The sequence below is a fragment of the Peribacillus sp. 05N428 genome, assembly GCF_056397085.1.
This window is the reverse complement of sequence record NZ_JBFTMS010000003.1, coordinates 1-56233: the sequence shown is the minus strand read 5'-3', so window position 1 is coordinate 56233 and position 56233 is coordinate 1. Positions and strand designations below refer to the sequence as shown.

Genomic DNA, 56233 nt, shown 5'->3' with positions numbered 1-56233 from the left:
AAAAGCCCTTTGTAAACCGAATTTGAGATATTTGTAAATACTCTGTAAATATTGAACATCTTTTTACTAAATTGCTACTAACTGTTGACCAACTAATGATATTTTTATCATCTATATGTTGAATATGTTCGCGGTAAACAGTACACTTAAACTGAATATCAGGAAGATAGATATGAAGAATAGGTGGGTGTAACTTATGCTTCCTCTTGAAAGGCAAAAGAAGATCATCGAGTTATTAACGATTAGAAAAGTGATGAAGATTGCCGAGCTTACTGAAGAAATGCAAGTTTCCATCGAAACCATCAGAAGGGATATAAACCTTCTTACAAGGCAGGGAAAAATTGAAAAGATCTATGGAGGCGTTAAGCTGGTTCAATCGAAGTTTGGGGAATCGACGATAGATGAAAGGATGTTCAGTCAATTAGAAGAAAAGGAAACCATCGCCCAAAAATGCAGTGAGTATATCGACGATGGTGATTGCATTTATATCGATAGTGGTTCGACAACCTATCAAATCGCTAAATATATAAAACAGAAAAAGAAACTGACCGTGATAACCAGTTCAATTCCTGTTATAAATGAGCTCATTCATAGCGATATCGAGATATTGATCATAGGCGGGAAAGTCAGGAGAAATGAACAATCCATCGTTGCATTCGACTACTTATTCAACTTCAGTGAATTGAATATTTCAAAAGCATTCATTTGTGCGAGTGGCATAACCGTTGAAAAAGGCATATCCGACTATAATTTAGAAGAAGCGAACACACGAAAAAAAATCATTGATTTATCCCAAGAAGTCTTTGTTGCCGCTGACAGCTCCAAGTTCGGCAAAGACGTGACCATCGGAATATCGTCACTGGATAAAATCGATTACATCATTACTGACGATCATCTGCCTAAAGATTTCATCTCTTCGTTTAAAGAGACCGGCACACATTTGATTCTTTCTTAAAAGCAAGAAAAAACGGGAATTATACAATAGTATAATTCCCGTTTTTGAGGTTCAGCGAATGCAAGTGCATTCGGTTAAAGGACGTTTAGCAAGTCTAATTTGGGCGATCATCTTCGGGAAATCAATAATTGCAGGTCTACATGATGTTCAGGGACCAATTTGCCCAAAGCATCACCTTCATCACAACGTTGATTTCCACTTMAGGCATTCACTTTTCCCGGGGAATCTCATACCTTACGTTCCAATTAACTTTGTGTTAAAAGATAAAATCCTTTTGTCCACAGTTTTTTTGAGGCGGTGTAAAATTTTGATTTCCACTCCAGGCACTCGCTTTCCGCGGGCGGTCCGGGAGCCTCCTCGGCGCCTTGCGCCTGTGGGGTCTCCCCTGGACTCGCTTTTCCCGCAGGAGTCTCGTACCTTCCGTTCCAATCAACTAACGTGTTTTAAATGAAAAAAATGCAGGCTTATCTTATTCCGAACCCTCTTTAAGACTAGTTTATCCTTCATGTTTTTCCCTGTTCTCCTTAATGGATGGAAGGAATTTGCGACACCACTTGCCGAATAACGGGCTAGCCGAGACCCCACAGACGCTTGCTTTGATGCGGCTTGGCGACAGTCGGCGGAAAGGGAGCGGATTTCTGAAATCAACTGCAACTTGAAATAATAAAACTGTGTCCTCCATCAATGGAGAGTGAAACTCAGGCTAATTTCTGGTTTTGACTCTGACCGGTCCCGGTGATTCCCATAAAGCCTAGTACCTCAATTAAAATTCCTTTCATGCTGAAGGAGCCATTCCTTTCTCCACAAGCTACCCGCATAACCAGTTAATTTCCCATTTGAACCTATTATTCGATGACAAGGAATCACGATGCTTAACTTATTTCTGCCATTAGCGCTCCCTACTGCCCTAATGGCTTTTTCATTACCGATTGAAACGGCGATGTCTTTATAGGAACCCGTGTTAGCGTACAGGATTCCCGTTAATGCGTTCCACACGTTTTTTTGGAAGATGGTCCCTTCAAGGGTATAAGGAAATGTAAATTCCCTGCGTTCACCTTTGAAATACTCATCAAGCTGACTAAAGCACTCCGCCAAAACCTGAGGCGTGTGCTCTTGCATAATATTTATCTTTATATCCCTTTCAGCGAACATTATGGAACGGATGGCATCATTCGTTCCTGATATCTCGATAACTCCTATCGGTGATTCATAATCTAGTTTATATAATTCACTCATATAAAGACCTCCATTTCTGTATATGTGAATTACACTCGATTCTTATGATTCAAGTTGCGGTATTCACTGGGAGTACAATTTTTCAAACGGCGAAATACTTTATAAAAGTTTGAAGGGCTTTGGAAGCCCACTTCAAGGCAAATCTCAAGATTCGTTAGACTTGTGCTTGTTAGAAGGTATGAAGCTTTATCCACTCTTATTTTTTCCAAATAGGAACGGGGAGTTTCTAATGTTTCCTTTTTGAACAGCCGCTCTAGATAATAGGAACTTAAACCGACATGATTGGCAATATCCTTTAATTCAACTTTTTGATTATACTGATTGACCAAGAAAGCGATGATATCTCTTACAAGTCCTAATTGAGGGGAATCATCAACTTCCGGTTGGCATCGTTTGCAAGCACGGAAACCGGCCTTTTCAACTTCATCGATGTCATGATAGAATTTCACATTTATTTTTTTCGGCTTCCTTGACCTGCAGGAAGGGCGGCAGTATATTTTAGTTGTCTTTACTGCGGTAAAGAATAATCCGTCATATTTAGGGTCGCAAGCAATGATTTTCTCCCACATTTCTTCAAAAGAAAGATTTATAGCAACAGCCATTATACTCCGCATCCTTTCAGGTTTTACTTCCCATATAAATGTGAGGTGTCACTTAGCTCTACTATTCGTGCTGTATCTCGTTCTAACAATTCAATGGCTTTATCGAACAGGGCATTCCCGAAACTGAGACGTTTTACGCCTAATTCTTCAAGCTCCTTACCATTCGTCAATCCAGGTAAAGATAATACATTAAGGGGAGCACCTATATTCAAAGTGATTTCCTTTATTTCATCATGGTTCGTTATTCCAGGGATGAATATTCCGCTGGCACCACTCTCCACATACGCTTTTGCCCGCTCTGCCGTTTCCGGGAAAGGATTTTCTTTTTGAAAATAAGTATCTGTTCTGGCATTGATGTAAAAACCTTCATACCCATTATAATCCAACGCTTCCCTTATTTTTAATAGCAGGCTGCAGTGTTGATATATTTCTCTTAGCCCTTTTTGTTTTTTGAGGGAATCCTCAATATTGATCCCGGCTACACCGGCGTCTGCTGTCCTTAACACATTATCGACAATCTTGTCTGCGGTTTCACCATAGCCTGCTTCAATGTCCGCGGTGACGGGAATTTTCACATTATCCGCAATTAGTTTAATGATACTTAAATGTCTTTCAAAATCAATCACTTCGCCATCAGAATAACCCAGTGAGTTGGCAATTCCCCAGCTTGTCGTTCCAATCGCCTTGAATCCTGATTTCTCGAGAATCAAGGCCGATAATAGATCCCAGGCGTTCCCCAATATCAACAGGTCCTTCGAAAAGTGTAATTCATTGAATTCCTTAATGTTAGTCATTATAGTTGCTCCTAAAATTTATTTGACCTCATTTTAACAATCAACCCAGCTCCAAATCGTCCTCATTCTTGCTCTTATGGTCCATTCAAACAATGTTTGTGCTGGATACCCGTTTAACGGTTTCGGACAAAAAAAAATGCCCTTTCATACCAGGGCATTTCAGTTTGTATACAAAGGGTTCTATCTAAGGTTATTACAAAGGTGTTTGGAACGGAAGGTGCGAGACTCCTGCGGGAATAGCGAGTCCAAGGGAGACCCCACAGGCGTAAGTGCGCCGAGGGCGGACCGCCCGCGGAAAGCGAGTGCCCTACGTTCCAATCAACGTCTAAATTTGTACAAGCAAAAAAAACTGTAGACAAATTCGATTTTCATCGAGTTTGGCTACAGTCTGAAATGCCCTTTCATTCCGGGGCATTTTCATGATCCAATTGATTAATTTACGAAAAGATATAACTTCCTATGATATTCCTCAAATGCCTGCTGGTCCTTTTCCGTGTAGTCCATCCACTTCACTTTCTTGCATCTTTCCTCTAATCTCTCATTCAGTTCATCTTCTATTTCATTCATGAAACGGATGATTTCCCCATATGGCATGTTGAAATGACGGGCTGCAAGCCTGGGCGGAGAATGCTTGACCAGCAATCTCATGAATTGATCGACCGTGTCCGCCTTCGATGCAAGATAATCTTCTTCGTTCACGATGAATTCATACACTTGTTTTTTGACGCCAGAAAGTCTGGTCACTTCGTCGCGCAATAAAAACTCCATTAATCTATCGTTCATATGGCTCTACCTCGAATTGGTTTATATTTAAATCTCTTGGATATGTATGAAAAGTCTATACTGCCCGATACCTCATTATGACATCGTAACGGCAAGCCATCAAGCAATTCCTCCATCAACACATAAAGCGTAATAATTACGATTTAAGGGGCGTTTTAAGTAAAATAACATGTTTATGCTTTAAAAGTCAACGTTCGTGTTGGGTGCATAGTAAGCATTCTTTATTGGCAAAATATGAGCATGAACAAATGGAACAGCTCTTTATTAATTTTGTATAGGCAATGAGAATAATTTTGTTAAAATTTGATATAATAAATGTAATATTTAGTCAATTAGTATCTTTTCCTAGAATTTGCTTTTGCAAAGGGGTAGAATGAAGCTAATGACATCTTATTTTTTCTAATGTTTCCGAGGAGTTATAGGGTGGGTATAGCAAGTACATAGTGACAGCTGGAATGCTGTCCGACATATCGGTTGTTTTCATTTGTTCAAAATAACAATGAAAAGAATAAGGAGTGATTTTTTGAAACCTTCAACAAATCGCATGTTAACCCGTATTAAATCCGTTTATATGTTCATTAGCAATAACGGTACGGTTTCTACTCAAGAGCTTGTAGAAGAATTTGGCATCACTCCTCGAACTGTGCAGCGCGATTTAAATGTCTTAGCATACAATGACCTTGTTCAAAGCCCAAGCCGAGGCCTTTGGACGACAACAAGTAAAAAGGTGAAGATGTCATCGTAAAAAGAACGACCACCCGAACAAGATCGATATGTAAAATACTTTGAGGCGGACAATATTGTCCGCCTCATTTTTTGTGTCCAGCTATCATTCAGCCGGTTGGCCCGCCTTTAACTGTTCAAGCTCCTCCGCCGTCAACTCACGGTATTCACCAAGCTCGAGTTCCTCATCAAGCTGTAAACTCCCCATGGAAAGACGCTTTAGGTAGACGACACGTTTGCCAACGGCCTCAAACATCCGCTTCACCTGATGGAACTTTCCTTCCATGATCGTCAGCTCGATATCCGATGTCAGACCTGATTTTAAAATGTTCAATTCACCTGGTTTTGTTTCGTATCCATCATCCAAGGTCACGCCGTTGCGGAATGCCTCGATATCCCGTTCCGTCACTTCGCCATCAATGACCGCAAAATATGTTTTAGGGACATGTTTCTTTGGGGAAAGCAGTTGGTGGGCAAGCTTTCCGTCATTCGTGATCAGCAATAAACCTTCTGTGTCCTTATCAAGACGGCCTACAGGAAATGGCTCGAATACCGAATCTTCCGGCTCCAAGATGTCGATGACCGTTTCTTGGTAGTTATCTTCCGTTGCCGACAATACGCCCGGCGGTTTATTCATCATTAAATAAATGAATTCCCTATATTCAACCCGCTCACCATGAACCGTCACGTTTTCCGCATCAGGGTCCACTTGTTCCTTCGGATCCTTAATCAGCCTTTCATTAACCTTGACGGCGCCGGATTTCAGGAGCTTTTTCACTTCTTTCCTGCTGCCATAACCAATATTGGATAAAATCTTATCTATTCTCATCGTTTCCTCCTAAAGCCTTTTTCAGTAAAAAGCCTTGCCCACTTTAATGACAGGCAAGGCCAATATATTTTAATCGGGGATTCACCATTCAATACCCTTTTTTTTACACATCAAACTTCCAGCTTACAATCCCAATTTAGCTTTTAACCGATCGATCCGGGCACCGAACAAACGATGGGCAAGTTTGCTTTTCAAGGAAAGAGCCGCATAAACGAGCGCTCCAAAAATTGCACAAACGGCCACGATCAAAATCGCCTGGAAGCGCCCTTCCGTTGTAAGCCATAGCGATAATAAACTGTTCATGCCCCAGGCAGCCAGTCCCATTATTATTGAAAAAACTGTGATCAAAACAGATCTTCTGATGGTAAGGCTGTAACGATATCCAGTAAAGTAGGTAATGACATACAAATTCAGCAGCACGGCAGCCAAGTAGCCGAATGCCGTAGCATAAACGGATCCTTCCGTTTCAAACAACTTGATCAACGGGATATTCAAGCTCAATTTGATTAAAAAGCCCACAAGCAGGCTGAGCACTGTATATTTTTGCTGATTGATCCCTTGTAATACAGCGGCCGAAACGGAAAAAAGTGCAAACAAGATGGAAACGGGCGCATATGCCTTCAGGACACTGATTCCAAGTGGATCATGGCTGTAAAAGGCACTATAGATTGGATCGGCCAGCACAGACATGCCAACGACTGCTGGAATCGTAATGAACAACAAAATTTGAAAGGCTTGGTTCAGCTGGCGGTTGAACTCGTTTGAATCCTCGCTTACATATGCCTTCGTCACCGAAGGAAGAAGCGCCATCGAAAACCCGGTTGCAAGCGTCATCGGAATCAAGACAAGCTTCTGGGCATACACATTCAACACCCCTAGTGCATCCTCAGCAACATGCTGCAGCCCGATCGACGACATCGCCTTATTGAAAGACAATAAGTCAGCCAACTGAAACATTGGCATCGCGATTCCGACGAATATGAAAGGAATCGACGAAAGGAATATTTCTTTATAAATCTCCTTCAGGGAAATTTCCATCGTTCCCCTGTCTTTCTTCATCAAGCTGTCCAAATATGGTTTTTGTTTTTTCCAATACCAAAATAACACCACTAAACCGCCGACAGCCCCGACCGTCGCCGCGAAGGTAGCTATTTGGATGGCTCTCACTAACTCTCCGTCAAGGACATTCAAAACAACATACACACCGGCCAGAAGGAACACGATGCGGACAATTTGTTCGACAACCTGGGAAATGGCCGTTGGTTCCATCGCTTCATGCCCTTGAAAGAAGCCGCGGATGATGCTCATGAACGGTACAAAAATCAAGGCGAAGCTGACTGCCCGAATGATCTCCGTGACATCCGCAGCATCTTCCGGCTTGACCCCAAAGACTCCAGTAAACAGCGGGGCCATCGTATAGAGAATCAAAAAAGCGAGAAAACCGGTGATTACCATTAATTTCAGGCTCGATTTAAATAACTTCTCACCGACTGCGTATTCCTCGAGCGCATTATACTTCGAGATGAATTTAGATACTGCAAGCGGCATGCCGGCCGTTGCAAAGCTAATGAAAATGGTATATGGAACGTATCCATATTGATAGAGGGTAGCCCCTTTATTCCCAACCATATGTTCAAATGGGATGACATAAAATAAACCAAGAACCTTGGAAATGATAGCTCCCAGCGTTAATATAAAAGCCCCTTTTAAAAACTTAGATGACATCTAATCCCTTCCTGCCTCTGTCAGTTACGTTTCACACGCTCTTTATCTTATCATATTAAAGTATTTTTTCTATAGAAAACTACATTCAAGTTTATCGTTTTCGAGGATAATACACAAACAAATAATTCCTTTTTTTCTACATTCGCAATCTGACGGGCTCTTGCTATATAATGAAGGGACTGAAAATGATAAAGTGGTGATCAATTTGAAATATGATGTAGTGGTAATTGGCGGCGGTCCTTCCGGATTGATGGCAGCAATAGCGGCCGGGGAAAAAGGTGCCCATGTATTGTTAGTGGATAAAGGCGAGAAGCTTGGAAGGAAACTTGCAATCTCGGGCGGGGGACGCTGCAACGTGACGAACAGGCTCTCAATCGATGAAATCATTCAGCATATCCCTGGAAACGGGCGATTTCTATACAGTGCTTTCTCAGAGTTCAATAATGAGGACATTATTCAATTCTTTGAAAAATTGGGCGTGGCTCTAAAAGAAGAGGACCATGGCCGGATGTTTCCTGTCAATGATAAAGCGCAAAGCGTCGTGGATGCCCTTCTGACGCGCCTGTCGAATTTAAAAGTAACGATCTACAAGAACTCTCCAGTTGCGGAAGTTCTCTATGAACATGGAAAAACCAGCGGTGTCCGGTTAAAAGATGGCCAGACCATTGACACGGATGCAGTCGTGATTGCAGTCGGCGGGAAATCAGTTCCCCACACTGGCTCAACGGGAGACGGCTACGCATGGGCTAAAAAGGCGGGGCATACGATTACCGAATTGTTCCCGACTGAAGTTCCCGTACTTAGCCATGAAACATTCATTAAAGATCGAACACTTCAAGGTCTTGCACTTCGCGATGTTTCATTGAGTGTCCTTAACCCAAAGGGCAAGGCCCTGATCACACATAGAATGGATATGCTCTTCACCCATTTTGGCGTCTCCGGTCCAGCTGTTCTAAGATGCAGCCAATTTGTCGTGAAAGCGATGAAAAAATGGAACCTGTCGGAAGTGACCATGAAACTTGATGCCCTGCCGGACCGAAACAAGGAAGAGGTTTTTCAAGACATCATGAAGGAAATAAAAACCGAACCGAAAAAAGCCATTAAAAACACCTTAAAAGGTTTAGTTCCTGAACGATACCTTCACTTCCTGCTTGAGCGAAGCGGCATCGACCTTCAAGAACAAGGGGCGACGATATCAAATGAAAAAATCCGCCGCTTTGCAGAATTATGCAAGGACTTCCAATTCGGGGTGCACGGCACCCAGCCGCTAGAAAAAGCCTTCGTAACAGGCGGCGGCGTATCCGTCAAAGAAATACATCCAAAGGAAATGGCATCCAAACTAATGGACGGACTGTATTTCTGCGGTGAAATTCTGGATATACACGGATACACAGGCGGTTACAATATCACATCTGCATTAGTAACCGGCAGACTCGCCGGCATGAATGCTGCCATGTCTGCCCGTTCATAATCCGTAAAAGAGGCTGATCCGCTTGGATCAGCCTCTTTTACTGCGATTTCGTAAGCCTATAAATCCATTCGATGACCGTTAGGCTTTGATTCTGGTGTAGGTGCTCTTGTTTGGGCCTTCACTGTACTTTTTCGACCGAACCCGCGTCCGGCTATACTATCCGGCTATGCGTTTAAAATATTTCTGGATGATAGCGATATGCTTCGAGTTCAATGGTATTCCGGCCCGTGAACGTAATGCCTTCACTCTCGAGCATCGCCTTCTGGTGTTCTGCAGCGCCCTCCGCTTTTATCCCGATTTCACCTTTGGCATTGATCACCCGGTGCCAAGGAAGGTCATGTTTTTTGCTGCTAGAATGAAGGATCCTTACGACCTGCCGTGCACCGCGCGGACTTCCGGCGAGCTGTCCTATTTGACCATATGTCATCACTTTACCGGGGGGGATTCGTTGTATGATATGAATGACTCGTTCAGTAAAACTTTCCAAATACCTCGCCCCTTTATTCTATCCGTTTGCTAAAATCGTGATTTTTTCATCGGTAATCAGGATCCCATGATGCTTGATCAAGTTTGTTTTAAGCTCGGCAGGCACTCTGCAGTCATCGTATGCACATACAGAAATCAGTCCTCTTTCCTTGATCAATTTGTCGATCCCTTTTTCATATTCGCCTATCGCAAAGCTGACTTGATCGTCATGGCCCCATTCAACATGGCCCCAAGTCCGAACGTGCTGATTGCCTTTAGTGTATATCTCGATATTTTCCAAGAAATAATGAACCATCGTCGAAGGATGGAAGTCTCCATGAAAACAATAAAAATCAAAATTATTCATAAGATGCACTTGCTCCAATTGCTTCTCATTTAAATGAAGCTGCAATTTTTTGTACACGAAAGGAAAGATACGGTCATTTTCGACGACCAGGATATGGTCTCCCTGTTCAACACCGGTAATGATGAAAGTTGCCTCATTTTCAATGTAGGTTTCCAATTCATTAAAACAGTATAAGATATGTCCACCATCCGATTGCTGTAGATTTTCTATTAGTTGTTTCATATTGTTATCCAAAATGGATCTCTCCTTTAAATACACCAGTCCGCTCTATGTATTATGTATAACTTTACCCATTATCTCCGTGTTTGTAAAATTCGTAGAAGAATATAATCAGTTTTTCCTTATGTCATGTTAAGATCTGGAATTTAGTTGAGTCGAATTGTGGCTGCTTTCAGTCCACTCTTAGAAAGACCTAGGCAGCCCAATCCGGCAGACTCCGTACTTCATGCATTTTCCCTTTTGATGTTCACTCTTAAATCACGGGATAATACGGCACATAGCGCGGGTTATAATAATATGGCGGTCTTGGTCCAATAAGCGGCAATTCAAAGGTATTTGGGTTGGAGTCATATAACAACTCCACTTTTTCATCAGATTGTTCGACCAATAACCACTTCACTTCTTCGCTATAATAATATGGCATATAGAGGCCTCCAAAAACTTTTTTCTACCCTTCAGCATATTCGAGCCGCACGGCAACGAGCCCGTCCCGATCCATGTTCTTCATGCACGGCATATGCCTGATCATCATAAAGTAATCCGACTAAATTCTTTTTTAGGAGGACCCCTCATGGCTAAAGATAATAAAAAGAAATCATCCGGTAGCTATCCCATGCATCCGAATTATGGGAAGATCACCCGTTATCAAGACGTACCCATCACGGTTCCGGAGCAACGCCAATTTCGCCAACCCGGTGTAGAAAAATTAATGGTGCCCAGGCCCATCATCGAAAATCCCAATTATAGGGGCAGCGGGAAATTAACAGGTAAAGTCGCATTGATAACTGGCGGAGACAGCGGGATTGGCGCTGCGGCTGCCATCGCTTTTGCTAAAGAAGGGGCAGATGTTTCCATCGCTTATTTGGATGAACATGAGGATGCCAATCGGACTAAAACGAGAATTGAAGAGCTTGGGCAACGTTGCTTACTGCTGCCTGGGGACTTAAGGGATAAGCAGCAATGCATCAACATCGTGGAAGACACCATCGAAACATTTGGAAAGCTCGATATTCTTTGTAACCACGTAGGCATTCAATTTCAGCAATTAAGCTTGCTTGATATTACGGATGAGCAATTCGATGATACCTTCAAAGTGAATATCTATTCCCACTTCTACACGACGCGTGCTGCCCTTCCCCATTTAAAAACAGGGTCCTCCATCATTAATACATCTTCTGTCGTTACGTTCAATGGGAATAAGCAATTAATAGATTATACGGCGACTAAAGGGGCCAACATTGGTTTTACCCGCGCCTTGGCAAACAGTCTTGTCGATCAAGGCATCCGGGTGAACGCCATTGCGCCCGGAAGGTTTTGGACACCCCTCATCCCGGCAAGTTTCTCGGCAGACGAAGTGACACAAGTCGATAATCCGATGGAGCGTCAAGGCCAGCCATTTGAACTGGCTCCCACCTTTGTCTATCTCGCCTCTGATGATTCCCGTTTTGTGACAGGACAAACACTTCATGTCAACGGCGGGGAAGCGACATCGTCCTAATTTCCACAACGAACATGCCCACTTCCGAGGAAGTAAGACGGAAAAAAGACTACCTTTGATTGCCCGTCAGCAAGCAATAGGTAGTCTATTATTGATTATCGGGCCAGCCGGCCTTTATTTTTTTTTATAGATGATCATCGCACTGAAACAGTAGATCTGTTCCTCTTCCTCTTCACCTGTAGTGGCGACATTGTATTTGATATCGACAATTTGATTATCACGAATGTCTTCCAGGAAAAAGTTCATTTCATCCTCTAGATCCTTTTCATGCTCATAATCAAATAATTTCACTTGTATCATCGGCTCTCCCCGCCCTTTTACTATAATGATAGTTATTGTGCAGGATGCCCTTTTCACTTGATTTTTATACTTGATTTGTTTGTAAAGCGGATAATATTTTAACCACTTCATCCCCGACTTCCTCTGTAGAAGCTGCCCCGCCCATATCAGGAGTCAGCACCTTTTTATCGACCATCGCCTGTTCAATCACGTCCAACACTTTTGCACCCCAAACCTCATGTCCAAAGAAATCGAGAATCTGACTGGCGGACCATATGGCCGCAAGTGGATTGGCGATGCCTTGATGTGCTATATCCGGGGCTGAACCATGAATCGGTTCGAACATCGAAGGATAAATCCGTTCCGGGTTTAAATTGGCACCGGCCGCCAGTCCCATCCCGCCTGCAATGGCAGCACCTAAATCCGTTATGATGTCACCGAACAAATTGGAGGTGACAACGATTTGAAACCGTTCGGGCTGTTTGACAAAATACATGCTTGCCGCATCGACCAGATAGGAATTCGTTTCTACTTCCGGATACTCCTGTCCAATTTCTTCAAAAACCTGATCCCAAAAAACCATTGAATAATTCAATGCGTTCGCCTTGCTTATGCTCGTTAGCGTCCTTCCCGTCTTGCGCGCCAGTTCATAAGCATAACGGATGATCCTCTCGGTTCCCTTTCGTGAAAAGACCCCCGTCTGCAGGACGACTTCTTCCGGCTTGCCTTTAAAAAGCCAATCACCGGCACCGGAATATTCCCCTTCACTGTTTTCACGGATGACAACCATATCGATTTGGTCACGAGTCACGTCTTTTAATGGACAGGGTGCACCTTGAAGCAATTTAACGGGTCGAACATTCACATATTGGTCAAATCCCTTTCTGATCTTCAGCAGAAGTTCACGTAAGGAAATATGGTCCGGGACACCAGGATAACCGACAGCCCCCAGATACACGGCGTCAAACTTCATCAGTTGTTCCAGTCCATCGTCGTGCAGCATTTTGCCGTGCTCAAGGTAATATTCACAGCCCCATGGAAAATAGGTGAACTGGAAAGAAAAATCACCGGCAATGGCCGCCACTTCTTTAAGGACCTTTACACCCTCATTAATCACCTCAGGGCCAATCCCGTCACCTGCAATGACCGCTATTTTATGAACATTCATGCTTCAACTCTCCTTTTTCTATATTTTCTGACTTCGGCACCCTAATTTTAACATATAACGTTTGAATCCCCGTAAGTAAGGTTCATATAGAAAAAAGAGTCCTTTCATGATGAAAGGACTCTTTTTTTTCACGCCTTCAAATATGCACGTCTTTCCGCATATTCACGGCATTGTGAAAAACCATGATCTTTTTTCTTTCTTCATTCAAATAAGCCGTCACATTCCTGGATTTACGCTTACAAAAGTAACAGGCCTTTTTGAAGAGCTTCACTTAACGATGACTTCGCCGTCCCATTCAAGCATTCCGCCAACCATGTTTGCCACTTTATATCCTTGTTCCTGAAGATAATGGCATACATTTTCACTGCGGCGTCCTGAACGGCAGATAAAGATATATTCTTTATCTTTATCAAAATAGTCAAGGTTCGCCGGGATATCATTCATGCGAATATGTTTCGCGCCTTCGATCATACCCTCTTGCACTTCTTCGTCTTCACGAACATCGACAAGCTCCATCGCTTCTCCTGCCTCAAGCTTAGCTTCCACTTCTTCCGTTGTAATGATTTTGATTTCTTCCATAATTAGCACCTCGAATTATCGTTTGATTTATCTTTATCATTATAGCAAAATTTCCAGTTAAACATCACGTAATGGATTCGCATAAGCAAATTCCCTCATGCACTGAATGAAAAAACGCCGGCGAATATAAAATTCGCCAGCGTTTTATCAATGCTTGAATCCCAGTTGATATTGTTTAGGGATCTCCGTTTTTATATTCAAAGCTTTAGATGCTTCAAGTGCCCAATAAGGGTTTCGCAGCATTCCTCTGCCGACGGCAACCAAATCCGCTTCTTCATTACCAATGATTGAATTTGCAAGAATCGGATCATCTAATCGACCTACAGCAATCACCGGAATATCCAAAGCTTTTTTGATTTCCCTGGCTAACGGAGTTTGATAGCTGGCATGGGTACCAGGTCTTCCGTCTGCTCCAATCGGGCCTTCTCCTCCAGAGCTTACATGGAACATATCGACGCCCGCTTCTTTAAAGACTTGTGAAAATGCAATGCTTTCTTCAATACCATATCCGCCTTCAACGTATTCTTTTGCAGAAATGCGCATGATTAAAGGCATGTCGGCAGGCATTTCGCTTTTCACTGCTTTAATGACTTCCACTCCGAATTTAGTCAGGTCTCTTCCATATTCGTCATCACGTTTATTCGTAAGCGGTGATGTGAATTGGTGGATTAAATACCCGTGTGCACCATGTAATTCGATTACGTCAAATCCTGCTTGAACTGCCCTTCTGGCCGATGCCCGGAATTTATCGACCATTTCCTTCACTTCTTCCGTTACTAAAGCTCTTGGTGTTTTGTACGTTTCATCAAACGCAATGGCTGAAGGTGCCACCGGCGGTTCCGCATCCTCCGCTTTACGGCCTGCATGGGCAATTTGTATCCCGATTTTTGCACCGTATTGATGAACTTCCTTAACGATGTTGGAGAAAGCCCCAATTTGATCGTCGGACCATAATCCAAGATCGCGATTCGAAATGCGCCCATCAGGCTCCACATCGGTCATTTCCACTATAATTAACCCCGTGCCGCCAACTGCCCTGCTTACATAATGCTGCTGGTGCCAGTTCGTTGGTATACCATCTTCCGCTTCGACGGAGTATTGGCACATCGGCGGCATGACGATCCTATTTTTAAGTTCAAGTTCTTTTATGCGATAAGGTGAAAATAAATCATTCATCATTCTTCATCTCCTTTTTTATATAATGCATGCACATGCATTTATATCATCCCAGTAATACGGTGTCAACTAATCAGATTCCCGAAGCTGTCATTGTAAATTCCGATGCGAAATCCATAAAAAAAGAGAAAGACGGATATCCCGTCCCTCTCCTTCATACTTAATTAAAAGTCGAAATTATCAGGATCTGGCCCAACACGGTGATTCTGATTCAATCCATCAATTTGGTTCATTTCCTCTTCGGTCAATTCGAAATCGAATACAGTTGAGTTTTCGACAATACGATGTTCTTTAGTTGATTTCGGAATCGTTACAATCCCATTTTGTAAATCCCAGCGTAAAATGACTTGTGCAACAGATTTGCCATGCTTGGTTGCAATAGCTTGTAAAACCTCATTATCAAGAAGTTCACCTTGCATCAAAGGAGACCATGCTTCAAGTTGTATTCCTTGTTCCTTACAGAATGCCTGAACTTCTTTTTGAGTTAAACGCGGATGGCATTCCACTTGATTGACCATCGGCTTCACTTCTGCATCTTCCATTAAATCTTTTAGGTGGTGAATCTGGAAATTGCTCACACCGATCGCTTTCACTTTTCCTTCTTTATATAGAGTTTCCAACGCTCTCCAAGCTTCTTTATATTTTCCTTCCACTGGCCAATGGATAAGATATAAATCCAGGTACTCCAAGCCAAGTTTCTGTAAGCTTTTTTCGTAAGCTGCAATTGTCGATTCATAGCCTAAATCGGCATTCCAGACTTTGGATGTTACGAATAAGTCTTCCCTTGAGATTCCAGCTTCTTTTAAGCCCTCACGGATCCCTTGTCCAACCCCTTCTTCGTTTTCATAAATGGCAGCCGTATCGATGCTGCGATAACCATGTTTAATGGCCACTTTAACTGCATTTACCAGCTCCGGTCCTTCTTCCACCTTAAATACGCCCAATCCGAACCAAGGCATTTTGACGCCGTTATGCAATGTAGTTGTATCTTGTATGTTTTTCACCATAATACTCTACCTCCAGATGATTGTTTTTATAGATTGTAATGCGCTTTTAGTATCAGTATCATTACATCCCTTCAGAGAACCTTCCATCATTCACTGAAGGGATGCAATGATACTTTTCATTGATACCCTATACGCATAGCATGCTTTTTCTAAGATGCATCACTTTTTAAATCCTATGCTATTTTGTCCGTTCCCTTGGTAAGGTCTTTACTTTCCAGGGCCCGGCTCCATCCTGTTAAAATCACTGCTGCAAACACCATGACCCCACCTATCCACGCTGTATGGATCAATCCGATCGAATCCGTTATCACCCCTCCTAAGTAGGCACCAATGGCGATACCCGCATTGAAGGCGGCAATATTGATGGCTGACGCCACGTCCACTGCACTCGGCACGAAACGCTCCGCTAACATGACGACATACACTTGAAGCCCCGGAACATTCATGAATGCAAACAATCCCATTAAAATGATCGTAATTAAACCAGCTACCTTGAACGGTGCCGTGAAAGTCAACACCACAAGAACAATGGCCTGAATAAGAAACATATAGAATAGGGCATTAATAGGATTGCGATTGGCGAATTTCCCGCCAAGGGTATTTCCTATTGCTATGGCTACTCCATATATTAACAAAATCAAGGCAACAGTTCCTTCTTTAAACCCTGTCACTTCCTGAAGTAAAGGCGACAGGTACGTGAAGACAACGAATGTACCGCCATACCCTAACGCTGTAATGATGAATACTAGCAGCAAACGCCCATTCGTCACCAATTTGATTTGGTCACGGAAAGTGGTCCGTGCCGCTTTTCTTAAATCCGATGGGACTAGGATGCCGTTTCCGATGAAAGCGATCAAGCCGATTGCCACTATGATGATGAAAGCGAATCTCCAGCCGAATTGCTGACCGATGAAGGTTCCAAAAGGAACTCCGGTCACCGTTGCCACCGTCAGACCTGTAAACATGATGGCGATGGCACTCGCCCTGCGGTTTTCAGGGACCAAATCAGCGGCAATCGTAGCGCCGATTGACATGAAGATACCATGTGCAAGCGCTGAAATGACACGTGCGATCAATAATACACCGACCGTGGTCGCAGAAGCCGCTAATGCATTTCCTATAATGAACACGACCATTATCCAAAGCAATAAAGTCTTTCGCGACATATTCGATGTCAATGATGTCAGGATAGGTGCCCCGAACATGACCCCCAAAGCGTATAAGGACACCGTCAGTCCCGCCGTCGTCACTGTAATGTGTAAATCTTTAGAAATGAGTGGTAATAATCCCACGCTGATGAACTCAGTTGTTCCAATCGCAAAGGCACTGATCGCTAAAGCCAGCAATGCCCATGTACTTCTATTTTTATTTGAAATCATATCCTCTTCTCCTTCTTGTCGTTTTGTACTATCATTGAAATTGCCTGAGCAACTTTTTTTGTAAATGGTACAGTGGAATTCGGTGTGCAAATGTTATTATGAGATATAATACAAATAAAAAACAGTACGTACTTTAAAGTGATATAGGCACCTTTTAGTATCTATAATGTAAGGAGAGTATGCAAATCATGCAAAAAAAGAAATACAATATATCCGTTGAAGCGACACTTGAAGTAATGGGAGGAAAATGGAAATGCGTTATCCTCTGCCATCTTACCCACGGGAAAAAGCGGACTAGTGAATTGAAGCGCCTTATGCCGAACATCACCCAAAAAATGTTGACCCAACAGTTGAGGGAGTTGGAAAAGGACGAAGTCATCAACCGGATCGTTTACAACCAGGTCCCCCCAAAAGTGGAATATGAATTAAGTGAGTATGGACAAAGCCTGGAAAGTATTCTTTCCGCACTATGTACATGGGGGGAAAATCACATAACAAGGGTGTATGGTGATAAGTTTTCCGTTCTCGAGGAAAGTGTCTTGAATGATCAATTAAAGTAATCCCAAATGAAAAAGATTAGCGCAATGGCTAATCTTTTTTTGTTTATAAAGACTTAACTAATGGCTCTTTTCGTAAAGATTGTTGTTTTTAAAACGAAACTATTTAAGGTTTATTGGAGCCGAAGTGCGAGACTCCTGTGGGAGCAGCGGGACAGGTGAGACCCCACAGGCGTTTACGCCGAGGAGGCTCACCGCCCGCCCCGCGGAAAGCGAGCATCTGGAGGGGAAATCAACCACAACTCACTACCTGGTAAATAGCAACAAAGTATGTGAAAACAGCCTAAATAATAATGAAAATTTCACCTTCGAAAGAGGTACCTGTTTTATTCCCCTCTTTATTTTTGGTATAATATGTAATGCCAAATCATTTAAATTTTTATTTTGTAATCGAAGAAGTATAATGGTCTAACCAAGGAGTGACATATGAAAGTCTTATTAGAATTGTTCCGCATCATATTAATATTCGGGATTGCCGGAACAATCATTTCGAGCATTGTAAACGGCATATATATAAACATAGGAGTGACTCAGTATGGCTGGCTAGGCTCGATTGCGATACTGCTTTTATTATTCGTCTGGTATAGAAATAAACTTCAGTTCAGTGGCTGGTATTCGGGAAAAGGGAAAGAAAAGCTTCCAAAAATGGTCTCGCAAATACTCATTATGTGTTCACTATTTTTGTTAGGTGCCCCACCTGTTTTAAGTGTGCTGCAGATGATCTTTCATTAATCGGGATTCTATATCCTGGATAGAGCAGGAGTGAACGATTTGCGTAAATTATTTAATATTGTGGTCCTCATACTCCTACTCTCTGGATTATGGTATGGCTATGGTAAAGATATTCAGGAGTCTGGATTCAAAGCCGGGGTTAGTGCCTTTGCATCAGATGTTCGTTCAGTTATAAACGGGCCCGAGATTACGACAGCCTTGGAAAAACTGAGCACTGGAGTCAGCAGCCTGATTGGCTCGCTGACGGAAACATTGGATACCGCTTCTGAAAAAGAATCTCAGGAAACGGAAAAAGTGAAAAAACCAGCACTGGAAGCACCTGCTGATGCATCCTTTTCAGTCCGTAATATCGAAATTGGCGACACGAAGGATGATGTAGAAAAAATGGCTGGTGAAGCTAAGCGGAATACGCGGAATGAATATGGCGTGGACTGGTTTGCCTATCACGAAAATTATCAAAACTTCTTCATGGTTGCCTACGATAATAACAATAAAGTTGTTGGTTTATATACGAACCAAGATTTGATTTCCTCAAAGGAAGGCATTAAACGCGGTACACCAAAAGAAACCGTGACCGGGAAAATGGCGGAGCCTGTAACAAAACTGCTTAAAGGAAACGTCTATTACCAGATTCGAAGTGACGGCGGCGAATACGATATGTTCGAAATGGATAATAGCTATGTGACCATTTTTTATGACAAACATGAGAAAAATACAGTCACGGCAATCCAAATCATCGACGCAAAACTCGAAAAGCAAAAGAGCGGCTATTTTGCAGAAGCCGGCCCCGGATTAAAGAAGGGCTTTGAATACCAATTATTCGATTTGACCAATGCATCACGGGTCAATCATGATCTCTCCGTGCTAACATGGGATAAACGAGTGAAGGTTACTGCACAGGATCATAGTGCAGATATGGCCGTGAATCAATACTTCAACCATACAAACCTTGAAGGGGAATCCCCTTTTGACCGGATGGAAGATGACAAAATCAATTTTCGAATGGCGGGGGAGAACCTGGCTGCCGGTCAGAATAGCAGTATCTTTGCCCATGAAGGCCTAATGAACTCCATTGGACACAGGGAAAACAAATTACAGAAAGATTTTGAATCCCTCGGTGTCGGAGTTGCCTTCGATGAGGAAAATAAACCATATTATACAGAGAACTATTTGACGAAATAAACGAAAAAGCTGTGCATGGAAAATCCTGCACAGCTTTTTTCAGATGGGACATCCAAATGGATGCCCATGTTTAAATCACCAAACGAATAATCCAACGACCATGGCACTTAACAGGGAAACAGCCATCCCGCTAACCAACAGCTTCCAAACATTCCTTCCGATAATGTTCGATTTCTCATCATTGAGGATGGAATTGAATGTTCCGTAGATCATGCCCACTGTACTGAAGTTGGCAAATGACGTCAAATAAGTGACAGCAACAGCGACTGTATGCGGAGGCAGTGTACTGACTTTATCCTTTAGGTCGAGCAAGGCAACGAACTCATTCGTGGCAAGCTTGATTCCCATCAATTGAGCGACATACATGGCATCCTGTCCAGTTAATCCAAGCAAGAATGCAAATGGACTAAAAATGACAGAGAAAATCTTTTGAATGGTCAATCCATCCACGAAGAAGCCGAAAATGCCGTTTACGCTGGCCGTCAACGCCACATAGCCGATAACCATTGCCATGATGACGAAGACCATTTTGGCCCCAACCAACATACTGTTGGAAATGGTGGAAAAGAAATCTTTACGTTCCTCTTTAGAAGGTACATAAACGACGTCTTCTTCTTTACTGACATCGACGGGATTCAGCATATTAGCTATCAGCAAAGCATTTAAGCAGTTCAAAGGTATCGCTACAAAAACATAGGTTGCCGGTACCATGGACAGGTAGGCTCCAATGATTGAACCGCTGATGCTGCTCATGCTCATGATTCCAAATGTCAAAAGACGCTGATCCTTAATCGCACTGAGTTGAAGGCGGAGTACGGCAAGTGCCTCCGTATTTCCAAGGAACATCATCTGAATCGAAAAGAAACTCTCAAGTTTCGGCAAACCGGATACTTTTGAAATGAGCCATCCCACTTTATCAATGATCCACGTAAGTATACCGAAATACGATAAAACATCAAAAAACGTGATAATGAAGATAATCGGCATCAATGCGCTGAAAAAGAAATCCACTTGTTCATTTGCCATAAGCGAAGGAAAGACAAAAGAAATCCCTTCATTCGCACATTCAATCAACCAGGTAAAGAATGAAGCGATCAGATTGATGACCCATGCCCCTATTTTTGTCGATAACATGAACCATGTGATAAGCAATTCAAGAACCAGCAAGGTAAGAATGGCTTTCCACTTAACGTTCCTTTTATTAGGTGAACAAAGGTAAACGATACCCATTACAACTAAAACACCTAGTATATTCAATAAGAAAAGCATGCTTTCATCCCCTTTAGCTATATCATTTCCCATTCGTTTTTTTTATATAAAAAGCCCTCACCTTTTTACACCTTCAGCCGCAGCAAGAAAGTGTGAAAAAGTAAGAGCTTTCATCGAAGCATGTTTTTTAGGATCAAGCTTTTTTCAAGCGAACCAACATTAACCTGTTCATCTCTTCAATTTTCATACTTCCTTGTAGTCCGGCATTACGGCTGCCAGGTAGAAACTATCAGACCATTGTCACTGATATTATACAAGGATATTTTTTAAATAAATTTCTCAGGAAAGATATCATTTTAAATCAGTTTATTTTTAATTACAATACGTTTTAAAGTTGTTATATTAATATAAATTTTTCGAAAACAGTCAATAAAGTCTCCGAAGGGCCAATGTTGGGTAATACTTATGAAGGAGCCGGCTAAAACTATAAACGGCCCCCTCTAAAAAGGCCCATTACTTCTCCTTTATTGGAAATTAGGACGTGAATTTTTGTGGATTTTTTTAATAGCCAGGAAACTCTTACTGCAATCCAGTGGATCTTAAGGGCCATCATTTCCTTCTTCTTCTTGCTTCTTTCGGTAAAATTGATGGGGCAACGGTCCATTTCGCAGTTAAGATTACTTGATTTCATAATGGCTTTAATTCTTGGAAACATTCTTGCCCACCCTTTATCTGATGAACAGTTAGGTTTGAAGGGCTCCATGATAACAACCAGTGTATTGGTCATTTTATATATAATTAGTGTGTTTGCAAGCCTTAAGTGGGGAAAACTCCGAAGGTTTTTTGATTCAGACCCCTTTCCGCTTATCGAAAATGGACAAATCATTTACAAAAGCTTAGCAAGGGCCAGAATCTCCATCGATGTTTTATTATCGGAATTAAGAAAAGAAAAAGTCGAAGATATTCAAAAAGTATCCCTCGCGCTATGGGAACCGGGCGGTACCATTTCATTGTTTTTAGATCCCCAATATGAAGCAGTAACCCCAGCAGATATGCACCTGGCAACAAATGCCTTCACTTTTCCTAAAACGATTATTAAAGAGGGAAAGATTGATTCTAAAGAATTGAACCGGGGCGGTAAAGACGAAGCATGGCTGAAAAACAAAATCAAAATAACATATAATGCCGACGTGAACGATATTTTATTGGCAACTCTTGATAATAACGATACCTTGAAAGTTTTTTTCTACAAATAGATTTGCAGCCAAAATTAAATCCCCTCAAGTATAGTGTAAAGCCTACTTACGACTGTAGGCTTTTTACACGTTCAACTTAAAGGGGATCAAAAATATCGCTTATTACTCCGACCAATTCAGTGTATTCAAGAACTTATACACATCTTCATACACCTGTTCACGTTCCTTGCCCAATGTGATAATATGGCCAGACTTTTCATACCAAATCAAGTGTTTATGCTGTGTATCGACTTCATTGAAAATCGCTGTAGCGCTCTCCGTATAGTCGGGATCATCCAAACGACCTTGCAGAACAAGAGTTGGTGATGTGATTAAATCTAAATTTTCACCTGTCTCATTTATAATGTTCAACACATCTTTTAGTTGAGGCATAGGCTCTTCTTCAAGCAGCTTCACTTCTGCAGCAATTTGGTCTGCATCTTTGCCCTCAAACTTCTTATAAGCCTGTGCATAATTGAGCAAGCGGTTCTTTTGTCGATCGATACTTTTTCCTTGCGTCGGAGCACACATTGAAACTACCCCTTTTACAGGCAATTCAATTCCCACTTTTAATGAGAACACTCCCCCTAAAGAAATTCCTACAACTGCAATTTCCTCATAGCCTTCTCCTTTTAGGAAATTATAGCCATTAACTACATCTCCCCACCATTCCTTTGGACCAGTTTTAGCAAGTTCCTCGGCTGATACTCCGTGCCCACTATAAAGAGGTCCGTGGCAAGTATAGTCGAGATCATTTAAGTACTTCCCTAACTTCTTCATATCTCCTGTACTTCCGGTAAACCCGTGAAGCAGAAGAACTGCTCTCTTTCCACCTATATATGTGAATGACTCAGGTGCTTTCACTTTCATCTATCTAGGACCTTCTTTCTTTGCTCTTGTTGATAAATAGAATCTAAATGATTTTCGAAAAAAAATCAATTAATACCCCTTGAGTAGTGATTCTTCTATCCTATTCCGTATTTTCATTAAAACCATTAAATCATGTATATAGTATCCTTACCACACTCTTCACAACTCATCCGTTCCGAAGCACATTTTACTATGATTAAATTTATTTAGCAATCGTCATTTAACCATTTTTTTTAAGAAAAGTAAAATGCACCTTGTGATACGATGTACAACGTATTACACTTTAAAAATGAAAAGGAGGAGATTTTATATGGATAAAGAATTAATGAAGGGAAGCATTGACCTCCTTTTGCTTTCACTTCTTTCACAAAAAAAGCTATACGGCTATGAAATAACCAAAATCCTGAAGCAAATGAGCAAGGGCAACTATGAAATAAGTGAAGGCACCCTCTACCCTGCCCTTAAACGATTAGAAAAAAAAGAATTCATAAAAGGACATTGGAAAGAGTCCGAATCAGGCCGCAGGAAATATTATCATGTCACCGAAAATGGACAAACCGAACTTGAGCGGAAACGCGAATGCTTTTTCTTCCTGGAAAAATTAGTTCGAAAAAGCGCAGAGCATTTCTAGTCCAAATAAAAAGCTTCCTGCACCCATTAATGGAACGGCCCAGGGAGCTTTTTTTACTGTTTTACTCGTGAATTCGTGCGAAACACTTAGTTTCGCACTGTTTACTCGTGAGTTTGGACTGTTTACTCGTGAATTTCGCACTTTTACTCGTGAATTCGTACTGCACACTTAGTTTGCACTATTTAATCGTGAGTTTTTCACGTTTACTCGTGAGTTTGGACTGTTTACTCGTGAGTTTTTCACGTTTACTCGTGAATTTCGCACTTTTACTCGTGAGTTTTGCTGTTTTACTCGTGAGTTTCGCACTTTTACTCGTGAATTCGTACTGCACACTTAGTTTGCGCTGTTTACTTGTGAGTTACTTCAATCACGCAAAAAAAGGACCTAATCAGGTCCTTTTTTTGTCTATTCCTTTATGCTTGCGATAATTGGCGCAGGAGAGCTTCATGCATTCCCCTTGAACATGCGGGCCATATTTTTCACGAAAGGCCTCGAGGCAATAGCATTTTTCTTCTTCTTTTTTGGTTCCATCCATCGAGTGCATCCCTCCTAGCATTTAACTGGAGACTACACGTTTCTCCAGTTCTACGTTGATTCGTCCCAACAATACGGCACCAATGGACTGAATGATCGTTTTAACGATGATTTGGCCGATGACCGCAGCTGGTACTGCTTCCCATGGCAATATATTGGCACCCAGAGGACTTAGGCCAATCACGACAAATATCACTGAATCGAAAAATCCTCCAACGATCCCGCTGTAAAACACCCTCCAACTCATCGGGAGCTTTAAACGGGTATAAATTTCCGTATCCGCTGTTTCTGCGACCACGAAGGATAATGCGGAAGCAAACACAATCAGTAACGTATCTCCTAATAAAAATGATACACATGCAGATAAAATAAGTGCAGTGACGATGCATATATAGGTCTTCGCGCGGCCGAATTTATTCTGGACCAGATCTCGGAAGATGAAGGTTCCCCCGATGAGCAATGTCCCCATCGGGATGATGAACATGCCAAAATGTAATGGCGCAAAAGCTGCTGTAACCACATTCGCCGTGATGATGGATACTAAATACAATAAAATTCTTAACATTTCTTAATTCTCCTTATACAGAAAAAACAGCACCCTAAGAAAGAGCCCTGTTCTCCTTAGTTTTTTTGAGAGGGTAGCTAGAACCTCTTCCGCCCGGGCGGAATATCATTTTCCTTATTCATCGTAGCTTGAAAGCGGTTGGAAATCAAGAAGTTTCCATACCGTCGATTTTAGTATGTATTCGCTGATACCGATTGATTTAGCCATTTACTTCAATGGCCCTGTTTCCCCCTTTTGCCGATTTCTGTCGCATAAAACTGCTTGACCGTCTGTATACAAAAGCCGAAAATCAAAGATAGAGTCATGTACTTTATTTGGCGAGGAGAATAAGAATGATGAAAAAAACTACGTTTGTCTATCCTATTTATATCGCAACCACACCAGAGAAGCTTTGGGAAGCCTTGACGAGTGGTGAAGTCACGAAGAAATACCACTTCGGATTACAAGTACAGTCTGACTGGCAAGAAGGGTCAGCCGTTAAATATTTGCTGAAAGATGGGCGGATTACCGATCATGGGCATGTACTTAAATGCGAGCCGTTGCACCTGCTCTCGTTTACATGGATCATGGCAGGAGACGAAACACCTCGCGAGCAGCCTACACGGGTCACTTTTGAATTACAGAAAATGGACGATTCGACTGTGAAGTTAATTCTTAGGCATGAGGAGCTATTGGAGACGGATTTCGTATATGATGACAATACCTTTGAAGGCTTGAATAATGGATGGCCAGCCCTTTTAAGTAACCTGAAGAGCTTGCTTGAAACTGGACGGACCCTCCCGCCCATATCAGTAGACTGGGATAATTAAACGGAAACTACAAAAACACATTGAAAGAGAGTTGAGTTAATAATGGATACCCAAATAATCACGAAATTTAAGATAATCAAGCCAGCTAATGAAGTGTTTGAAGCCATTGTGAATCCTGAAAAAATCGGGAATTTCTGGTTCTCATCAAGTTCGGAAAGATGGGAAAAAGGCAGGACGCCTACATTGAGATACAACGAATACGATGCTGAAGTGGTCATTCATGTATTGGAAGTAGAGGAAAATAGGAAAATCGTGTTTGCATGGGGCGGAAATGATCAAGAAACGATTGTTACCATTACACTAAAAGAGTTGGATAAAACGAGTACGATCATTGAAGTGAACGAATCTGGATTGAGTGAAGACGACCCTGAAATAATAAACAAAATGATCGGACAAAAAGAAGGTTGGGTATATACATTAACCTGTTTAAAGGGTTATTTAGAAAATGGCGTTACTACTTTGAGAGCATCATTAGTTTTTTAATAAATTGCATAAACCCTCAATAAACTGGGGGTTTATCCTTTGCAACACTGGTGAAACAAATGGCAAAATCCCACTTAAAAAACAGTACTTTATCAATCGACCTAATAATTGACATTTGAAAATCCGTGAGCTATCATCCTAATTAACCAGTGGTCAATTAATAAGGAGGTGACAAGATGTCGCCAAGGAAATCGGCAGGTCAAGAATTATCCAGGGACATGGTTTTGAATGAAGCTAGAAACCTTTTTGCAGCGTTAGGGTATTCGAATGTCTCGATGAGGCAATTGGCTAAATCATTGGATTGCAGTCATGGAGCCATTTATTATCATTTTAAAAACAAGGCGGAAATATTTTATAGTTTAGTGAAAACGGATTTTTCCGTTTTAAATTCTTTAATCGATGATATCATCCTGTCGGAAAATGACCCTTCTGTAAAAATGGAAAAGATTTTATTGTGCTTCTTGGAGTTTGGTTTAACCCAACAGAATCATTATTCCATCATGTTTTTATCGAAGGAAAAAGAAATTCAGCAGTTACTTCAATTCGATTCTAATAAAACATACGAAAAGCTAATCCAGTCCTTGACGGATCTAACGGACAACAAACTGAATCCTGCATCCATTTGGTCGATTTTTCTTTCTCTTCACGGATTCATAACTTTTTATATTAATTCTGAGCTATCTTATCAAGATGTAAAAGGTTTAGCCTATTTTCATGTAAAAAATATCACCAAGAACATCATATAATTTTTTCGGACACTATTGACCAATGGTCAATTAAACTTTGGAGGTTATGAAATGGTGAAGAAATTCCTTCATATTGAAGGACTTATGGTCCTTTTAGCGGTGATTTATATCTATTCGTTATATGAATTCAGCTGGTGGATTTTCCTTTTGTTGATTTTGTCCCCTGATGTTTCCATGCTGGCCTATCTGATCGATGATCGGATTGGAGCAAAGGTTTATAACGCATTCCATACTTATATCGTTTCCATCTTCATGATTTTGTTAGCCATATTCCTAAAGTCGGATGCATGGATGATGATTGGTTTAATTTGGACCGCACATATAGGAATGGATCGCTTATTTGGATATGGCCTAAAATACACATCATCCTTCAAAGCTACACACATGCAAAGGTTGTAATAAGCTTAAAAGGCAGTGTGATTAAACATCACACTGCCTTTACTTTACACGCCCCGCTTGTTACCCCATATATAGGTATGCAGCTGGGGCAGGACTTTCACATCATTCAATTCATCATCCGCTATCACTTTATCAATTAACTCTTCGTACTTCTTCAATAGGCCGCTGATCAATTGACGATCATCCGCCGTCCTGCTGTCGTCATTGCCGACCTGCAGATAAAAAGGAATATCCGGGTACCGCCCATGTACATGTTTGGCATATTGATAATCTTCCTCGTTAAAGACGACGATCTTCAATGAAACATGGTTTTCTGGATTTCGATTGGCAAGATTCGAGATGATTTGGTCAAGCACCGTAAAGTCCGTGTTCATTCCAGAGCTCGGCGGCTTAGGTGAGATAGTCAGTTCATCAATATCGAGAAACCAATCCTGCCATCGGCTCCCTTGTGTTTCGACACCAATTTTCATTTTATTTTCATGTAAGATCGCTATCAAGCCGTTTAGGTTTTTCAGTAGGGCCGGGTTTCCCCCAGATATCGTCACGAAGGAAAAACCGGAACCCCCAATTCGCTTCAGCTCATCCCATATTTCATCGGCAGTCATCTGAACGGTATCTTCCTTACCTGTGCCATCCCAAGTAAATGCGGAATCACACCAGGAACATGAATAATCGCAGCCGGCCGTCCGAACGAACATGGTTTTTTGACCAATGACCATTCCCTCTCCTTGGATGGTCGGCCCGAAGATTTCCATAACCGGGAGTTTACTCACTTTCCATCCACTCCCGTCTGGCTTCGGCATAGCTTGTCGGCGTTTCGTACAGTCGAACAAATTCGACTCTAGCACCCTCATATTCTTTTAATGAAAGGGCTTCGGCCATTTTTTCATAGATCCAGACAACCATATTTTCAGCTGTTGTATTCATGAGCGGCAGGGTTTCATTCAAATAACGATGATCCAGGTGGATTTCGATTTCATTTTTCCATATATCCTTGATGTCACCAAAATCTATCATCAACCCGCGTGAATCCGTATACCCGCTCAATCCGAAAATGACTTTATACGTGTGGCCATGCAGGTTCTTGCATTTCCCTTCATAGTCATGCAGATGGTGCGCCGCGTCAAAGGTGAATTCCTTACTCACGAGAACCCTCTTGTTTGTATACTTCAATTGGCTGCGCTGGATATCTTCATCTATTTTCTGGAGTTTATCCACTATCTTAAAACCGTACATCATGAAAGCACCTTCCGTCTGCTTACATAGTCATCGAGTCCTTTTTTCCGCAGATTACATGCCGGACAATCTCCACAGCCATCGGAGATGATTCCGTTATAGCAAGTCAGGGTCTTTTCGCGGACAAAGTCGAATGCGCCAAGCTGGTCAGCAAGCTCCCATGTTTCCTCTTTATTAAGCCACATTAGCGGCGTATCAATCACGAATGACTGGTCCATCGACAAGTTCAAGGTCACATTCAACGATTTAATGAATACATCGCGGCAGTCAGGATATCCGCTGAAATCCGTTTCACAAACACCTGTGACAATATGTTTAGCGCCAATCTGACTCGCAAGCACTCCGGCAAACGAAAGGAACAGCAAATTCCTCCCTGGTACGAACGTCGACGGCAGCTCCCCTTCTTCTCCGTCCGCCACTGCGATATCACTTCTTGTCAATGCATTCGGTGCCAGTTGGTTCAGCAGCGACATGTCAAGGATATGATGGTTCACGCCCAATTCCTTGGCAATTTTTTGAGCACATTCGATTTCCAAGCTATGCCGCTGATTATAATCGAACGTCACCGCTTCCACTTCCTCAAATCTCTCCAATGCCCAAAACAGGCACGTCGTACTGTCCTGCCCTCCGCTAAACACAACCACTGCCTTTTCTTTCTTCTTCATTCTATAAAACTCCTTTTTACGGAAAAAAACAGCACCCTAAGAATAGAGCACTGTTTCTCCTTAGTTTTTTTGAGAGGGTAGCTAGAACCTCTTCCGCCATAACGCGGAATATTATATTTTTCCAAGTCAATAGTAACTTGAAAATGATAAGAAATCAAGATGTTTATATAAAGTGAACATTAGACCTGGTGGAAAATTTGGTTAACTTTTCATTACTTAAAAATCACATTAAAAATCCGATAAAAAGAGTGAATAAAATATCGATAAAGGGGTCCAATAATTTGAAAAGCATTAAAGCAAAGGTATTGGTGGCATTTTCACTCATCATATCTTTATGTGTCATCTTAGGAGCATTCAACATTTATAGCAGCAACAAGTCACTGGTATACTCACAGGATATCATCGAAAGGGAACTTCCGCTTCTTATCCAAGACGAAAAGCTCCTATATAATCTAGCACAAAGAACCGCATTCGTCCGGGCCTATATTCTATATGGCGACGAGAGTTATAAAGAAAGGTTCTTACAATATACCGAAGAAAGCCAGGTCATCCAGGAGGAACTCCTAGCCTTAAGCGATTCTGATAAAACAAAGGAATTGATCGAGAAGAGCGTGGATTGGAGGACGATGATTGTAGAACGGGTATTTATCCAGTATGAAAAAGGAAATGAAGAACGCGCTAAAGAGATACTCAAAAATGAAGTGGCGCCAATCAGCAATGAAGTAATGGAGGGTTTCAAGGAGCTTGCTTCTAAACGCGAGGAATTGATTGTCGCTTCAGGTAAAACCGTCATCGAAAGCGGGAAATCGGTCAAGACGACAAGTATCATCTTATCCATTGCAGCAGTCCTTATCGGCCTTGTGCTGGCGCTTGTTACTGCCAACCTCATTACCACCCCCCTCCTTAAAATTAGGGACAGGATGAAAATGGTGGCTGACGGAGAGCTGAATCATGAGCCCCTGGAGCAAAAGTCATATGATGAACTGGGCGAATTAACGGTCTCCGCCAACCTAATGCAGAAAAACCTTCGTGATACGATCGAAAAAATGCTCGTTATTTCGCAATCCGTTACCAACCAAAGCGAGGATCTGACTCAATCAGCAAATGAAGTGCAGCAGGGCAGCAAGCAAATAGCGTCTACGATGTATGAACTTTCGGAAGGTTCGGAGTCACAAGCCAGCCGGGCAGCCGAAATGGTTCGCATGATGGATGATTTCACCGGCAGGATCGAGTTGGCCCACCTGGAAGGAGCGGATGTGGCTAGAAGTTCAACCGAAATCCTTTCCTTGACCAAGGACGGCACCGCTTTAATGCGCAGTTCAGTCCAACAGATGCAAAGTATTGATGGGATTGTCAAAAATGCCGTAGAGCAAGTGAAAGGGCTCGATTCTCAATCACAGCAAATCTCGCAGCTTGTGCAGGTCATCAAAGATATATCCAATCAAACCAATCTATTGGCGCTGAATGCAGCCATAGAGGCCGCTCGTGCTGGTGAACATGGCAAGGGCTTTGCCGTCGTCGCCGATGAAGTGCGGAAACTCGCTGAAGAGGTCACACACTCCGTTGGGGATATCACCAATATTGTCTCCGCCATTCAAACGGGTTCAAAAACAGTCGTCCACTCCCTGGAAGATGGTTATACTCAAGTGGATGAAGGCACGAAACAGATCACACTCACAGGCCGAACCTTTGAAACAATCAATCACTCTGTCGGGAATATGGAAATGAAAATACAGCATATTACCGAAGAATTGAACTATATCTCCACAAATAGCAAAAAAATCAATCAGGCTATCGAAGATATCGCTGCCTTTTCTGAAGAGTCCGCGGCAGGAATCGAACAAGTCTCCGCCTCCGCTCAGCAATCCAGTTCTTCGATGGATGAAATCACGAATCATGCCAGTGAACTTGCATCTTCGGCAGAATTGCTGACTGCACAGGTTAAGAAATTCCAATTATGACACTAGCAAGTTCCCGCTGCTTGAATGCGGGAACTTGCTTTTTTTCTCCTATTATAAGTGTTGTTTCATTTTCGTATATTCGGGGAATATATAACTATACAAAATAATGAACCATTAAAAAAGCAAATCTATCAAAAGCGGCTGGAAGTGAATATTTTCCTTTGTTTTCAGAATATTTAGTGTATAATGAATATAATCAAAGGAATATTTTAACTGAAATAATGATTACTTCCAATACCTGCAAATCCAGACCTTTCCTTTCAACACCATGCACGGGCCCATATGCTCAGTAAATATCGATTGCATGCTTTCTCTCGAATCAAACCATTCACAACTTTATTCACACAAAAACATATTTTCCACTCCAAATTTGTAAAAAAAGGTTAAACTACACCAACGATATGTTACTATTAAACTAAGACCTTTTAACCCCATAAGGAGGAATTCATATGAAACGTTTTTTCAAATTCATCGCAGATTTTAAAGAAAGAAAAGCACTGGAACGGGAAACCGAAGAATTCTTTCGCAAAGAATACGAAAATTATATGAAGATGAATCCTGACAATCAAGGAAAAAGAAGGAGATTAGCTCCTAGACTTTATGTGATTGATGGCGGTAAAAAGGGCTCCAACCTTGAGATTTCTGACAGAAAGAAATCCAGTTAACCTGATTCCTTCCATTATCAGCTACCCAAGCTGTAACTCAAGACCCACAATAGTTAAATCTCCATGATTAACGGAGATCCGTGACCATTACATTCATTTACAATATATAAGCCGAAAGCTCAGATATGCTTCTGGGCTTTTTTATTTTTCCTTCTTCTATAAACACTATATTTATAGAAGAAACTAGGTATTTTTTAAAAGAAATGGGTTAACTTTAGTTTATTTCATGTTTTAGGTAAAAGTTCAATTATAGACCCCTGGGTATTACCAAGGAAAAACCGAAAAATATTTAAAAAAAAGAGATGTGTTCTTTTACTCATCTTTATCCATATTCAAAAGAGTTCAACTAATTGAGTCGTTAGATGCAATATTTCACATTGAATGACAAATGCATAAAAATTGTAACGTTTATGTCAAACAATGGGTATAAACAATTAATAAACTGTAATAAACCTCACTTTTAAAAATTAATTATTATTCAAATATAGCCATTATGAATTAGGTTCAAATACTCATAAACCTATTTTGCTTCTGACCAAAATAGGTTTTTATTAAACTTTCCATAATTTAGTGTAATAAAACCTCGATTCCCTCAATTTTCAGCCATATCTTTGTACTCATAAAACAATTTATCCCATTAGATACTATTACACTCTAATATACATATATTTGAAAAAGCTGACGATAACTATATTACGATAGAATAATTGACTCTTGCCTATTAAGTTTAAAATCATGTAGTGTGTATTCAGTAATTCAAATATTTGAAAAAAAGAGAGGTTAAAAAATGGCACCAATATTTATTTGTGCGATCTTTTTGCTTGGCTATGGCATTTTTGAACAAAAACGCCATCAGAAGCGTCTCGACTCCATCCCGGTACGTGTGAATGTGAATGGGATTCGAGGGAAATCGACTGTAACGCGTCTAATTACAGGTGTGATCCAGGAAGCTAAATACAAAACAGTAGGTAAAACAACCGGAACATCAGCAAGAATGATCTATTGGTTTACCGACAAGGAAAAACCGATTGTACGACGCCCGGAAGGACCCAACATAGGAGAACAACGGCGTGTAGTTAAAGAAGTTGCCGACTTAGGCACGGAAGCACTGGTTTGTGAGTGCATGGCCGTACAGCCTGACTATCAACTAATCTTTCAAAACAAAATGATCCAGGCAAACATTGGGGTCATCGTGAATGTATTGGAAGACCATATGGATGTCATGGGACCGACATTGGATGAGGTTGCTGAAGCCTTCACTGCTACCATTCCCCATAATGGTCACTTAATAACCATCGAAAGTGAATATTTGGACTTTTTCAAGCAAATTGCCAAAGAACGCAACACAAAAGTAATCGTTGCAGACAACTCCAGAATATCGGAAGAGTTCCTGCGTGAATTCGACTATATGGTATTTCCTGATAATGCATCACTGGCCTTGGCCGTTGCTGAAGCTTTGGGCATTGATGAAAAAACGGCTTTTCGCGGCATGTTGAATGCGCATCCCGATCCAGGTGCCATGCGGATCACCAAATTCGGAGATCCCATCCAGCCAACTTTCTTTGTCAATGGCTTTGCTGCAAATGATGCATCATCGACGCTGAACATATGGGAACGTGTCAATACGTTCGGATACAGCACAGAACCTCCTATCGTCATCATGAATTGCCGTGCCGATCGTGTGGACCGTACTGAGCAGTTTGCAAGAGATGTATTGCCTTACATAAAATCTGAAATCGTCATTGCCATTGGTGAAACCACATCACCGATTACAAGGGTATTCGAGCAAAGTAAATTGGATACTAAAGAATATTGGGATTTAGAAAACTGGTCAACTGAAGAAATCGTGGCCCGTCTCCGCCCATTGATGAAAAATCGCATCGTCTACGGTGTCGGGAATATTCACGGTGCAGCGGAACCATTAATTGAAGCATTCATGAAATCTAAAACAAAGCAAAAAGCAAGTTAAGTAGGAGGAACCTTAATGTTTGGATCGGATTTATACGTAGCCCTAGTACTTGGAGTAACGCTTAGCCTTATATTTTCAGAAAAGACGGGTGTCGTACCCGCAGGACTTATCGTGCCAGGTTATTTAGCATTAGTATTTGATCAATGGGAAATCATGCTCACCATTTTGATCATTAGTGTCGTAACTTATTTAATCGTCACCCACGGCCTTTCAAGATGGGTGATTTTATATGGAAGAAGAAAATTCGCCGCCATGATGGTGACCGGGATTTGCTTGAAACTCCTATTGGACTTAGTCTACCCCGTCATGCCCTTTGAAATATTCGAGTTTCGGGGAATCGGTATAATCGTACCTGGATTGATAGCGAATACCATACAAAGACAAGGAATGCCATTGACACTTGGCAGCACGCTTTTATTATCCGGTTTAACTTTCGGTTTAATGAACGTGTATTACCTATTCTGAGGTGCAAAAAATGAAACGGACTTTAAATGCAAAAGAAAAAACACTTATCTTTATTAAACGCACGAAGAAAAAAAATCTTAAATACACTGGAATCATACTACCTATATTACTAATCGCTTTAGTCATTACCACTTGGATGGGACGGGCTGAGGAAGTGAAAACAGTCCCAACAAAATCCGATCAACCATTGACGATGACAATGGTCGGTGATGTGATGATGGGACGTTATGTTGAAGAAGTGACGGAAAAGCACGGGTATGAATACCTCTTCCGGTATATGAAACCCTATTTTGCCAATTCGGATTATGTCAGTGGGAATTATGAACATACCGCTTTAAAAGAAGAGGTATCTAACTACAAGGAAGCAGATACTCCAATCCGGTTAAACTCCAATACTAGTGGTGTGGAAGCCGTTAAAGATGCTGGCTTCTCTGTGGTGTCATTGGCAAATAACCATATGATGGACTATGAAGAACAAGGACTCCTTGACACGATTGATGAATTTAAAAGTGAGGATATGCACTATGTCGGTGTTGGATCGAACACTGCGGAAGCAAAAAACAGCATCGACTATGCGGATGTTAATGGCGTACGTGTTGCAACACTTGGCTTCACAGATGTTTACGGTAAGGATGCCGTATCAAAAAATGATAAAGCCGGACTATTGAACTCCAATCCTGATTTATTATTTGAAATGATCGGCAAAGCAAGGAATGCCAAGCAAGGCAATGCAGACTTGGTTGTGGTGAATATGCACTGGGGACAAGAGTATTCAACCTCAACAACCGATCGGCAAAAAGACTTGGCTAAAGCTATCATCGATGCGGGCGCTGACATCATCATCGGGCATCACCCCCACGTGCTTCAATCGTTTGATGTTTATAAAGATGGAATCATTTTCTATAGTCTAGGAAATTTCATATTCGATCAAGGCTGGACACGCACAAAGGATTCAGCCATGGTTCAATACCATTTAGCGGAAGACGGAAAAGCTACAATCGATGTCGTACCGCTGCAAATTGAAGAAGCAACACCAAGGCCAGCTACCTCTTCCATTGACAAATCACGTGTTTACCGACAGTTGACGAAGGAAACGAGTGAAAAAGTCCAGTGGTCTAAAAAAGAGGATCGCATCGAGATTACCTTGGATCACAAGAAGGTAATCGATCATAAGGCACAGCGTGAACAAGAGGAAAAGGCAGCAATGGAAAAGAAAGCTGCACTAGAGAAAAAGGCCCTACAAGACAAAAAGGCCGTACAAGCTAAACAACCGGAAATGCAACCCATTCAGTAAGAAACGCTTTATCACTACTATTTGAAGAATGAAGATACACAACTTAGAAGCTCAACGAAAAGGGGGAACAACCGATGATTAACCGTATGACGGGAAAAGTGCTCATATCCCTAAGCTTGCTCATATATATTGCTGGATGTTCGAAGACACCCCCTATTTCTGACACGAATGATCCGATAAAGAGTAAAACGGAACAATCATATGGGGTCAGTTCTTCAAATCCGATCGCAATAGATGTCGGTATGGATATATTGGAAAACGGCGGAACGGCCGCTGATGCCGCCATTGCGGTATCGTATGTGTTAGGTGTAGTCGAACCTTATGGATCTGGCGTGGGAGGCGGCGGCGGTATGCTGATTGCCCCGGAATCCGGCGAACCCGAATTTATCGATTATCGTGAATCCTCCCCAGAAGACCCAAGTTCAAGACACGATACAGGGATTCCTGGCTTAGTGGCCGGCATGCAGGTCATCAGTGATAAGTATGGGAGCGTACCAATGGCAGATCTTCTTCAGCCGGCGATAGATTTGGCTGAAGAAGGATTTGAAGTCGACGAATCGTTATCATCACGCTTAGACGCGGCCCAGCCAAGGATATCCTCCGATGCGACTTCACTTTTTTATCCTGATGGTGATGCCATTGAACCAGGCAAAACCCTCGTCCAGGAAAGACTTGCTGAAACATTGAAGGAGATCCAGCAGGAAGGTCCTGATGGTTTTTATAAAGGGGAAATTGCGCGGGATATTAAAAGGGAATCAGATATCGACTTGAAGGATTTAAAGCGCTATGAGGTGAAAGAACGGAAACCGGTCCAAGGAACATTTGCCGGTTATGATGTTTTTACCGCCCCTCCGCCCTTTTCAGGAATTACCGTTCTTGAAATGTTAAAGCTAGCCGAGGAAATGAACCTAGGTGATTCTTCAAGCAAATCAGCTTATATGAAAGTCTTGGGGGGCATCACGGATACCGCTTATCAAGATCGGACCGTCCATGTTGGAGATGGAATAAGTCACTCCAAGGCGGAAAAATTGCTCTCCCCCATTCACTTGGATAATCTTAAAAATAAGATAAAAAGTGAAAAATGGGAAGATAAAGAACCGAATGATTCCGAAGAACATGAAAGTACGACACACTTTGTGATAATGGACAAAAATGGCACTGTCGTTTCCACAACAAATACGCTCAGTAACTTTTTCGGATCTGGGGATTATACAAATGGATTTTTCCTTAACGATCAATTGAAAAATTTCAGGTCCGGCTTGAACTCTCAAGAGGCATATAAACGGTCAAGAACTTTCACCGCTCCGACCATTCTCAAGAAACCTGGGCGCGAATCGATCGGGATCGGCTCACCAGGCGGGAATAGGATTCCGCAAGTATTGATGCAGGTTCTTTATTCTTATACAGAAAATGAAGGCTCATTACAGGATATCGTCGATCGTAATCGGTTCGTCTTTGATGGAAAGAAGATTTATACAGAATCCAGGCTTTCGGATGAAACCATATCCGACTTGGAAGATTCAGGATACGAAGTCATTCAGAAGATTTCCCCCATGTATTATGGCGGGGTTCAAGGACTCGTTAAAAACGAGAAAAATGGACAAATATCCGGAGCTGGAGATAAAAGAAGAAACGGAAGCTGGAAAGCTCAGCATTAAACAGGCAATCCAGCCCCTCCTTTTCTAAATATCATAAGAATTTTAGCGTTGTATAAGGGGATTTTGAATATGAATATCGTAAAAAAAATAACAAGCTGGGTAATACCCGTCCTTCTTGTAACAGCCCTGCTTGTAACAATGAATACGTTTAAACGGACAGAAACGTTAACACCCGACGAGCAAAAGAAAATAGAACAATATACAACAGTCGAAAAATAAAAAAAGCTGGGGCATCCCCGCTTTTTTTATTTTTGCCGTCAACGGGTATGGAAGATCAGATACACTACAGATACGGAGGATTACCATGATTGAAAATAGCTATACCGATTTTTTTGAACTGCAGGAAAATGAACAAGAATACCTTGATTACCGCATCATCGTTCATCACAGGAATCCTGATATTGCAGTTCTAGCCATCCATGGCGGGAATATCGAACCAGGTACGAGCGAAGTTGCAGCCGCACTTGGAGAGAAACTTTGTGCAAGTACCTATCTATTCGAAGGCCTAAAATCAAGGGGCAACCAGGTCCTCCATATAACATCCCGCTTATTCAATGAACCGAGCGGCGTTTCGATGGCAGCGAATGCTCAGACCACCCTTTCGATCCATGGCCACTACGACGTACATCATGCGCTGGTTTACATTGGCGGAAAGAACGAATCATATAAGAACCTTATCCAGCAATGCCTCAACAAAGCTGGATTTCAAACTGATCATGCACCGCAGCACCTTTCTGGCATGAATGGAAACAACATCACCAACACATCCAAAACGGGTGCAGGCGTGCAATTGGAACTTTCCACAAAGCTCAGAAAAAGCTTTTTCAAAGGTGATGACTTTACCAGTAAGAACAGGGCCAATCACTGTAATCTTCTTAAACGGTTCATTACTGCCATTGAAAAAGCGACTCATGAATATAAACAGGTTGAATGACCTTCTTAGTCCATGAGGCTTTCAACTTGACCGAAGCTTTCGAATTTCTCGGCAAAATAACCTGACGAAAGGTTGGAAATATGAACGCCTGCGTTTTCCGTTGTATGGAGAAAACGTCCATCACCCAGATAAATACCTACATGGGTCACACCTAGCCTTGTTCCTGTGTCGCTAAAAAATACTAAATCCCCTGCCTTTGGATTATCGATTTTGGGCACCAATGAAAAGTAATCCTCTGCGGAACCTCGTTTTACCGAAATGCCCTGCTCTTTCATGACCCAATAAATGAAGCCGCTGCAATCCATTCCAGTCATTGGATCTTCTCCCCCGAAAACATAGGTGAATCCGCGTAAAGTGTATGCATACTTGATGACATCATATGCCTTATCATATGCAGCCTCCCGGTTTACGTAAAACGGATATAACGGGTTGCTGTATAGTTGAAGATACTGCCCTTGCATCAACTCATCGGTATTTAAAGCGTTACGACTTTTGATCGTACTCATGGAAATACTGTAATTCTCCGATATACTTTTAAGCGTTTCTCCCGTTTGGACGATATGCTCTCCTTTAGGCGTATATGTTTTGTACGCCACTTGGTATTTTGCAAAGTAATCTTCTGTAGTGGATCTCACCTGAACCGTTTCGGCACCATATCCAGAATTGACAAATTGGTTATTGCCGACATAAATACCCGCAGTCACCACTTTTAAGCTGTCTTTTTCCAGAAAGAATATTATATCCCCAGTTTTCGGAGTGGCTGTATCCATCCCTTGCTTATAAAAACCATCTACTGTCAAACGATCAACCGGCACATTTTGCCGGGAAAGCACCCAATGAATCAATCCGCTCGAATCGAATCCTTTTTCAGGCGTCTCCTCTCCAGCTGTCTTTTTAAACCCTATGAAAGATCTCGCATATTTCGCAATATTTTTTCCTCTCTCCGACCATTGATAGATGGAAGGAGTATACGCCGTTTGAATGATTGTCAACTTTTGGCCCGCAAATAACTTATCATCCGGTAAACCATTCGTCTTCATCAATTGTTCAGCCGATATATCATATGTCTTGGCAATCGATTCCACCGTTTCGCCAGAGATTACAGTATGCACAGGATCTGCAGCCTCGGCCTTTAAACCAGGTAAAAAAGTGAAACTAACCATGAATACCAATGTCAGTATCATACAGCTTATTTTTCCATTAAACATTTTAACCTTCCTTTATATGCTGAAATATTTATATATTTACGATGTTCATGTAAATCCCATCATATGAATCTTCTATCCTATCATCCACTCAATCAGATGCACCTTAATGCTTACAACAATAATATTATCGGTAAAAATAATGAAACCTTTAGCCTATTTTTTACAAAAAACCAACAGTCGGATTCAATAAAACACCATAAAAGTAAATCATTATTCCTATATCTCATCGAAAAAAGTTGGAAATCGAAGAATTCCTAGAGGATTTTGTTTATCTTGGCAGTATGGGTAAAGGTAGATTAGAGAAATCCCGGTCATGATAAAGTCGTGCATATACGGCTTGCCCTATTTATGATGAGGATGACGAAATAGGAGTGAACACTTTGATAAAAATGGAAGATATGCAGCATAGTTTTGGAAGGGAAACGTATTTGAGGTTTTGCATGAGAACAAACGGAAATTGATTACGAAGGCGATGGATTATTGATCAGGAACCCAAATCCATTGGTATCATCTTGCAGAAGTAAATAAGGGGAAAGCTAAATGGCATTCCCCTCTCGTTACTATAAATCTATCGCATAATAAATTTGTGCAAGCTTCTAATATCCGTGCCGACTTGTCCGATTCCTATATATTATTCCCCTTTGTAAAAAAAGCATGGATACTTGACCCGATCCTCTAAATTGTACTTTTGTACTTCTATTGATTTTGTCCACCATAGAGAGATGTCCCCGCGATTCACCTTTCAGAATGATGAAATGGCAATCTAACAAAAAAGGATACCACTGTAATGGCCTCCCTTTTTGCAATACTTGTTATTCCCTACTTCTCTATCTGGAATTCCCCTAGCGTCTGCTCCAAATCATTTATTAACTGTGTAAGCTGCTGTGTATATTGAGCAAGTTCATTGGAAGAAGCAGCTTGTTCCTCCATGGATGATGCAATTTCTTCTGATGAAGCTGTCGTTTGCTGTGATACGGCGGTGATTTCTTCTATCACTTTAATAACCGTTTCTTTTTGTTGATTGATGCTTTCAATGGATTGTGTTTCTTCCTGAATCGAATTGGATATTTTCCCGACGGAATCTTCCAGCTCTTTCATGGCTTCACTTACCGTGTTCACGGCATTTTTCTGATCCTTGCTGATTTGATTCGTTTCATTTGTCGTTTTCAGCAATTCCTCTGTATCTGACAGAATGCTTTGGATGATTGCTTGAATATTTTTTGTAGCTTCTTTTGAATCATCAGCCAAGCTCCTTACTTCATTCGCCACGACAGCAAAACCTTTGCCGGACTCACCTGCCCTTGCAGCTTCTATAGATGCATTCAAAGATAATAAATTGGTTTGTTCCGATATTTTCGAAATGGCATTCGTGACATCTGAAATGGTTTTTGATTTTTCCACAAGTCTTAAGCTCATGCTGGTGACTGCAGAGAACGCCACTTCTAATTTATGGTATGACGCTTCCAAACCACTTACCTGTTGTTTCCCTGACTCTATTTTTTCAGATGCAAGTTCCAATACGGACTGGTTTCCCTTGATTTTTTTGATAACCCATCGATTTCTCCACTAAGGACCTGGATCGTACCCGCACCGTGCTCCACCTGTTCAGATTGATTCGAAGCACCCGCTGCAATCTCTTCTATCGCGCGTGAAACATCTGTAATGGCCGCACTATTTTCAGCAGCTATTTGGCTTAAGCCGGCATTGGCATTTGTCACCGATTCCGCATTGCCGTTTACCTTCTCAACCAATCTTCTTAATTTCCCTAGCATCGAGTTATAGCTTTTGCTCAAGTCCCCAATCTCATCATTGGATTTAATGGCAAATTCGGTCACTAAATCCCCACTCGCCGTCTTTTCTATGATTTTTTGGAAGTCGGCCATGATTTTCGTTAACTTTCCTGCTAGATAAAGAGCACATACCATCCCGAATAAAAGACCTAAAATACCTGATACCAGTACGATTCTAGTAATGTCACCTAGCTTGGATTGCAGTATTTTGTCTGGTGTGAGCGCCAACACCTTCCAGTTCACTTCAGGGACCGTACTCCATTCACCTGTGTAATCTTCACCATCCAACGTCAAGGATTGGTTCGCTTTTCCGCCCCCATTATACATGTCGGCCACCCACTTGAACTCTGAACTGAATCGGTCAGTGTCCGTAATGAAATCCTCCACACCTTCTTCCAAGCCGCTTTTGTCAGGATTCATATTCTTCCCGTCCATTCCTTCATGAATGAACTCACGATAAACCCTTGTGAATCCAATATCACCAGATTGCTAGTGGAATCTTTTTCGATGGTTGACCTCATTTTCCCGATTGTCGCAAGGTCGATATCATAACCCAGGGCCCCTGCCATTTTCCCATCCGATAAAACGGGCGTGACAACGGAAGTCATGATCATTCCCGAACCTCCATCTTTATACACATCCATCCATTTCGTTTCTGGTCTTTCGGTCAGCTGCGTATAAGTCTTTGTCTCCCTGGCATCCTGATTGAAATCCATTTGGGGAGAAGCATACAAGGAACCATCCGATCCATCCATATAATAAACGGAAATTAAATCCTCATTGTTCTTTTGAAAAGCCTCTAACGTTTTTTGAATATCCTTGATTGAATCACCATTCTTGATCTGATTGGAAACCAGCTGTGATAATTGCTCTAGCGAATTTTCATACGTGGCCATGCTCAAATTGATTTGTGCCGCTGCATTTTGGGCCGAGCTTTCGTTGATGGACGTACTATCTTCTTTAAAAATGGAAGTCACCTTTACCCCCATTATCGAAACGGATACGACTATCGCGAGAAAAACGGTTGTACATATAAATAGTAACCATTTTATCCGGAGCGATATCCTTCTCTTTACTTTTTCTTTCTTGTCAATCGATGAACTTCTCATCAATAGTTTCCCCCTTTATTTGGCCTGCAAATGCCCTTATGTGTGAAAACAAAGATTCAATCTATGCTCAAAATGGATCCTTCCTAAATTACGATCACTTACTTTATTTTTCCACATAAACATACTATATACCTATCAATCCCTTATCAATCACCAATAACGGATAAAATTAATAGGTCTAAAGTTCGCATTCCATTTTCAAATAAAAAAACCCTTGGATTGTATAGAATCCAAGGGTTTCACATAGGGGATATTAAGTCAGCAATTAAACGCGATTTAGCGTAATGCTGCGGCTAAGCTTTCTCCGAATTCTTTTGCGCCATCCGGACCATCACCCGTTATGATGTCACCATGCGCAACGACATGCTGTTTTACATATTCAGCGGAATTGGCTTTCAATTCGTCAATTTGAACATCAACTGGGTAACAAGCAGCTTTACGTCCAGAAAGTAAACCTGTTTTCGCTACAGTGACAGAACCTGCACAAATTCCCGTTACAAGAACTTTTTGTTCATGCGCTTGTTTCAAAAAACTTTGCAGTTCTTGGTTGCCCCATAGATGATCATTCGTACCTGATCCCCCAATTACTGCGATTGCATCATAATCACTTGCTGAAACTTCAGAAAAGATCACCTCTGCCAAAGCCTTGCCTTGATAGTCACCAGTTATTTCTCCTGTTTTCGTACTGGCTATCGTCACTGCCACCCCTGCATTTTCCAATACTTCCTTCGGCTGAAATAATTCATCTTCATTAAAACGTTCTGGTGGTATAATTAGTAATGCTTTTTTACTCATATATATTGCCTCCTGAATTGAATTGTCTGATGACACTCAAATTGTAACGCTCGTAATCGGCGCTGTGAAGAATGCACTTTTATGTGCGGAGGTTACCTTAAGGTTACTGGTAAAATAAAAAAGGAGCTAATGTCCATGTCAGAAACATTAAGAGATGAAATCAAAGAAAAGATCTTAAACGGCTATTATAATTGCGAAAAAGAACTTACTTTATCCATATTCAGCGGCAAATGGAAAATCGTCATTCTATGGCATTTAGGTGTAGAAGGCCCACACAGATTCAGTGAACTACAACGGCTTTTCCCGAAAATATCCCATAAAATCTTAACGAATCAGTTACGTGAACTAATGGAAGACGGCATCGTCCATCGGGAGGTATATCCCGAGATCCCTCCAAAAGTCGAATATTCCATGACTGAACTTGGAATGACCTTGCTGCCGATCGTTGAAATGATGTATGAATGGGGAAAAAACAGGATGAATGAAATTAAACAAGAAATGCATGTCAGTGAAAATGATGGGAATAAATAATGCATTCGTGACCCGAAAAGCAAAGCCCATTGTAAAATGTGAGCGTTGCCTCCAGACACTCGCTTTCCAAGGGCCGGGACCCCACTAGTGCATACTACTATGAAGGCTTGGCAGGCAGTCGGCGGAAAGGGAGCGGATTTCTGAAGTCAACTGGAACATTTATTAAGAAAAAACTGTAGGCTAGTCTCATCCCCAATATTCTTAAGACTAGATTATTCTTCATGTTTTTTTTCCTATACCCTTAATCGATTGAAGAAATTTGCGACACTCCTGCCGAATAACTGGCTAGACGAGACACCGCAGACGCTTGCGTCGAGGAGGCTTGGCAGACTGTCGGCGGAAAGGGAGCGGATTTCTGAAATCAACTGGAACATTTATTAAATAAAGGTTAATTTAAATAATATTGTTATTTTTTAGTCAAATAAATGAGACCTTCTCTTATCAGGGGTCTCATAATCATTTTAATTTTTAAAATTACTCGTACTTACATAGCTTTGGAACTACAAAATCGGGAAAAGTCTTGATTATTTTTTTATATGTTGCGAAATTCGATTGACTTGAGATAACCGCAATGTTATCTCCATCATAGCCAATCCAAAAAATACTTACATCGACTTCTACTTTAACCACTACTGTTCCCGCAATTTTCCCTTCCCAATTTCCTTTCCATTCTCTTTGTTCTACACTAAATACATCTTTGTTTGTGGACCATAAAACTAAATCATTCCCACTACCAAGAGTAATATAGAAAGAGAAAATCTCCTTAAACTGCTTTTCATTCTGGATTTCAGTAACAACGTATCGGTTAGTTAAGTATCTATAACTGATATTGAATTCCTTGCAATTATGTTCAAACTCATCTTTCCAATAAGAAGAAACCTCAGCACAAAAATAAAGTGGAAATGCTTTAATATTCCTCATCCACAATGGCAGGAAATTTTCATCACATTCTGGTAGATAAAAGCCATCCATTGAGAAAACATATGGTGTAGTGCCTTCTATTGCAAACGGAAAAAAACCTCCAGCATCAGGATTTGAGTCATAATATCTCTTCGGGAAATAGCCAACTTCTATATTCAATTTTCCGCCCCCTTAGTTCCAATGTATTCATTTATTAAGGTTGATAATCTTTAACTCTTTATAAGTAACATCTGTCTTGAAAAGACAACTTTCTACTATCATACTACTTATTGAAATGTTATCACTTCGATGTTTAATCATATCCAAGAAATGAAACCAACTCAAATAATGGAGTAGGTATTTTGTTGCTACTCCATTAAGTCGTTGTATCCAACCTTTCAATAGAATGTGATAATTATTAACATTTTGGATATGATAAATCCCTCTACACGTTCTGCACCGTCTGATTTAAAAAAGTAGTGTTCCAATCCTTTGTTTCTTGCCTAGGTGGAAAATGCCCTCCAAGCATCGGTGCAAAGTGTATTGTCCGACGACAATTCATTGCCGATAGCGATGTTGTTCCACAGTCAGAATTATTTAACATAGCTTAAATAAAAAACTAGACCGACATTAGAATATCTCGGTCTAGTGAATTCGAAGCTGATTCTTTTCATGAAAAGGAAAGGTGATAACTCATTTACTTTTTACCCGGCTTGGTGAATTGCTGACCAATTGCACCTATTATTAAAATGATGATCGAAATGAGACTGTAGTCCTTGAAAAAGGTCGTAAATGGAATTTCCAGAAACAAGAACGCCATCGTAATCAATCGTCCTATAAGAAGAATCATTCCGATAACTACCATCCAATTAAATAATTTCCCCAAAAAACCCATCTTTTCCTCCTTCCCCAATCAAATGATGACTTTCATGGTATCATCTTTCTACAAGAATAAATATCCGGCATGCTGAAAATCCTTCAGCCTGGCATGTCGTTCCGTGCCCCATTACTCGGAGGCATCTTTGGAGATAGGTTTTCCGGCTTCGATCAACACTTTGCTGCCCAGCAGGAAAAAACCTTGAATGAACAGCAATATACCAGTTCCTATAAGGAGCCATTCTATTTTAATGATGTCGGATATCGGTCCGAATACAAGCATCCCCAGGGGCATCATGGAAGTCGAGATCATTCCTAAAACACCAAATACCCTCCCAAGAAGATCACCCTCGATTTTCTCCTGTAACAAGACCATGGACGGCGTATTAAAAATGGGCATCGCCAATCCCACTACCCCCATGATGATCAAGTAAATCCAGAAAACGGGGATGATTCCAAGAGCGAAAGTACAGGCACCGATTATAAGGCTTGCAAGTGTCATCGTATGGATCTTGTTTTTAAAGCCTCCCCAGGAAGCCATGAAAATCCCGCCTAGCATCATACCGATGGCAAAGGTGATTTCTATCGCAGTCAACCGCCAAACATCATTCCCGAAAGAGCGTGTGACTTGAAGCGGTGTTAGGAATGCAACTGGTGCGGCAAGCACGAAGAAAAATGCGAAAAACATAAAGAACTTCTTAAGAAAGTCGTGATTCCTGATATAACTGAAGCCTTCTTGCAAATCGGTGAAATAGCTGGTTGTTTGCTTTTTTAATGCCTTCGCATGTGCTGGAATTTTCAAAAAGGCCAGCAATGTGAAGATGGCAATTGCAGCTGTAATCACATCAATGAAGAAAATGGTTTCGATTGAAGCCATCGTAAGCAGCGCGCCGCTCACCATGGGGGAAACGAGCATCACTAGCGCTTGAATGCTTCCATTTGTCCCGTTCACCTTCGTAAGCTTATCCTCTGGCACAAGCTGCGGGAGAATGGCCCCGACTGCAGGAGTCTGGATCCCAGTTCCGATTGCGCGGACAGCGGACATGACGAAAAGCAGCCAAAGCTCATCGTAGCCGATTAAAAACAAGATGGCCAATACGAGCGTTGAAATGGCAATCAAAGAATCCGAAAGAATGATCAGTATCTTCCGATTATAGCGGTCTGCCCATACCCCCGCGATTGGGGAGAGTATGAAGGTGGGCACGAAACCACAAACGATGGATATCGTCATCATGACACCCGACTGTGTATTCAATGTGATATACCACATGATGGCATACTGGACCAAGGACGAGCCAAAGAGGGATATCGTCTGACTGCCTAGAAAAAGAGTGATATTCTTTTTCCAATTGTCCTTTACTTGTTCATTTAATGATTTCATCTCTTAAACACCTCATTCTATTTTCAATATTTGTTCTTAATGCCCTAAAAAAAACACAGGCTATTTGCCTGTGTTTAGAGTAAATGGATCAGAACCTATCTAAAGAAACCTGAGAGGATGACTATTTTCACGATAAAAAATCAATCTCCCACTGGCCTTCGGTTTGGTCAATACAATGAAGAATCTTAGATCTATCCAAAATGACCCTTGGATAGGTAATGTAATTCTCCCTTTATACAAATTCTTCCATTTTAAATTCAACTGGAATCGTGAAAACCTATGATCACAAAGGTTGCCCCGGCTACAGCTGGACACAAAAAAAGAGGTTGGGTCTCTTTTTTCTTAATGCGTAAAATGAAGGTTTCCTTAAAAATAGACAGACCATTCCCATTTACCCTGCGGACGGCAGAGCTCTTGAACGTATTCAATTAACGGTTCAAAGATTGGAAACGCAGTCTGATATATGTCACAAGGAAAACCTCCATTTCTTAAAAGTTAAAGTCATCTTAACATGGAGCCAACTGGAATATCAACAAGAAACTTCCTTCATGGCAGAAGCATCACTTCGGCTTTGGCCGAAATTCATCATTCCGCTTCCTTATGTATCCTGCTGCCTGTCACACATCCATTATCCATCCATTCGTTTGACGGCAGCCGTATATTCCTTATGCCATTTTTCCCATTCATCCATTGGGAAGTCCTGATGGTGTCCATCAAGTAAATCACTAAACATATCAAGGCAAATATGCCAGCCTGCCAAATCTTTTGATGTATGATCATTAACTGGCGTAATGGATTCTTTCAATACCAATGAGCATCCATCCTTTTCAGGGGATACCTCGAAACGAACCCAGCCGTCCCCCCATTCAAAATCTAAAACGGCAGATTTCCGGAAGTCCCTGATCTTCATATCAAAAGATTTCCCTGACCCATCATTGAAATTGAATTTTATCGTCCCATCTTTTCGGAGGTCCTTCATTTCCAGGTTGGACATCCACTTTTCCAACTTATCATTCTCCGTTAAAGCACCCCATACCTTTTCAACCGAATGATTGAGCAGGCGATCGAATCTTGCGATAATCCCATTACCATCTTTTTCGATTGAAGCTTGCACTTGGATTCCCCCCATTCAATTCGTTACCCGAGATTATTTTTATAATAAAAAATGGTCGGTTGGAATTCACCATTTGCAGATTTCGCATATTCAGGAATCCTGCCTGCCTGAATATATCCCAATGAGGTATACAGGAGATTTGAAGGATCTCCATCCCTCGTATCCAGGACCAATAATGTCCGCCCTTCCTGTTTGGCCTTCTTCTCAGCCTCTAGCATGAGTGAACGTCCTATGCCATTTCTTCTATAACCAGTATGCGTCATTAATTTTGCGATTTCCGCTCGATGGCCGCCATTTTGTTTTGAACATAAATGTAACTGTACACTCCCGACAATCTTACCCTGTAACTTAGCGACCAACAGAATCACATCAGGATTCATGGCACTACCCCAGTAATCAATGGCGTCAGACTGTTTCATGGGTGGTAAAAAACCGATGGACGCACCATCATCCACCACTTGCACCAAAAGGTCGGACAGTTCATTAAGATGATCTTCGATTGATGTTATTTGTTCGATTTTCACATCGGCGTTCACAGTAATCACACCTTTCTCAGTCATATTCACCATCCCTGGCGCTTTGATAAAGTAGTAATGTGAGCCAGATGATGGCGTCCGTGCCATGCATAAATTCCTATATTTTCACCGACTGTCACCTCTCCTGAATCAGGATGGATGAATGTTCTGCTCAGGTCGTCTGCATGAAGCCCAGATAAAAGTTTGCCCATGCGGATATGTACAGCTTCGATTAGTGATAGAGAAACTTCAACCGGCAAATCAGAATCAGGCAGCTCTGCCCATTTCCCCTCCTCATACGGTTTAATGACAGGATTTTCTTCCGTAAGGGCCAATTTGAAGCGAATATACGCATTCATATGACTATCCGCAACATGATGCACCACTTGGCGGACCGTCCATCCTCCAGGACGATAAGCCGTATCAAGCTGTTCATCATCCATGTTTCCTACCGCTTCCCGCAGGATCTGAGGCAAGGCTTCAATCTCGTTGAGCCACCCTTCGGCTACACCACTAGTAATTTCCCCGTCAAACTGAAACTTCCCAATCGGGTATCTTAAATCCATCTTCATTCCCCCTTGATGTTCAATAAAAATAGCATCTATATATATTCTTTATCGATTAAGACAAATCCTTTTTCCGGCATACTTTGCTTTGCTCTACTGCTCATCACTAAATATCAGGAAATTTAATCCATATCATTAGCGCGTATACTATTTCCTCATTTAGCAATCATAAACAAATGAATGGCATTTTGCATCAATCCAATCTTTAAACAATGGAAATGGAAATGGGGATAGGATCATCTTGAAGAAAATTAGTTCGATACAAACCCTGAGCATCTTCTTTTTATCAATCGGCCTTCTTAATCACGTTATTTTGATTCCATTCCTCCTATCCACCGGCGGAAGGGATGCTTGGTTTTTTTCTATCATTACGATTGGGTTGATCCCGATTTGGGTCTACATATTATCGAGGATAATCAAGAATATGAATAATCAATCCCTGACGGATTGGCTTGAAAATAGATTTGGAAAACCTATTAAAAATATCGCTTTATTCTTTATAGTGCTCTACCTGATCAGCCTTGTTTTGGCGACTACAAAGGAAACGATAGATTGGATCACTACAAGCTTTCTTTTTGAAACCCCAAGTTTAGCGATTATCATTCCGTTTACACTGCTATGTATCTTCCTTGCCCATTCAGGTATGCGCTCCATTGCCATTTGCTCTTCTGTATTATTGCCCATAGTCATCATTCTTGGCATTTTCGTCGCGACCGGAAATATGCCGACAAAAGACTACAGCCACCTCCTTCCCCTTTTCGAGAATGGCTATTTTCATGGCGTTAAGAGCTTTCTATATACTGGTTATGGCCTTGCCGAACTGATTTTACTGGCTTTCTTTCAGGAAAATATTTCTGATAAGATCAGTCGGAAAGTATTGGTTTCCATATGCCTCGGATTAGTGTTTCTACTTCTCGGCCCATTAACAGCTGCACTCGCTGAATTCGGGCCGACCTTAGCCGAAGCCATGAGGTATCCTGCCTATGAACAGTGGCGGCTGCTGACTATTGGAAAATATATCGAACATACAGATTTCTTTTCCATTTATCAATGGCTTGCTGGGGCCTATATTCGTGTTTCACTGGCTTTATTCTTAATAACTGAAGTCTTTAATAAAAAAACGAACCAAATGAAGCTGGGAATTCTCTTCGCTGTAGGCTTTCTTATGGTGATCGTCTCCATCGTTCCCTACAGTAATTTCAAGTTCTTGCATATAACCCAAACCTTTTACTACCCTGGTGCTCTTTATTTCCTGATACTTTTGTCCGCCTTTTTGTTTATCGGCACTTTCATTAGTTCTAAGGAGGGTAAAAAACATGAGAATGAAACGATCCAAAAATGAGCCAACCCTCCCTGAATTAAGGGAGGAGACATTTCGAGAGTTATTCAGTTCAAGCTCAGATATCTTATTTGACAAGATTTATATCGGAGAAACCGAAAGGCCCATTCCAATCCTTATTTTTTACTGCTCGGGTATGGCTGATATCAGTTTACTGAACGAAGGAATTTTAGAAAAGTTAAATAAAATGATGCAATTGGATGAGAGAATAGATGCAGAAAAGGTTATCAACAAGCTAAAACCATTGGTGGATTTGACGAAAGTGACCATTGATAGTGAATTCATTAGTGTCCAACAGCAGATTTTCTCCGGGAATGCTCTATTGTTCATACCGCTAACACAAGATTTATTTTCCATTAATTTGTCCAAAGTTCCGAACCGGCAGCCTGAGGAGTCCTCCTTCGAGGTCTCGGTAAGGGGGCCAAGAGATGGATTTGTCGAAGATTTATCCATGAATACAGCCTTAATCAGAAAGCGGCTAAAAACCAAATCGCTTGCCTATGAAGACTTTATCGTTGGCAGGCGCAGTCAAACGAAAGTCGCACTAATGTACATGGATGACATCATCGATAAAGAACTTGTTAAAAATGTAAGATCGAAAATCAACTCCCTTGATATTGATATTTTGGTGAGCAGCCAACAATTGGAGGAATTGATCACTAACAGTAAATTTAGTATATTTCCACTCACTCATTATACGAGTCGCCCCGATTTTGTAGTCGAAGCACTCAATCAAGGAAGATTCATTCTAATCGTGGACGGTATGCCAACGATAATCGTGGCCCCTTCTACTTTACTATTGCAAATAAAAACCGCAGAAGATTCGAATCTTCCTTTTCTATTTGTAAGCCTTGAGCGACTTCTTCGCTTTATGGGGCTTGGCATTACCGTTTTATTGCCGGGGTTTTGGATATCGATTTCCGCTTTCAATATTGAACAGGTGCCGTTCCCGTTACTAGCCACGATAACCCTTTCAAGGCTGGGACTTCCCTTATCTGCCACGATGGAATTCATTCTCATGCTCATTTTATTTGAATTATTCCGTGAATCCGGAGTCAGGTTACCTAAAGCGGTTGGGCAGACAGTTGCCGTTGTAGGAGGTCTCATTGTCGGTGATGCTGCAATTAGGGCAGGACTGACCTCGCAAACCATGCTTGTGGTCACCGCCGTAACCTCTGTTGCATCTTATACACTTGTAAACCAGTCTTTAACAGGTGCCGTTACCGTTCTGCGAATGTTTGTGCTGTTACTAAGCTGCATTTATGGAATCTATGGCTTGATAATCGGTTTCCTTTCCATTGTCACATTACTATCCAGGCTTGATTCATTCGGTCTTCCATATATTGGAGGAATGAACCCGCTAAGGATCACAAAAATACTGGATTCATTCATAAAGAGGCCATGGAATTCCATCAGTAAACGATCTTTGGCAGCTGATGATAAGACGAGAAAGGGGCAGTAAGGCATGTTCCGCATCTGTAAAATTTGGTTGACCCTACATTTAATCCTATTACTTTCAGGCTGTTGGGATGAAAAAACGATCCAGGACTTTCATTATATAACAGCCATCGGGATAGATTTCCAAGATGGGGAATACATAGTTTATACGCAACTTGTAGACTTCGCTGCGGTAGCTAAAACGGAGGCAAAGCCGACGCAAGCGCCTCCCGTATATGTAGGGAAACAAAAAGGACGGTCCATTTCGATCGCCATCAATAAACTAATGCGCAATACTCAACAGTCTCTCTATATAGGGCATGTATCCACATTTGTAATCAGTGAAAATGTTTTGAATCGGCAAAGAGCAGAAATAGTGGATTATATATACAGAAACCAATTACTCAGATACTCAGCCAATATCTTTGGCACAAAAAGTTCCATGGAACAGCTTTTCTCCAATAACGGCTTTTTTAATTTATCACCTTTATACACGACATTATATTTTCCGGATGATGTATACCGGATTAGATCATTCATCCAACCCATTACTGTCCAAAGGTATTATTCTGCCCAGCGGGAAAAAGCATCTACAACCATTTTACCCTCGATTTCCTGGAACGATAAAGTTTGGAAGGAAAAAGATAAAAATCGAAAAAGCCTCTATATGGATGGAGCATTTGTCATTTACTATAAAGTGTCCCAGCCCTGGTTCTCTGAAAAAGAACTGAGCGGTTTACGCTGGCTCACTAAAAGGACCAACAAAACTCCAGTGAACATTACCATAAATAAGCAAGACATCTATGCCTCTTTCTCCCATCCGAATCATAAAGTAAAACCTGTTCTCAAGGATGGAAAGTACAAATTCGATATTGAAATTGACGTATCCGGCAAAATACTGGGGCTTGATACCCAAATCGATATCGAGAAAATAAAACGTAAATTCGAAAGCCAAATAAAAAAAGAAATCCTATCAACGTTTCATATAGGGCTCCAAAAGAACGCAGACCCTTTAAACTTAGGCAACACCCTTTATATCAAAGAAACAAAATACTGGCAAAAGAATCATATGAACGAGCCGAAGGATTATTTAGATAAGGATTCAATACATGATATAAACGTAAAGGTACATATCCTTAACACAGGCGGATTAGAAGATAAGCCACTCGAGTAAAGTTGGCTTATCTCACAAGTATTTGCTCCAATTTCACGAGTAAATCACCTAAACTCACGAGTAAACGCCTATATATCGTGAGGCTGCTGCCGCATTCTATGGATAAACGCTGATATCTCATGAGTTTGCTGCTCATTTCGGGTTTAACAGCCCTCTACATGATGAAAAAATCAGGATGGTGCCTTTTTGAGCTCCATCCTGATTTTTGGGGCTGGAAAATGTGGTCCGGAATTTGGCGGATAGCATGGTTAAATGGTAAATTTAGAGTATTCTAACATTTGGGGGTCCATTTATGAGCATACAGAAGGCTACATTACATGAGCTGGAATCACTGACGGAACTTTTTGATTTATACAGGGTGTTTTATGAGCAAACCTCTGATCCTGGTCGTGCAAGGGAGTTTTTAAGGGAAAGGCTGACACATGGGGAGTCTGTGGTTTTTATGGCGTTTGATGAAGGAAATCCAATTGGTTTTGTACAATTATATCCTTCTTTTTCTTCTGTGAGTATGATGCGGTCATGGGTATTGAATGATTTATTCGTGAAGGAGTCCGCCCGTAAAAAGGGATTTGGCGAGGAGTTATTGAACGCGGCCATCGCTTTTGCACGTGAAACAGGTGCTAAAGGGGTTTCACTGGAGACAGGCAAGGATAATGTGAAAGCACAGAGACTTTATGAAAAGATTGGTTTCTCCCGTGAATCGAACCATTTTTATTATTTCACCATTTAATATAAAAAAGTGTAGGGAAAACCTTCCCTACACTTGGATGCTATTTATCTAGTATATTAATTATTTAGCAGTTTCCATGCTGGCTTGAATTTCTTTGATTAGAAGTTCGGCACCTTCTGGGCTAAGTATTAATTTACCGTCAGCAAGTTTCATATTGTCATCTGAAACGTCACCTGTAACCTGACAAGTCATGTTTGGTTTATATTTTTGAAGGATGATGCGCTCTTGTTCTACATAAATCTCCAGAGCGTCTTTCTCATTAATTCCTAATGTTCGGCGCAGTTCAATTGGAATGACTACCCGCCCTAATTCGTCAACTTTACGTACAATACCTGTAGATTTCATTTAATTTACCCCACTAACTTTCTTGCGAATGTTGCATTTATACATTTCGTCACCATTCGACATTATTTGCACTTCTATTAAGATACCACTACCTACCATATTCGTCAATTCTCGTATCTTCATATACTATCTGCCTCTATATGATTTTTATATAAAATATTAGTAATTCCTCCATAATACGCTTCACGACAACGTTTATCGCTTCTTGCTTTGGTATATATTTCTAATTTGAATTCAAAAATGGAAACGCCTTCATTCAATTCCAACAAGCTTTCTTTTCATTTCATGTCGAATCATGAAGAATGAATTTCATTAGCTTAAAAGAATCCTGTTGATTTTCTTTTGCTTTTGAAGGACAATTTAAATTGATCGCTTATAATATTTAGAAAATTCATTCTGCTTTCATTCCTGAAAAATTTTTCAGAAAGCCGAAACGATTGCCATCCTTCCAGAGTCTTACTGACTCATAAAACAGATTGAGGTGAGTCAATTGCGTCCGATTATATTAGGTATTTGTTCTGCTTTCTTTTTTGCATTTACGTTTGTTTTGAATCAGGCCATGGAGCTGTCTGGCGGAAGTTGGATTTGGAGTGCTTCGCTGCGTTATATCTTTATGGTGCCCTTTCTGTTGTGTATCGTATGGAGCAGAAAAAACCTGCGTCCCCTTTTACAAGTGATGAGAGAAAAGCCGGGTCCTTGGCTGCTTTGGAGTTTTGTCGGATTTGGGTTATTTTATGCTCCTTTATGCTTTGCGTCCGCCTACTCACCTGGCTGGCTGATCGCCGGCACTTGGCAAATCACGATCATTTCGGGTGCGCTGCTTGCGCCGCTGTTTTTTGAAAATGTCCAAACGAAAGATGGGATCGAAAGGCAAAGGGGAAGGGTTTCTGTGAAAGGCCTCCTCATGTCCATGATCATTCTGCTTGGGATCATCCTGATGCAACTGGAACATACCAAACACATTTCAATGGCCAATCTTTGGCTGGGAGTGATTCCAATCGTCATCGCCTCATTTGCATACCCTTTGGGAAATCGCAAAATGATGGAAGTATCCGAAGGCCGTCTGGATGCTTATCAGCGGGTTTTGGGAATGACTTTGGCGAGTCTGCCATTCTGGTTTTTGCTTTCCTTGTACGGTTTCTTTACAGTAGGTGCACCGACGAAGATGCAGAGTTTCCAATCCCTTTTGGTGGCACTATTTTCTGGAGTCATTGCCACGGTCCTTTTTTTCATGGCGACCGATTTGGTACGCGGAAATATGCAGAAATTAGCTTCAGTTGAAGCAACACAATCGATGGAGGTCCTTTTTGCCCTTGCTGGCGAATTACTATTCCTATCTTTACCGATTCCTTCTCCGTTATCGTGGTTCGGCATCTTTATCGTCATCATGGGAATGATCCTGCATAGCTATGTATCTCATAAAAAAGAAGGTCCATCCCCGAAACGGACAGTGAATGCCTAAATAGCAAGCAAAAAAAGCCCCGGATAAGACTTCGGGGCTTTTTTGAGCTGAAAACAGAAGCGGACTACGTTCTTTTTTCCATTGACAGGTCATGATAAATTGATGATTTTTCAGAGTGGCAAAAAGCTCACCATTCAAGTATCCACAGTAATGCCTCTATACGTAAGCTGGTTCTTTTCCTCTATTCTTTTCATGGTTGAAGATCTTCTTAAATGAGCATCTATTCTTGCCATTACTTCTTCAATATCAAATGGCTTCGTAATGAAATCATCTGCCCCAGCGCGCAATCCATTTATTTTCGTTTGCTGTTCTCCTTTTGCGGATATAATCAAAACAGGGACATGATGATGCTCCCTAATTTTACGAAGAAATTCCTCCCCGTCCATTCCTGGCAGCATTAAATCCAACAACACCATATCCCATTTCTTTTTCTCCACGTACAATATTGCTTCCGTCCCTGAAAATGCCGGCTGAGGGACATATCCACTTTTTTTCATCATATTGCAAAGCAATCCGCTAATATCATTATCATCTTCAACAATTAAAATATGTACCTGCTTCTCCATAAGAGCCACCTACTTTCCCTCTTTAATCTATTTCTAATATTAGCATTCTTTGTTAAGATCCGAAAAATTGACCTGAAACCCCGCAAATTCTTAGCCGATTACACTACCTATCTATCCCTTCATTATTTGTTGATTTCCACTCTAGGCGCTCGCCCCGCAGGAGTCTCGACCTTACGCTGCGTTATTTAAATAAAAGGCTGTTTTCACATACTTTGTTGCTATTTACCAGGTAGTGAGTTGTGGTTGATTTCCCCTCCAGATGCTCGCTTTCCGCGGGGCGGGCGGTGAGCCTCCTCGGCGTAAACGCCTGTGGGGTCTCACCTGTCCCGCTGCTCCCGCAG

General features: G+C 41.4%; 62 protein-coding genes, 1 pseudogene and 3 riboswitches. Of the genes and pseudogenes, 27 read left to right on the top strand and 36 right to left on the bottom strand.

The features are described from left to right. The first annotated feature begins 196 nt into the window (after positions 1-196). Positions 197-955 carry a DeoR/GlpR family DNA-binding transcription regulator gene (locus AC1DIV_RS03580; protein WP_048689394.1) on the top strand — a complete coding sequence of 253 codons (759 nt, stop codon included), beginning with the start codon at positions 197-199 and terminating at the stop codon, positions 953-955. A gap of 759 nt (positions 956-1714) precedes the next feature. On the opposite strand, the gene AC1DIV_RS03575 is transcribed toward AC1DIV_RS03580, so the two are convergent. The 4 genes from AC1DIV_RS03575 to AC1DIV_RS03560 form a co-directional block, all read right to left on the bottom strand. Next, entirely contained in the window at positions 1715-2191 is a 477-nt protein-coding gene (locus tag AC1DIV_RS03575; RefSeq protein ID WP_477575765.1) for a methylated-DNA--[protein]-cysteine S-methyltransferase, read from the bottom strand. Positions 2192-2220: 29 nt separating this feature from the next. Continuing rightward, entirely contained in the window at positions 2221-2793 is a 573-nt protein-coding gene (locus AC1DIV_RS03570; RefSeq protein ID WP_477575763.1) for a bifunctional transcriptional activator/DNA repair enzyme AdaA, read from the bottom strand. A gap of 23 nt (positions 2794-2816) precedes the next feature. Then, the gene (locus tag AC1DIV_RS03565) at positions 2817-3587 is read right to left on the bottom strand and encodes an isocitrate lyase/PEP mutase family protein (RefSeq protein WP_477575761.1); all 771 of its coding nucleotides are present in this window, start codon (positions 3585-3587) and stop codon (positions 2817-2819) included. A gap of 432 nt (positions 3588-4019) precedes the next feature. Further along, positions 4020-4370 carry a hypothetical protein gene (locus tag AC1DIV_RS03560; RefSeq protein WP_034309343.1) on the bottom strand — a complete coding sequence of 117 codons (351 nt, stop codon included), beginning with the start codon at positions 4368-4370 and terminating at the stop codon, positions 4020-4022. Positions 4371-4893: 523 nt separating this feature from the next. Here AC1DIV_RS03560 and AC1DIV_RS03555 point away from each other — a divergent pair. Further along, positions 4894-5115 carry a DeoR family transcriptional regulator gene (locus tag AC1DIV_RS03555; protein ID WP_034309346.1) on the top strand — a complete coding sequence of 74 codons (222 nt, stop codon included), beginning with the start codon at positions 4894-4896 and terminating at the stop codon, positions 5113-5115. Between the two features lie 84 nt (positions 5116-5199). Here the strand turns inward: AC1DIV_RS03555 and AC1DIV_RS03550 are convergent, their stop codons facing one another. Continuing rightward, complete coding sequence (locus tag AC1DIV_RS03550; protein ID WP_063594460.1) at positions 5200-5922, bottom strand: pseudouridine synthase; 723 nt, start codon at positions 5920-5922, stop codon at positions 5200-5202. A 123-nt stretch (positions 5923-6045) separates the two neighbouring features. Next, positions 6046-7647, bottom strand: coding sequence for a putative polysaccharide biosynthesis protein (locus tag AC1DIV_RS03545; RefSeq protein ID WP_048682008.1), 1602 nt, complete (start codon positions 7645-7647; stop codon positions 6046-6048). A gap of 205 nt (positions 7648-7852) precedes the next feature. Here AC1DIV_RS03545 and AC1DIV_RS03540 point away from each other — a divergent pair, with 205 nt between their 5' ends. Further along, entirely contained in the window at positions 7853-9118 is a 1266-nt protein-coding gene (locus AC1DIV_RS03540; RefSeq protein WP_477575759.1) for a BaiN/RdsA family NAD(P)/FAD-dependent oxidoreductase, read from the top strand. A 172-nt stretch (positions 9119-9290) separates the two neighbouring features. On the opposite strand, the gene AC1DIV_RS03535 is transcribed toward AC1DIV_RS03540, so the two are convergent. The 3 genes from AC1DIV_RS03535 to AC1DIV_RS03525 form a co-directional block, all read right to left on the bottom strand. Next, positions 9291-9605 carry an MGMT family protein gene (locus tag AC1DIV_RS03535; protein ID WP_323596576.1) on the bottom strand — a complete coding sequence of 105 codons (315 nt, stop codon included), beginning with the start codon at positions 9603-9605 and terminating at the stop codon, positions 9291-9293. A gap of 18 nt (positions 9606-9623) precedes the next feature. Continuing rightward, positions 9624-10184, bottom strand: coding sequence for an MEDS domain-containing protein (locus AC1DIV_RS03530; protein WP_477575757.1), 561 nt, complete (start codon positions 10182-10184; stop codon positions 9624-9626). Positions 10185-10422: 238 nt separating this feature from the next. After that, entirely contained in the window at positions 10423-10593 is a 171-nt protein-coding gene (locus AC1DIV_RS03525; protein WP_164855101.1) for a hypothetical protein, read from the bottom strand. A gap of 147 nt (positions 10594-10740) precedes the next feature. Here AC1DIV_RS03525 and AC1DIV_RS03520 point away from each other — a divergent pair, with 147 nt between their 5' ends. Further along, positions 10741-11667, top strand: coding sequence for an SDR family oxidoreductase (locus AC1DIV_RS03520; protein WP_477575755.1), 927 nt, complete (start codon positions 10741-10743; stop codon positions 11665-11667). Positions 11668-11781: 114 nt separating this feature from the next. Here the strand turns inward: AC1DIV_RS03520 and AC1DIV_RS03515 are convergent, their stop codons facing one another. The 6 genes from AC1DIV_RS03515 to AC1DIV_RS03490 all read right to left on the bottom strand — a co-directional run bounded on the left by AC1DIV_RS03515 (position 11782) and on the right by AC1DIV_RS03490 (position 17255). After that, positions 11782-11967 carry a sporulation protein Cse60 gene (locus AC1DIV_RS03515; RefSeq protein WP_048682016.1) on the bottom strand — a complete coding sequence of 62 codons (186 nt, stop codon included), beginning with the start codon at positions 11965-11967 and terminating at the stop codon, positions 11782-11784. Positions 11968-12031: 64 nt separating this feature from the next. Then, entirely contained in the window at positions 12032-13114 is a 1083-nt protein-coding gene (locus tag AC1DIV_RS03510; RefSeq protein ID WP_477575753.1) for a tartrate dehydrogenase, read from the bottom strand. A 267-nt stretch (positions 13115-13381) separates the two neighbouring features. Further along, positions 13382-13693: a rhodanese-like domain-containing protein gene (locus AC1DIV_RS03505; RefSeq protein ID WP_477575751.1), complete on the bottom strand. Its 312-nt coding sequence runs from the start codon at positions 13691-13693 to the stop codon at positions 13382-13384. A gap of 147 nt (positions 13694-13840) precedes the next feature. Then, positions 13841-14869, bottom strand: a complete 1029-nt coding sequence (locus tag AC1DIV_RS03500) for an NADH:flavin oxidoreductase/NADH oxidase (protein ID WP_477575887.1) — start codon at positions 14867-14869, stop codon at positions 13841-13843. A gap of 164 nt (positions 14870-15033) precedes the next feature. Then, positions 15034-15876, bottom strand: coding sequence for an aldo/keto reductase (locus AC1DIV_RS03495; RefSeq protein ID WP_477575749.1), 843 nt, complete (start codon positions 15874-15876; stop codon positions 15034-15036). Positions 15877-16049: 173 nt separating this feature from the next. Beyond that, entirely contained in the window at positions 16050-17255 is a 1206-nt protein-coding gene (locus tag AC1DIV_RS03490) for an MFS transporter (protein ID WP_191928736.1), read from the bottom strand. Positions 17256-17443: 188 nt separating this feature from the next. Between AC1DIV_RS03490 and AC1DIV_RS03485 the strand changes: the two genes are divergently transcribed. The 3 genes from AC1DIV_RS03485 (at position 17444) to AC1DIV_RS03475 (ending at position 19726) form a co-directional block, all read left to right on the top strand. Next, a complete protein-coding gene (locus AC1DIV_RS03485) occupies positions 17444-17815 on the top strand; it encodes a winged helix-turn-helix transcriptional regulator (RefSeq protein WP_034309370.1) in 372 nt (123 codons plus the stop codon). 423 nt (positions 17816-18238) lie between these two features. Continuing rightward, a complete protein-coding gene (locus AC1DIV_RS03480) occupies positions 18239-18544 on the top strand; it encodes a hypothetical protein (RefSeq protein ID WP_340877256.1) in 306 nt (101 codons plus the stop codon). Between the two features lie 39 nt (positions 18545-18583). Next, positions 18584-19726 carry a CAP domain-containing protein gene (locus tag AC1DIV_RS03475; protein WP_477575747.1) on the top strand — a complete coding sequence of 381 codons (1143 nt, stop codon included), beginning with the start codon at positions 18584-18586 and terminating at the stop codon, positions 19724-19726. Between the two features lie 75 nt (positions 19727-19801). On the opposite strand, the gene AC1DIV_RS03470 is transcribed toward AC1DIV_RS03475, so the two are convergent. Continuing rightward, positions 19802-20995 carry a nucleoside transporter C-terminal domain-containing protein gene (locus AC1DIV_RS03470; RefSeq protein ID WP_063595059.1) on the bottom strand — a complete coding sequence of 398 codons (1194 nt, stop codon included), beginning with the start codon at positions 20993-20995 and terminating at the stop codon, positions 19802-19804. A 176-nt stretch (positions 20996-21171) separates the two neighbouring features. Continuing rightward, positions 21172-21272: riboswitch (purine riboswitch) on the bottom strand. 214 nt (positions 21273-21486) lie between these two features. Here AC1DIV_RS03470 and AC1DIV_RS03465 point away from each other — a divergent pair. Continuing rightward, positions 21487-22191 carry a DUF421 domain-containing protein gene (locus AC1DIV_RS03465; protein WP_340877258.1) on the top strand — a complete coding sequence of 235 codons (705 nt, stop codon included), beginning with the start codon at positions 21487-21489 and terminating at the stop codon, positions 22189-22191. Between the two features lie 102 nt (positions 22192-22293). Here the strand turns inward: AC1DIV_RS03465 and AC1DIV_RS03460 are convergent, their stop codons facing one another. After that, positions 22294-23040, bottom strand: a complete 747-nt coding sequence (locus AC1DIV_RS03460; RefSeq protein ID WP_063594466.1) for an alpha/beta hydrolase — start codon at positions 23038-23040, stop codon at positions 22294-22296. Positions 23041-23350: 310 nt separating this feature from the next. Here AC1DIV_RS03460 and AC1DIV_RS03455 point away from each other — a divergent pair, with 310 nt between their 5' ends. Beyond that, positions 23351-23671 carry a PadR family transcriptional regulator gene (locus tag AC1DIV_RS03455; protein WP_063594467.1) on the top strand — a complete coding sequence of 107 codons (321 nt, stop codon included), beginning with the start codon at positions 23351-23353 and terminating at the stop codon, positions 23669-23671. A gap of 388 nt (positions 23672-24059) precedes the next feature. Here AC1DIV_RS03455 and AC1DIV_RS03450 read toward each other — a convergent pair whose 3' ends face one another. Both AC1DIV_RS03450 and AC1DIV_RS03445 read right to left on the bottom strand, forming a co-directional pair. Then, positions 24060-24206, bottom strand: a complete 147-nt coding sequence (locus tag AC1DIV_RS03450; RefSeq protein ID WP_153246159.1) for a hypothetical protein — start codon at positions 24204-24206, stop codon at positions 24060-24062. A gap of 21 nt (positions 24207-24227) precedes the next feature. After that, positions 24228-24770 carry a VUT family protein gene (locus AC1DIV_RS03445; protein WP_048687567.1) on the bottom strand — a complete coding sequence of 181 codons (543 nt, stop codon included), beginning with the start codon at positions 24768-24770 and terminating at the stop codon, positions 24228-24230. A gap of 50 nt (positions 24771-24820) precedes the next feature. Beyond that, a riboswitch (PreQ1 riboswitch) is annotated at positions 24821-24863 on the bottom strand. A gap of 239 nt (positions 24864-25102) precedes the next feature. Here AC1DIV_RS03445 and AC1DIV_RS03440 point away from each other — a divergent pair. The 4 genes from AC1DIV_RS03440 to AC1DIV_RS03425 all read left to right on the top strand — a co-directional run bounded on the left by AC1DIV_RS03440 (position 25103) and on the right by AC1DIV_RS03425 (position 27207). Further along, on the top strand, positions 25103-25579 hold the full coding sequence (locus tag AC1DIV_RS03440) for an SRPBCC family protein (protein WP_477575745.1): 477 nt from the start codon (positions 25103-25105) through the stop codon (positions 25577-25579). Positions 25580-25621: 42 nt separating this feature from the next. Then, on the top strand, positions 25622-26062 hold the full coding sequence (locus AC1DIV_RS03435) for an SRPBCC family protein (RefSeq protein ID WP_340877262.1): 441 nt from the start codon (positions 25622-25624) through the stop codon (positions 26060-26062). 176 nt (positions 26063-26238) lie between these two features. Continuing rightward, positions 26239-26808 (top strand): TetR/AcrR family transcriptional regulator, encoded by a 570-nt coding sequence (locus tag AC1DIV_RS03430; protein ID WP_252267410.1) that lies wholly within the window; start codon positions 26239-26241, stop codon positions 26806-26808. A gap of 51 nt (positions 26809-26859) precedes the next feature. Then, on the top strand, positions 26860-27207 hold the full coding sequence (locus tag AC1DIV_RS03425; RefSeq protein WP_048687561.1) for a DUF4260 domain-containing protein: 348 nt from the start codon (positions 26860-26862) through the stop codon (positions 27205-27207). A gap of 44 nt (positions 27208-27251) precedes the next feature. On the opposite strand, the gene queE is transcribed toward AC1DIV_RS03425, so the two are convergent. The 3 genes from queE to queC are packed head-to-tail and all read right to left on the bottom strand — an operon-like array spanning position 27252 to position 29108. After that, complete coding sequence (gene queE / locus AC1DIV_RS03420; RefSeq protein ID WP_095394246.1) at positions 27252-27980, bottom strand: 7-carboxy-7-deazaguanine synthase QueE; 729 nt, start codon at positions 27978-27980, stop codon at positions 27252-27254. After that, positions 27973-28443 (bottom strand): 6-carboxytetrahydropterin synthase QueD, encoded by a 471-nt coding sequence (gene queD, locus AC1DIV_RS03415; protein WP_034309398.1) that lies wholly within the window; start codon positions 28441-28443, stop codon positions 27973-27975. Before queD ends, queE begins: the two co-directional genes overlap by 8 nt. After that, on the bottom strand, positions 28443-29108 hold the full coding sequence (gene queC, locus AC1DIV_RS03410) for a 7-cyano-7-deazaguanine synthase QueC (protein WP_463481269.1): 666 nt from the start codon (positions 29106-29108) through the stop codon (positions 28443-28445). The genes queD and queC overlap by 1 nt, the downstream gene beginning before the upstream one ends. A gap of 54 nt (positions 29109-29162) precedes the next feature. Beyond that, a riboswitch (PreQ1 riboswitch) is annotated at positions 29163-29205 on the bottom strand. A 184-nt stretch (positions 29206-29389) separates the two neighbouring features. On the opposite strand from queC, the gene AC1DIV_RS03405 reads away from it, so the two are divergent. The 8 genes from AC1DIV_RS03405 to AC1DIV_RS03370 all read left to right on the top strand — a co-directional run bounded on the left by AC1DIV_RS03405 (position 29390) and on the right by AC1DIV_RS03370 (position 38054). After that, a complete protein-coding gene (locus AC1DIV_RS03405; protein ID WP_477575743.1) occupies positions 29390-31069 on the top strand; it encodes a methyl-accepting chemotaxis protein in 1680 nt (559 codons plus the stop codon). Between the two features lie 449 nt (positions 31070-31518). Beyond that, a complete protein-coding gene (locus tag AC1DIV_RS03400) occupies positions 31519-31734 on the top strand; it encodes a hypothetical protein (RefSeq protein ID WP_063594475.1) in 216 nt (71 codons plus the stop codon). Positions 31735-32521: 787 nt separating this feature from the next. Further along, a complete protein-coding gene (gene pgsB, locus AC1DIV_RS03395) occupies positions 32522-33703 on the top strand; it encodes a poly-gamma-glutamate synthase PgsB (RefSeq protein ID WP_477575741.1) in 1182 nt (393 codons plus the stop codon). A 15-nt stretch (positions 33704-33718) separates the two neighbouring features. Next, complete coding sequence (gene pgsC / locus AC1DIV_RS03390; RefSeq protein ID WP_048687555.1) at positions 33719-34168, top strand: poly-gamma-glutamate biosynthesis protein PgsC; 450 nt, start codon at positions 33719-33721, stop codon at positions 34166-34168. Between the two features lie 10 nt (positions 34169-34178). After that, the gene (locus tag AC1DIV_RS03385) at positions 34179-35462 is read left to right on the top strand and encodes a CapA family protein (protein WP_477575739.1); all 1284 of its coding nucleotides are present in this window, start codon (positions 34179-34181) and stop codon (positions 35460-35462) included. A gap of 74 nt (positions 35463-35536) precedes the next feature. Further along, positions 35537-37120, top strand: a complete 1584-nt coding sequence (locus AC1DIV_RS03380) for a gamma-glutamyltransferase family protein (RefSeq protein WP_477575738.1) — start codon at positions 35537-35539, stop codon at positions 37118-37120. 69 nt (positions 37121-37189) lie between these two features. Further along, entirely contained in the window at positions 37190-37339 is a 150-nt protein-coding gene (locus AC1DIV_RS03375; protein ID WP_318290448.1) for a CapE family protein, read from the top strand. 85 nt (positions 37340-37424) lie between these two features. Beyond that, positions 37425-38054, top strand: coding sequence for a poly-gamma-glutamate hydrolase family protein (locus AC1DIV_RS03370; protein WP_477575736.1), 630 nt, complete (start codon positions 37425-37427; stop codon positions 38052-38054). A 5-nt stretch (positions 38055-38059) separates the two neighbouring features. Here the strand turns inward: AC1DIV_RS03370 and AC1DIV_RS03365 are convergent, their stop codons facing one another. From AC1DIV_RS03365 to AC1DIV_RS03345, 5 genes are all read right to left on the bottom strand, one after another. Beyond that, positions 38060-39262, bottom strand: a complete 1203-nt coding sequence (locus AC1DIV_RS03365; RefSeq protein ID WP_477575734.1) for a C40 family peptidase — start codon at positions 39260-39262, stop codon at positions 38060-38062. 819 nt (positions 39263-40081) lie between these two features. After that, positions 40082-40780 (bottom strand): methyl-accepting chemotaxis protein, encoded by a 699-nt coding sequence (locus tag AC1DIV_RS03360; protein ID WP_477575732.1) that lies wholly within the window; start codon positions 40778-40780, stop codon positions 40082-40084. Continuing rightward, positions 40756-41472, bottom strand: a complete 717-nt coding sequence (locus tag AC1DIV_RS03355; RefSeq protein ID WP_477575730.1) for a HAMP domain-containing protein — start codon at positions 41470-41472, stop codon at positions 40756-40758. The genes AC1DIV_RS03360 and AC1DIV_RS03355 overlap by 25 nt, the downstream gene beginning before the upstream one ends. Continuing rightward, positions 41469-42161, bottom strand: coding sequence for a cache domain-containing protein (locus AC1DIV_RS03350; protein WP_477575885.1), 693 nt, complete (start codon positions 42159-42161; stop codon positions 41469-41471). Before AC1DIV_RS03350 ends, AC1DIV_RS03355 begins: the two co-directional genes overlap by 4 nt. A 276-nt stretch (positions 42162-42437) precedes the next feature. Further along, positions 42438-42956: a DJ-1/PfpI family protein gene (locus tag AC1DIV_RS03345; RefSeq protein ID WP_048687548.1), complete on the bottom strand. Its 519-nt coding sequence runs from the start codon at positions 42954-42956 to the stop codon at positions 42438-42440. A gap of 135 nt (positions 42957-43091) precedes the next feature. Between AC1DIV_RS03345 and AC1DIV_RS03340 the strand changes: the two genes are divergently transcribed. Further along, positions 43092-43487 carry a winged helix-turn-helix transcriptional regulator gene (locus AC1DIV_RS03340; RefSeq protein ID WP_048687547.1) on the top strand — a complete coding sequence of 132 codons (396 nt, stop codon included), beginning with the start codon at positions 43092-43094 and terminating at the stop codon, positions 43485-43487. A gap of 474 nt (positions 43488-43961) precedes the next feature. Here AC1DIV_RS03340 and AC1DIV_RS03335 read toward each other — a convergent pair whose 3' ends face one another. The 7 genes and pseudogenes from AC1DIV_RS03335 to AC1DIV_RS03305 all read right to left on the bottom strand — a co-directional run bounded on the left by AC1DIV_RS03335 (position 43962) and on the right by AC1DIV_RS03305 (position 48839). After that, positions 43962-44567 (bottom strand): hypothetical protein, encoded by a 606-nt coding sequence (locus AC1DIV_RS03335; protein WP_477575728.1) that lies wholly within the window; start codon positions 44565-44567, stop codon positions 43962-43964. A 27-nt stretch (positions 44568-44594) separates the two neighbouring features. After that, positions 44595-44959: pseudogene (locus tag AC1DIV_RS03330) on the bottom strand (IS1595 family transposase); the annotation flags it as partial. Positions 44960-45084: 125 nt separating this feature from the next. After that, positions 45085-45282, bottom strand: a complete 198-nt coding sequence (locus tag AC1DIV_RS03325) for a hypothetical protein (RefSeq protein ID WP_048686936.1) — start codon at positions 45280-45282, stop codon at positions 45085-45087. Between the two features lie 111 nt (positions 45283-45393). After that, positions 45394-46644, bottom strand: coding sequence for an MFS transporter (locus tag AC1DIV_RS03320; RefSeq protein ID WP_477575727.1), 1251 nt, complete (start codon positions 46642-46644; stop codon positions 45394-45396). Between the two features lie 628 nt (positions 46645-47272). Next, positions 47273-47758: an SRPBCC family protein gene (locus tag AC1DIV_RS03315; protein WP_477575725.1), complete on the bottom strand. Its 486-nt coding sequence runs from the start codon at positions 47756-47758 to the stop codon at positions 47273-47275. A 23-nt stretch (positions 47759-47781) separates the two neighbouring features. Continuing rightward, positions 47782-48318, bottom strand: coding sequence for a GNAT family N-acetyltransferase (locus tag AC1DIV_RS03310; protein ID WP_477575723.1), 537 nt, complete (start codon positions 48316-48318; stop codon positions 47782-47784). 2 nt (positions 48319-48320) lie between these two features. Then, complete coding sequence (locus AC1DIV_RS03305) at positions 48321-48839, bottom strand: YfiT family bacillithiol transferase (protein ID WP_477575721.1); 519 nt, start codon at positions 48837-48839, stop codon at positions 48321-48323. Between the two features lie 241 nt (positions 48840-49080). Between AC1DIV_RS03305 and AC1DIV_RS03300 the strand changes: the two genes are divergently transcribed. From AC1DIV_RS03300 to AC1DIV_RS03285, 4 genes are all read left to right on the top strand, one after another. Next, positions 49081-50181 (top strand): GerAB/ArcD/ProY family transporter, encoded by a 1101-nt coding sequence (locus tag AC1DIV_RS03300; protein WP_477575719.1) that lies wholly within the window; start codon positions 49081-49083, stop codon positions 50179-50181. Further along, positions 50156-51640, top strand: coding sequence for a spore germination protein (locus tag AC1DIV_RS03295; RefSeq protein WP_053087434.1), 1485 nt, complete (start codon positions 50156-50158; stop codon positions 51638-51640). The genes AC1DIV_RS03300 and AC1DIV_RS03295 overlap by 26 nt, the downstream gene beginning before the upstream one ends. Before the next feature lie 3 nt (positions 51641-51643). After that, positions 51644-52789, top strand: coding sequence for a Ger(x)C family spore germination protein (locus AC1DIV_RS03290; RefSeq protein WP_477575717.1), 1146 nt, complete (start codon positions 51644-51646; stop codon positions 52787-52789). Between the two features lie 292 nt (positions 52790-53081). Further along, complete coding sequence (locus tag AC1DIV_RS03285; protein WP_072273422.1) at positions 53082-53519, top strand: GNAT family N-acetyltransferase; 438 nt, start codon at positions 53082-53084, stop codon at positions 53517-53519. Between the two features lie 60 nt (positions 53520-53579). Here the strand turns inward: AC1DIV_RS03285 and AC1DIV_RS03280 are convergent, their stop codons facing one another. After that, positions 53580-53864: an AbrB/MazE/SpoVT family DNA-binding domain-containing protein gene (locus AC1DIV_RS03280; RefSeq protein WP_048677948.1), complete on the bottom strand. Its 285-nt coding sequence runs from the start codon at positions 53862-53864 to the stop codon at positions 53580-53582. 490 nt (positions 53865-54354) lie between these two features. Here AC1DIV_RS03280 and AC1DIV_RS03275 point away from each other — a divergent pair, with 490 nt between their 5' ends. Next, a complete protein-coding gene (locus tag AC1DIV_RS03275) occupies positions 54355-55326 on the top strand; it encodes a DMT family transporter (RefSeq protein ID WP_054399921.1) in 972 nt (323 codons plus the stop codon). A 134-nt stretch (positions 55327-55460) separates the two neighbouring features. Here the strand turns inward: AC1DIV_RS03275 and AC1DIV_RS03270 are convergent, their stop codons facing one another. Continuing rightward, positions 55461-55892 (bottom strand): response regulator transcription factor, encoded by a 432-nt coding sequence (locus AC1DIV_RS03270; RefSeq protein ID WP_477575715.1) that lies wholly within the window; start codon positions 55890-55892, stop codon positions 55461-55463. Positions 55893-56233: the final 341 nt, after the last annotated feature.

Bases quoted from the DNA above. Each gene is read 5' to 3' on its own strand.
- AC1DIV_RS03430 (WP_252267410.1), top strand. From the start codon at position 26,239: ATGTCGCCAAGGAAATCGGCAGGTCAAGAATTATCCAGGGACATGGTT.
- AC1DIV_RS03520 (WP_477575755.1), top strand. From the start codon at position 10,741: ATGGCTAAAGATAATAAAAAGAAATCATCCGGTAGCTATCCCATGCAT.
- AC1DIV_RS03575 (WP_477575765.1), bottom strand. From the start codon at position 2,191: ATGAGTGAATTATATAAACTAGATTATGAATCACCGATAGGAGTTATC.
- AC1DIV_RS03425 (WP_048687561.1), top strand. From the start codon at position 26,860: ATGGTGAAGAAATTCCTTCATATTGAAGGACTTATGGTCCTTTTAGCG.
- AC1DIV_RS03400 (WP_063594475.1), top strand. From the start codon at position 31,519: ATGAAACGTTTTTTCAAATTCATCGCAGATTTTAAAGAAAGAAAAGCA.
- AC1DIV_RS03525 (WP_164855101.1), bottom strand. From the start codon at position 10,593: ATGCCATATTATTATAGCGAAGAAGTGAAGTGGTTATTGGTCGAACAA.
- pgsB (WP_477575741.1), top strand. From the start codon at position 32,522: ATGGCACCAATATTTATTTGTGCGATCTTTTTGCTTGGCTATGGCATT.
- AC1DIV_RS03435 (WP_340877262.1), top strand. From the start codon at position 25,622: ATGGATACCCAAATAATCACGAAATTTAAGATAATCAAGCCAGCTAAT.
- AC1DIV_RS03350 (WP_477575885.1), bottom strand. From the start codon at position 42,161: ATGAGAAGTTCATCGATTGACAAGAAAGAAAAAGTAAAGAGAAGGATA.
- AC1DIV_RS03515 (WP_048682016.1), bottom strand. From the start codon at position 11,967: ATGATACAAGTGAAATTATTTGATTATGAGCATGAAAAGGATCTAGAG.
- AC1DIV_RS03385 (WP_477575739.1), top strand. From the start codon at position 34,179: ATGAAACGGACTTTAAATGCAAAAGAAAAAACACTTATCTTTATTAAA.
- AC1DIV_RS03310 (WP_477575723.1), bottom strand. From the start codon at position 48,318: ATGACTGAGAAAGGTGTGATTACTGTGAACGCCGATGTGAAAATCGAA.
- AC1DIV_RS03580 (WP_048689394.1), top strand. From the start codon at position 197: ATGCTTCCTCTTGAAAGGCAAAAGAAGATCATCGAGTTATTAACGATT.
- AC1DIV_RS03455 (WP_063594467.1), top strand. From the start codon at position 23,351: ATGGATAAAGAATTAATGAAGGGAAGCATTGACCTCCTTTTGCTTTCA.
- AC1DIV_RS03510 (WP_477575753.1), bottom strand. From the start codon at position 13,114: ATGAATGTTCATAAAATAGCGGTCATTGCAGGTGACGGGATTGGCCCT.
- AC1DIV_RS03470 (WP_063595059.1), bottom strand. From the start codon at position 20,995: ATGCTTTTCTTATTGAATATACTAGGTGTTTTAGTTGTAATGGGTATC.
- AC1DIV_RS03295 (WP_053087434.1), top strand. From the start codon at position 50,156: ATGAGAATGAAACGATCCAAAAATGAGCCAACCCTCCCTGAATTAAGG.
- pgsC (WP_048687555.1), top strand. From the start codon at position 33,719: ATGTTTGGATCGGATTTATACGTAGCCCTAGTACTTGGAGTAACGCTT.
- AC1DIV_RS03545 (WP_048682008.1), bottom strand. From the start codon at position 7,647: ATGTCATCTAAGTTTTTAAAAGGGGCTTTTATATTAACGCTGGGAGCT.
- AC1DIV_RS03340 (WP_048687547.1), top strand. From the start codon at position 43,092: ATGTCAGAAACATTAAGAGATGAAATCAAAGAAAAGATCTTAAACGGC.
- AC1DIV_RS03270 (WP_477575715.1), bottom strand. From the start codon at position 55,892: ATGGAGAAGCAGGTACATATTTTAATTGTTGAAGATGATAATGATATT.
- AC1DIV_RS03305 (WP_477575721.1), bottom strand. From the start codon at position 48,839: ATGGATTTAAGATACCCGATTGGGAAGTTTCAGTTTGACGGGGAAATT.
- AC1DIV_RS03290 (WP_477575717.1), top strand. From the start codon at position 51,644: ATGTTCCGCATCTGTAAAATTTGGTTGACCCTACATTTAATCCTATTA.
- AC1DIV_RS03485 (WP_034309370.1), top strand. From the start codon at position 17,444: ATGCAAAAAAAGAAATACAATATATCCGTTGAAGCGACACTTGAAGTA.
- AC1DIV_RS03505 (WP_477575751.1), bottom strand. From the start codon at position 13,693: ATGGAAGAAATCAAAATCATTACAACGGAAGAAGTGGAAGCTAAGCTT.
- queC (WP_463481269.1), bottom strand. From the start codon at position 29,108: ATGAAGAAGAAAGAAAAGGCAGTGGTTGTGTTTAGCGGAGGGCAGGAC.
- AC1DIV_RS03365 (WP_477575734.1), bottom strand. From the start codon at position 39,262: ATGTTTAATGGAAAAATAAGCTGTATGATACTGACATTGGTATTCATG.
- AC1DIV_RS03560 (WP_034309343.1), bottom strand. From the start codon at position 4,370: ATGAACGATAGATTAATGGAGTTTTTATTGCGCGACGAAGTGACCAGA.
- AC1DIV_RS03440 (WP_477575745.1), top strand. From the start codon at position 25,103: ATGATGAAAAAAACTACGTTTGTCTATCCTATTTATATCGCAACCACA.
- AC1DIV_RS03565 (WP_477575761.1), bottom strand. From the start codon at position 3,587: ATGACTAACATTAAGGAATTCAATGAATTACACTTTTCGAAGGACCTG.
- AC1DIV_RS03375 (WP_318290448.1), top strand. From the start codon at position 37,190: ATGAATATCGTAAAAAAAATAACAAGCTGGGTAATACCCGTCCTTCTT.
- AC1DIV_RS03285 (WP_072273422.1), top strand. From the start codon at position 53,082: ATGAGCATACAGAAGGCTACATTACATGAGCTGGAATCACTGACGGAA.
- AC1DIV_RS03345 (WP_048687548.1), bottom strand. From the start codon at position 42,956: ATGAGTAAAAAAGCATTACTAATTATACCACCAGAACGTTTTAATGAA.
- AC1DIV_RS03325 (WP_048686936.1), bottom strand. From the start codon at position 45,282: ATGGGTTTTTTGGGGAAATTATTTAATTGGATGGTAGTTATCGGAATG.
- AC1DIV_RS03495 (WP_477575749.1), bottom strand. From the start codon at position 15,876: ATGGTGAAAAACATACAAGATACAACTACATTGCATAACGGCGTCAAA.
- AC1DIV_RS03380 (WP_477575738.1), top strand. From the start codon at position 35,537: ATGATTAACCGTATGACGGGAAAAGTGCTCATATCCCTAAGCTTGCTC.
- AC1DIV_RS03460 (WP_063594466.1), bottom strand. From the start codon at position 23,040: ATGAAAGTGAAAGCACCTGAGTCATTCACATATATAGGTGGAAAGAGA.
- queD (WP_034309398.1), bottom strand. From the start codon at position 28,443: ATGTACGGTTTTAAGATAGTGGATAAACTCCAGAAAATAGATGAAGAT.
- AC1DIV_RS03280 (WP_048677948.1), bottom strand. From the start codon at position 53,864: ATGAAATCTACAGGTATTGTACGTAAAGTTGACGAATTAGGGCGGGTA.
- AC1DIV_RS03355 (WP_477575730.1), bottom strand. From the start codon at position 41,472: ATGAATCCTGACAAAAGCGGCTTGGAAGAAGGTGTGGAGGATTTCATT.
- AC1DIV_RS03370 (WP_477575736.1), top strand. From the start codon at position 37,425: ATGATTGAAAATAGCTATACCGATTTTTTTGAACTGCAGGAAAATGAA.
- AC1DIV_RS03570 (WP_477575763.1), bottom strand. From the start codon at position 2,793: ATGGCTGTTGCTATAAATCTTTCTTTTGAAGAAATGTGGGAGAAAATC.
- AC1DIV_RS03550 (WP_063594460.1), bottom strand. From the start codon at position 5,922: ATGAGAATAGATAAGATTTTATCCAATATTGGTTATGGCAGCAGGAAA.
- AC1DIV_RS03480 (WP_340877256.1), top strand. From the start codon at position 18,239: ATGAAAGTCTTATTAGAATTGTTCCGCATCATATTAATATTCGGGATT.
- AC1DIV_RS03490 (WP_191928736.1), bottom strand. From the start codon at position 17,255: ATGATTTCAAATAAAAATAGAAGTACATGGGCATTGCTGGCTTTAGCG.
- AC1DIV_RS03320 (WP_477575727.1), bottom strand. From the start codon at position 46,644: ATGAAATCATTAAATGAACAAGTAAAGGACAATTGGAAAAAGAATATC.
- AC1DIV_RS03445 (WP_048687567.1), bottom strand. From the start codon at position 24,770: ATGTTAAGAATTTTATTGTATTTAGTATCCATCATCACGGCGAATGTG.
- AC1DIV_RS03500 (WP_477575887.1), bottom strand. From the start codon at position 14,869: ATGAATGATTTATTTTCACCTTATCGCATAAAAGAACTTGAACTTAAA.
- AC1DIV_RS03450 (WP_153246159.1), bottom strand. From the start codon at position 24,206: ATGGATGGAACCAAAAAAGAAGAAGAAAAATGCTATTGCCTCGAGGCC.